This is a genomic window from Bradyrhizobium sp. CCBAU 21365 (assembly GCF_015291305.1).
GTDB lineage: Bacteria > Pseudomonadota > Alphaproteobacteria > Rhizobiales > Xanthobacteraceae > Bradyrhizobium > Bradyrhizobium elkanii.
Genome location: NZ_CP030036.1, coordinates 57,672 through 114,381, shown reverse-complemented (window position 1 = coordinate 114,381; position 56,710 = coordinate 57,672). Strand labels below are relative to the sequence as shown.

The 56,710-nt window shown below is 66.1% G+C and carries 51 protein-coding genes and 1 tRNA gene (2 of these 52 only partly in view); 24 read left to right on the top strand and 28 right to left on the bottom strand.

The features are described from left to right. The 3 genes from ugpB to XI02_RS00500 all read right to left on the bottom strand — a co-directional run. Positions 1-159, bottom strand: the 5' portion of a protein-coding gene (ugpB, locus tag XI02_RS00510) for a sn-glycerol-3-phosphate ABC transporter substrate-binding protein UgpB (RefSeq protein ID WP_018269285.1). 1,158 nt of this gene lie to the left of the window's left edge; only the first 159 of its 1,317 coding nucleotides appear in the window; the start codon lies at positions 157-159; its stop codon lies off the left edge, out of view. Positions 160-448: 289 nt separating this feature from the next. Next, complete coding sequence (locus tag XI02_RS00505) at positions 449-1,654, bottom strand: CaiB/BaiF CoA-transferase family protein (RefSeq protein WP_069279033.1); 1,206 nt, start codon at positions 1,652-1,654, stop codon at positions 449-451. A 189-nt stretch (positions 1,655-1,843) separates the two neighbouring features. After that, entirely contained in the window at positions 1,844-2,269 is a 426-nt protein-coding gene (locus tag XI02_RS00500; protein ID WP_026192038.1) for an organic hydroperoxide resistance protein, read from the bottom strand. 168 nt (positions 2,270-2,437) lie between these two features. On the opposite strand from XI02_RS00500, the gene XI02_RS00495 reads away from it, so the two are divergent. Then, the gene (locus XI02_RS00495) at positions 2,438-2,899 is read left to right on the top strand and encodes a MarR family winged helix-turn-helix transcriptional regulator (protein WP_172646245.1); all 462 of its coding nucleotides are present in this window, start codon (positions 2,438-2,440) and stop codon (positions 2,897-2,899) included. A gap of 17 nt (positions 2,900-2,916) precedes the next feature. Here the strand turns inward: XI02_RS00495 and XI02_RS00490 are convergent, their stop codons facing one another. The 3 genes from XI02_RS00490 to XI02_RS00480 all read right to left on the bottom strand — a co-directional run bounded on the left by XI02_RS00490 (position 2,917) and on the right by XI02_RS00480 (position 3,894). Beyond that, complete coding sequence (locus XI02_RS00490; protein WP_172646246.1) at positions 2,917-3,153, bottom strand: GIY-YIG nuclease family protein; 237 nt, start codon at positions 3,151-3,153, stop codon at positions 2,917-2,919. Between the two features lie 162 nt (positions 3,154-3,315). After that, positions 3,316-3,391 (bottom strand) — tRNA-Ala (locus XI02_RS00485). Positions 3,392-3,486: 95 nt separating this feature from the next. After that, on the bottom strand, positions 3,487-3,894 hold the full coding sequence (locus XI02_RS00480; RefSeq protein ID WP_018269282.1) for a TIGR02300 family protein: 408 nt from the start codon (positions 3,892-3,894) through the stop codon (positions 3,487-3,489). A gap of 145 nt (positions 3,895-4,039) precedes the next feature. Here XI02_RS00480 and aroA point away from each other — a divergent pair, with 145 nt between their 5' ends. From aroA to XI02_RS00420, 12 genes are all read left to right on the top strand, one after another. Further along, positions 4,040-5,377, top strand: coding sequence for a 3-phosphoshikimate 1-carboxyvinyltransferase (gene aroA, locus XI02_RS00475; RefSeq protein ID WP_016843524.1), 1,338 nt, complete (start codon positions 4,040-4,042; stop codon positions 5,375-5,377). Beyond that, positions 5,374-6,003: a (d)CMP kinase gene (gene cmk, locus XI02_RS00470; RefSeq protein WP_172646247.1), complete on the top strand. Its 630-nt coding sequence runs from the start codon at positions 5,374-5,376 to the stop codon at positions 6,001-6,003. Before aroA ends, cmk begins: the two co-directional genes overlap by 4 nt. 393 nt (positions 6,004-6,396) lie before the next feature. Continuing rightward, complete coding sequence (rpsA, locus tag XI02_RS00465; RefSeq protein WP_018269280.1) at positions 6,397-8,106, top strand: 30S ribosomal protein S1; 1,710 nt, start codon at positions 6,397-6,399, stop codon at positions 8,104-8,106. A gap of 466 nt (positions 8,107-8,572) precedes the next feature. Next, entirely contained in the window at positions 8,573-9,550 is a 978-nt protein-coding gene (gene sppA, locus XI02_RS00460) for a signal peptide peptidase SppA (RefSeq protein WP_137478391.1), read from the top strand. Positions 9,551-9,724: 174 nt separating this feature from the next. Next, the gene (locus XI02_RS00455) at positions 9,725-10,054 is read left to right on the top strand and encodes an integration host factor subunit beta (RefSeq protein ID WP_016847379.1); all 330 of its coding nucleotides are present in this window, start codon (positions 9,725-9,727) and stop codon (positions 10,052-10,054) included. Between the two features lie 83 nt (positions 10,055-10,137). Beyond that, positions 10,138-10,524 (top strand): lipopolysaccharide assembly LapA domain-containing protein, encoded by a 387-nt coding sequence (locus tag XI02_RS00450; protein ID WP_026192036.1) that lies wholly within the window; start codon positions 10,138-10,140, stop codon positions 10,522-10,524. A gap of 75 nt (positions 10,525-10,599) precedes the next feature. Beyond that, a complete protein-coding gene (locus XI02_RS00445) occupies positions 10,600-11,301 on the top strand; it encodes a phosphoribosylanthranilate isomerase (protein ID WP_016847381.1) in 702 nt (233 codons plus the stop codon). 144 nt (positions 11,302-11,445) lie between these two features. Continuing rightward, positions 11,446-12,663: a tryptophan synthase subunit beta gene (gene trpB, locus XI02_RS00440; protein ID WP_016847382.1), complete on the top strand. Its 1,218-nt coding sequence runs from the start codon at positions 11,446-11,448 to the stop codon at positions 12,661-12,663. Beyond that, positions 12,660-13,496, top strand: coding sequence for a tryptophan synthase subunit alpha (gene trpA / locus XI02_RS00435; protein ID WP_018269279.1), 837 nt, complete (start codon positions 12,660-12,662; stop codon positions 13,494-13,496). The genes trpB and trpA overlap by 4 nt, the downstream gene beginning before the upstream one ends. Before the next feature lie 104 nt (positions 13,497-13,600). Beyond that, a complete protein-coding gene (gene accD, locus XI02_RS00430; RefSeq protein WP_018269278.1) occupies positions 13,601-14,542 on the top strand; it encodes an acetyl-CoA carboxylase, carboxyltransferase subunit beta in 942 nt (313 codons plus the stop codon). A gap of 95 nt (positions 14,543-14,637) precedes the next feature. Beyond that, positions 14,638-15,882 carry a folylpolyglutamate synthase/dihydrofolate synthase family protein gene (locus tag XI02_RS00425; protein ID WP_085964889.1) on the top strand — a complete coding sequence of 415 codons (1,245 nt, stop codon included), beginning with the start codon at positions 14,638-14,640 and terminating at the stop codon, positions 15,880-15,882. A gap of 149 nt (positions 15,883-16,031) precedes the next feature. Continuing rightward, positions 16,032-16,772, top strand: coding sequence for a metallophosphoesterase (locus XI02_RS00420; protein WP_016847386.1), 741 nt, complete (start codon positions 16,032-16,034; stop codon positions 16,770-16,772). Between the two features lie 56 nt (positions 16,773-16,828). On the opposite strand, the gene trxA is transcribed toward XI02_RS00420, so the two are convergent. The 4 genes from trxA to XI02_RS00400 all read right to left on the bottom strand — a co-directional run bounded on the left by trxA (position 16,829) and on the right by XI02_RS00400 (position 25,037). Further along, entirely contained in the window at positions 16,829-17,149 is a 321-nt protein-coding gene (gene trxA, locus XI02_RS00415; RefSeq protein ID WP_016847387.1) for a thioredoxin, read from the bottom strand. 116 nt (positions 17,150-17,265) lie between these two features. Then, positions 17,266-20,742 (bottom strand): double-strand break repair helicase AddA, encoded by a 3,477-nt coding sequence (gene addA / locus XI02_RS00410; protein WP_172646249.1) that lies wholly within the window; start codon positions 20,740-20,742, stop codon positions 17,266-17,268. After that, positions 20,736-23,882: a double-strand break repair protein AddB gene (gene addB, locus XI02_RS00405; RefSeq protein WP_172646250.1), complete on the bottom strand. Its 3,147-nt coding sequence runs from the start codon at positions 23,880-23,882 to the stop codon at positions 20,736-20,738. Before addB ends, addA begins: the two co-directional genes overlap by 7 nt. Before the next feature lie 198 nt (positions 23,883-24,080). Continuing rightward, positions 24,081-25,037, bottom strand: coding sequence for a LysR family transcriptional regulator (locus tag XI02_RS00400; protein ID WP_244980879.1), 957 nt, complete (start codon positions 25,035-25,037; stop codon positions 24,081-24,083). A gap of 57 nt (positions 25,038-25,094) precedes the next feature. Here XI02_RS00400 and XI02_RS00395 point away from each other — a divergent pair, with 57 nt between their 5' ends. After that, on the top strand, positions 25,095-26,018 hold the full coding sequence (locus tag XI02_RS00395) for a hypothetical protein (RefSeq protein ID WP_245163898.1): 924 nt from the start codon (positions 25,095-25,097) through the stop codon (positions 26,016-26,018). Further along, positions 26,015-27,028: a DUF2891 domain-containing protein gene (locus XI02_RS00390; RefSeq protein ID WP_172646251.1), complete on the top strand. Its 1,014-nt coding sequence runs from the start codon at positions 26,015-26,017 to the stop codon at positions 27,026-27,028. The genes XI02_RS00395 and XI02_RS00390 overlap by 4 nt, the downstream gene beginning before the upstream one ends. A 12-nt stretch (positions 27,029-27,040) precedes the next feature. Here the strand turns inward: XI02_RS00390 and XI02_RS00385 are convergent, their stop codons facing one another. The 8 genes from XI02_RS00385 to ubiE form a co-directional block, all read right to left on the bottom strand. Beyond that, on the bottom strand, positions 27,041-27,763 hold the full coding sequence (locus tag XI02_RS00385) for a nucleotidyltransferase family protein (protein WP_172646252.1): 723 nt from the start codon (positions 27,761-27,763) through the stop codon (positions 27,041-27,043). Between the two features lie 125 nt (positions 27,764-27,888). Next, entirely contained in the window at positions 27,889-28,209 is a 321-nt protein-coding gene (locus XI02_RS00380; RefSeq protein WP_028337556.1) for a PilZ domain-containing protein, read from the bottom strand. Between the two features lie 87 nt (positions 28,210-28,296). Beyond that, positions 28,297-29,820, bottom strand: a complete 1,524-nt coding sequence (gene tsaE / locus XI02_RS00375; protein ID WP_172646253.1) for a tRNA (adenosine(37)-N6)-threonylcarbamoyltransferase complex ATPase subunit type 1 TsaE — start codon at positions 29,818-29,820, stop codon at positions 28,297-28,299. Then, on the bottom strand, positions 29,817-32,327 hold the full coding sequence (locus XI02_RS00370; protein ID WP_172646254.1) for a PAS domain-containing sensor histidine kinase: 2,511 nt from the start codon (positions 32,325-32,327) through the stop codon (positions 29,817-29,819). The genes tsaE and XI02_RS00370 overlap by 4 nt, the downstream gene beginning before the upstream one ends. Positions 32,328-32,646: 319 nt before the next feature. Further along, positions 32,647-33,105: a dUTP diphosphatase gene (dut, locus tag XI02_RS00365; RefSeq protein ID WP_172646255.1), complete on the bottom strand. Its 459-nt coding sequence runs from the start codon at positions 33,103-33,105 to the stop codon at positions 32,647-32,649. Beyond that, entirely contained in the window at positions 33,102-34,526 is a 1,425-nt protein-coding gene (coaBC, locus tag XI02_RS00360; RefSeq protein ID WP_018269269.1) for a bifunctional phosphopantothenoylcysteine decarboxylase/phosphopantothenate--cysteine ligase CoaBC, read from the bottom strand. Before coaBC ends, dut begins: the two co-directional genes overlap by 4 nt. Before the next feature lie 110 nt (positions 34,527-34,636). Then, complete coding sequence (gene ubiB, locus XI02_RS00355) at positions 34,637-36,211, bottom strand: 2-polyprenylphenol 6-hydroxylase (protein WP_172646256.1); 1,575 nt, start codon at positions 36,209-36,211, stop codon at positions 34,637-34,639. After that, complete coding sequence (gene ubiE, locus XI02_RS00350; RefSeq protein WP_172646257.1) at positions 36,208-36,969, bottom strand: bifunctional demethylmenaquinone methyltransferase/2-methoxy-6-polyprenyl-1,4-benzoquinol methylase UbiE; 762 nt, start codon at positions 36,967-36,969, stop codon at positions 36,208-36,210. Before ubiE ends, ubiB begins: the two co-directional genes overlap by 4 nt. Positions 36,970-37,088: 119 nt before the next feature. On the opposite strand from ubiE, the gene mutM reads away from it, so the two are divergent. The 3 genes from mutM (at position 37,089) to ggt (ending at position 40,332) form a co-directional block, all read left to right on the top strand. Continuing rightward, positions 37,089-37,970: a bifunctional DNA-formamidopyrimidine glycosylase/DNA-(apurinic or apyrimidinic site) lyase gene (gene mutM, locus XI02_RS00345; RefSeq protein ID WP_069279013.1), complete on the top strand. Its 882-nt coding sequence runs from the start codon at positions 37,089-37,091 to the stop codon at positions 37,968-37,970. A 2-nt stretch (positions 37,971-37,972) separates the two neighbouring features. Continuing rightward, a complete protein-coding gene (locus XI02_RS00340; protein WP_069279012.1) occupies positions 37,973-38,530 on the top strand; it encodes a GNAT family N-acetyltransferase in 558 nt (185 codons plus the stop codon). 122 nt (positions 38,531-38,652) lie between these two features. After that, entirely contained in the window at positions 38,653-40,332 is a 1,680-nt protein-coding gene (gene ggt / locus XI02_RS00335; RefSeq protein WP_172648991.1) for a gamma-glutamyltransferase, read from the top strand. A 338-nt stretch (positions 40,333-40,670) separates the two neighbouring features. Here ggt and XI02_RS00330 read toward each other — a convergent pair whose 3' ends face one another. After that, on the bottom strand, positions 40,671-42,020 hold the full coding sequence (locus XI02_RS00330) for a serine protease (RefSeq protein WP_172646258.1): 1,350 nt from the start codon (positions 42,018-42,020) through the stop codon (positions 40,671-40,673). A gap of 224 nt (positions 42,021-42,244) precedes the next feature. Here XI02_RS00330 and XI02_RS00325 point away from each other — a divergent pair, with 224 nt between their 5' ends. Further along, a complete protein-coding gene (locus tag XI02_RS00325; RefSeq protein WP_172646259.1) occupies positions 42,245-43,048 on the top strand; it encodes a molybdopterin-synthase adenylyltransferase MoeB in 804 nt (267 codons plus the stop codon). A 9-nt stretch (positions 43,049-43,057) separates the two neighbouring features. Here XI02_RS00325 and XI02_RS00320 read toward each other — a convergent pair whose 3' ends face one another. Continuing rightward, positions 43,058-44,065, bottom strand: a complete 1,008-nt coding sequence (locus tag XI02_RS00320; protein WP_172646260.1) for an aldo/keto reductase — start codon at positions 44,063-44,065, stop codon at positions 43,058-43,060. 121 nt (positions 44,066-44,186) lie between these two features. Between XI02_RS00320 and XI02_RS00315 the strand changes: the two genes are divergently transcribed. Continuing rightward, positions 44,187-45,098: a LysR family transcriptional regulator gene (locus XI02_RS00315; protein ID WP_172648992.1), complete on the top strand. Its 912-nt coding sequence runs from the start codon at positions 44,187-44,189 to the stop codon at positions 45,096-45,098. Between the two features lie 381 nt (positions 45,099-45,479). Here the strand turns inward: XI02_RS00315 and XI02_RS00310 are convergent, their stop codons facing one another. Continuing rightward, positions 45,480-46,484 (bottom strand): D-glycerate dehydrogenase, encoded by a 1,005-nt coding sequence (locus XI02_RS00310; protein WP_137478415.1) that lies wholly within the window; start codon positions 46,482-46,484, stop codon positions 45,480-45,482. Positions 46,485-46,830: 346 nt separating this feature from the next. Between XI02_RS00310 and XI02_RS00305 the strand changes: the two genes are divergently transcribed. Further along, on the top strand, positions 46,831-47,358 hold the full coding sequence (locus XI02_RS00305; RefSeq protein WP_026192030.1) for an SH3 domain-containing protein: 528 nt from the start codon (positions 46,831-46,833) through the stop codon (positions 47,356-47,358). A gap of 72 nt (positions 47,359-47,430) precedes the next feature. On the opposite strand, the gene irrA is transcribed toward XI02_RS00305, so the two are convergent. Then, positions 47,431-47,922, bottom strand: coding sequence for an iron response transcriptional regulator IrrA (gene irrA, locus XI02_RS00300; protein ID WP_026192029.1), 492 nt, complete (start codon positions 47,920-47,922; stop codon positions 47,431-47,433). Between the two features lie 328 nt (positions 47,923-48,250). Here irrA and fabA point away from each other — a divergent pair, with 328 nt between their 5' ends. From fabA to fabV, 3 genes are all read left to right on the top strand, one after another. Continuing rightward, positions 48,251-48,772, top strand: a complete 522-nt coding sequence (gene fabA, locus XI02_RS00295; RefSeq protein ID WP_016844716.1) for a 3-hydroxyacyl-[acyl-carrier-protein] dehydratase FabA — start codon at positions 48,251-48,253, stop codon at positions 48,770-48,772. A gap of 43 nt (positions 48,773-48,815) precedes the next feature. Then, complete coding sequence (fabB, locus tag XI02_RS00290) at positions 48,816-50,039, top strand: beta-ketoacyl-ACP synthase I (RefSeq protein WP_172646261.1); 1,224 nt, start codon at positions 48,816-48,818, stop codon at positions 50,037-50,039. Positions 50,040-50,117: 78 nt separating this feature from the next. Next, complete coding sequence (gene fabV, locus XI02_RS00285) at positions 50,118-51,290, top strand: enoyl-ACP reductase FabV (RefSeq protein ID WP_172646262.1); 1,173 nt, start codon at positions 50,118-50,120, stop codon at positions 51,288-51,290. A gap of 237 nt (positions 51,291-51,527) precedes the next feature. On the opposite strand, the gene XI02_RS00280 is transcribed toward fabV, so the two are convergent. From XI02_RS00280 to truB, 6 genes are all read right to left on the bottom strand, one after another. Continuing rightward, positions 51,528-52,124, bottom strand: a complete 597-nt coding sequence (locus tag XI02_RS00280; protein WP_172646263.1) for a glutathione S-transferase family protein — start codon at positions 52,122-52,124, stop codon at positions 51,528-51,530. After that, positions 52,121-52,597: a GNAT family N-acetyltransferase gene (locus XI02_RS00275; RefSeq protein WP_069279003.1), complete on the bottom strand. Its 477-nt coding sequence runs from the start codon at positions 52,595-52,597 to the stop codon at positions 52,121-52,123. Before XI02_RS00275 ends, XI02_RS00280 begins: the two co-directional genes overlap by 4 nt. 123 nt (positions 52,598-52,720) lie before the next feature. Beyond that, positions 52,721-53,455 (bottom strand): superoxide dismutase, encoded by a 735-nt coding sequence (locus XI02_RS00270; protein ID WP_172646264.1) that lies wholly within the window; start codon positions 53,453-53,455, stop codon positions 52,721-52,723. Between the two features lie 202 nt (positions 53,456-53,657). Then, positions 53,658-55,820: a polyribonucleotide nucleotidyltransferase gene (gene pnp, locus XI02_RS00265; RefSeq protein WP_018269260.1), complete on the bottom strand. Its 2,163-nt coding sequence runs from the start codon at positions 55,818-55,820 to the stop codon at positions 53,658-53,660. 314 nt (positions 55,821-56,134) lie between these two features. Continuing rightward, positions 56,135-56,404: a 30S ribosomal protein S15 gene (gene rpsO / locus XI02_RS00260; RefSeq protein ID WP_016844725.1), complete on the bottom strand. Its 270-nt coding sequence runs from the start codon at positions 56,402-56,404 to the stop codon at positions 56,135-56,137. 2 nt (positions 56,405-56,406) lie between these two features. Continuing rightward, a protein-coding gene (truB, locus tag XI02_RS00255; protein ID WP_069279001.1) for a tRNA pseudouridine(55) synthase TruB crosses the window boundary here: on the bottom strand, positions 56,407-56,710 show its end. Its footprint extends 806 nt past the window's final position; 304 of the gene's 1,110 nt are visible here — the last part of the coding sequence; the start codon falls outside the window, past its right edge; the stop codon is at positions 56,407-56,409.

The window sequence follows — 56,710 nt, the reverse complement described above, 5'->3', positions numbered from 1 at the left end:
TTGCGAGGCGTTGAAGTCGTTGGCCAGCTTGACGATGACGTCGTTGTTGGCGCCGGTCATCGCGTGCCACCACTGGATCTCGGTCACCGCAAACGCGGGCGACGCGAATGCAAGCGCGGCAGCGGCTGCCGCAGCAGCGCCTAGTCGTCGAAAGATCATCAAAACCCCTCCCAATTGGAACATCATCTTTCGTTGCGCGCGTTATCAGCGCCGGATGACGTTCAAATGACCGTATAAACGAAAGTCATGGTAGGGGGGAAGCCGAAGCGAAGGGAAGCGGTAAAAAAGGCGAAGACCGCAGCCGGCTCCGTGCGGTGCAACGCCGGACGCGACGTTGCACCGCAGTGTTGATGCGTCGGCCGGTTCGAGACGGGCCGACGCTCCAGCTTTGTCCTGACGCGAACCGGTGCCCATCCCGCATCACGTGCGGGACAGGCTCGAAACGCCTTTAGCGCTTGCGCTGGGGACCGCAGACCACGCCCTTCTCAACCAGGCCGTTGATCTCGTCCTTCGCGTAGCCGAACTCGCCGAGCACTTCGGCCGCGTGCTGGCTGAACTTCGGCGGCGTGCGGCGCAGGTTCGGCTTGGTGCGTTCGAGGCGGATCGGCGAGGCGACGCCCTTGTACCAATCCTTCTCGATGACGTCGCCGCGATGGATGGTGTGCGGGTTGGTCAGCGCCTGGTCGATCTTCTGCACCGGGCCGGCCGGCAGGCCGGCGGCGAGCAGCCGGTTGCACAGCGGCTCGGCCTCGTGCTGGCTGAATACCGCTGCCAGCTCGGCGCGGAGCGCATCGCGGTTGGCGATGCGGTCCTTGTTGCGGGCAAAGCGCGGATCGGTGCCGAGCTCCGGCTTGCCGATCTCCTTGGCGAGCTTGCGGAAGGTGCCGTCATTGCCGACGCCGATGAAGATGTTGTCGGTCTTGGTCGGGAAGATCGCGTACGGCACGAGGTTGGGATGCTCGTTGCCGGTCAGCGACGGCGGCTTGCCATGCATGAAATAGTTCGCGGTGTGCGGATGCATGATCGCGAGCCCGGTCTCGTACAGCGTGGTCTCGATGAACTGGCCGAGCCCCGAGCGCTGCCGCTCCGACAGCGCCATCAGGATGCCGATCGTGGCGTAGAGCCCGGTGGTGATGTCGACCAGCGGCACGCCGATCCGCATCGGGCCGCTCTCCGGCGAGCCGGTCGCCGCGATCATGCCGGTCATCGCCTGGATGATCGCGTCATAGCCGGGATTGCCGCCGCGCGGGCCGTCGGCGCCGAAGCCGGAGATCCGGCAATGCACGAGGCGCGGAAATTTCGCGCGCAGCACGTCGTTGCCGATGCCCCATTTGTCGAGCGTGCCCGGCTTGAAATTCTCGATCAGCACGTCGGCGGTCTCGAGCATCTTCATCAGCACCGCGCGTCCGCCCTCGGAGGCGAGGTCGAGGCCGATCGAGCGCTTGTTGCGGTTGATGCCGACGAAATAGGCCGCGTCCTCGTCATGGAAGGGAGGGCCCCAGTCGCGCACCTCGTCGCCGGCGGGCGGCTCGACCTTGATCACGTCGGCGCCGTGGTCGGCGAGAATCTGGGTGCAATACGGACCGCCGAGCACGCGCGTCAGATCGATCACGCGCAGGCCGGTCATCGCGCCCGTAGCCGCTGGGGTATTCATGGAAGCAACCTTCGCTCAGTTGGGATCAGATAACGAGGGTCCCAGAGCTAACGGTCTTCAGCCGGGGCAGCAATGCTTCCGTCGGCGCAGGCCCATGCAGCAGGCGGCGCATGCGTTCGCCAAGCGAACCGGCCGCTGAAAGAGCGATGGTCCGCCACGTGTCGCGGCGGACCATTGCGTGATGTGGAATTAGACGACGCTCAGCTTGACGTCGACATTGCCGCGGGTCGCGTTGGAATAGGGGCACACCTGGTGGGCCTTCTCGACCAGCGCTTCGGCATCGTTGCGGGCGAGGCCGGGCAGCGACACCGCGAGCTCGACGGCGAGGCCGAAGCCGCCTTCCGAGCGCGGGCCGATGCCGACCGTCGAGGTCACCGAGGCGTCGGCGGGAACCTTGGGGCCGCCCTGCGAGGCCACGAACTTCATTGCGCCGATGAAGCAGGCGGCATAGCCGGCGGCGAACAGCTGCTCCGGATTGTTGCCGGCGCCGCCGCCGCCACCGAGCTCCTTCGGGGTCGTGAGCTTGACGTCGAGCGCGCCGTCGAGCGTTGCCGCATGGCCGTCGCGGCCGCCGGTTGCCTTGGCGCTGGTCTTGTAGAGCACGTTCACAGACATCGTGGTCTCCCTTGGTGGGTTGGGCTTGAATTCGACGACGAATGTATTGCACGCAAATAGATTGTACACAATATAAAATATGCTGCCTCACATTTAATTGTTCGCAATTGAATCCGCGGTCCCGTGAGCCCAGAATGAGCCTGAAACGAGATGGATTCGATGGGAATCATGGCCAGGAAACCGACGGCGGCGGATCCGGCGCTGCGGCTCGATAACCAGATCTGCTTTGCGGTCTATTCGACCGCGCACGCCTTCAACCGCGTCTACAAGCCGCTGCTCGACCGGCTCGGGCTGACCTATCCGCAGTATCTCGTGATGCTGGCGCTGTGGGAGCGCGACGACGTGGCGGTGAAGGACCTCGGCGAGCGCCTGTTCCTGGATTCCGGCACGCTGACGCCGCTCTTGAAGCGGCTGGAGGCGGCGGAGTTGATCAGGCGGACCCGCAGCACCGCGGACGAGCGCGTGGTGCTGATCGCGCTGACGCCGCAGGGCCACGCGCTGCGCGAAAAGGCCAAGGCCGTGCCGCAGTCGATCCTCGCGGCCTCGGACTGCACCGTTGGCGAACTGATGGCGATGAAGGACGAGATCGTCGCGCTGCGCGACCGGCTGAATGCGGTGCTGGGGGAATAGGGGGCGGAGGCGGGCGGTTAGAGGCGCTTCCTGGCGAAGGCGCGGCCGGACGCGGACTTCAGATATTTTTCAAAAGCGACGGCCTGCTTCTCGTCGCTGAAAGCGACGTAGGTCTTGAGCCGCCACGGTCCAAATTTGGATGTATGGGGCACTTCCCCGGCATTGTGCTTAGCCAGTCTGGCCCGCAGATCGTCGGTAATCCCGACATAGAAGTGCAGGCAATCAAGGCTCTCGAGAATGTAAACGTATTTCATCTGTTCCCCCAACACACGGTTGGTGGGGTGGATGCCAACGCATTCGGATTTCGGAGAGAGCCCGGCTTCGCCCTTCGGGCTACGCCGCGGCAGCCTTCGCTCACTTCGCTACGAGGGACTTTCCGGGCTTGCCGAGCCGAAGCTCGCGAAGCGAGCGAAGGCTGGTGGAGCCAGGCGGGATCGAACCGCCGACCTCTTGCATGCCATGCAAGCGCTCTCCCAGCTGAGCTATGGCCCCTTATCCAGTTGGGATGATCCTGGGGGATCGATCCCGGCCCGCGCGGCCTGGACGACTCGCGCGGCAGCACCGTTGATCATAGATCGGCGCCGATCTCAAGTCTCTTCGTCGCCGCCGACGTCACCAATAATGTCGGTGACGTCCTCATCGCCCTCTTCCTCGTCGGCGATGAAGGTCGAATCGTCGTCGTCATCGTCGTCGATGGTCTCATCGACCTCGATATCGTCCTCGGATTCGGGAACCTGGGCCTTGACCTTCCCGGTGTTCTCCTCGGCATCGGCCTCCTCGAGCGAGACCATCTCTTCGGCCTCGGCGGGCTCCGGCATGTCGGCTGCGGTCGCGGGCGAACTGACGGTGGCGCCGCGGCCCCGCGCCGGGGCGACCGGCGCGATCGGCACGACTTCGCCGGTATAGGGCGAGATCACCGGATTCTTGTTGAGGTCGTAGAACTTCTTGCCCGTGGTCGGGCAAATGCGCTTGGTTCCGAGCTCGGACTTGGCCACGTGGTAATCCCAGAATTTTCCTGAAAAACGGAGCTTCACTTGGCTAGTTGAGAGGCTGCTGTCAATAGCGGTTTGCGCGCAAGTGACGGGCGCGTGACGTGGTGTTGCCTATGTGATACCTGCCGCGGCGCGAGAGGACACAATCTTGGCCCAATCTGACACCCCGACCCCGCTGGAATCGCGCACGTGCGGCCCCCTGGCTGGCACGGTCCGCGTTCCCGGCGACAAATCGATTTCCCACCGTGCGCTGATCCTAGGGGCGCTTTCGGTCGGCGAAACCCGCATTTCCGGCCTCCTGGAGGGCGAGGACGTCCTCAATACCGCCAAATCCATGCGTGCCTTGGGCGCCAGGGTGGAACGGACGGCGCCGTTTACCTGGTCGGTCGCAGGCGTCGGGGTCGGCGGGTTTGCCCAGCCTGCCGCGCCGCTCGATTTCGGCAATTCTGGCACCGGCTGCCGGCTGGTGATGGGCGCGGTGGCTGGCTGCCCGATCGCCGCCATTTTCGACGGCGACGCCTCGCTGCGCTCGCGGCCGATGCGCCGCATCCTCGACCCGCTGGAGCTGATGGGCGCCCGAACCAGCGACATCAGGGAGGGCGGCCGGCTGCCGCTCACCCTGCACGGCGCCCGCTATCCGGTGCCGATCGTCTACAAGACGCCGGTCGCCTCGGCCCAGATCAAGTCCGCGGTGCTGCTGGCGGGGCTCTCTGCCCCCGGCATCACCACTGTGATCGAGCAGGAGGCGAGCCGCGACCACACCGAGCTGATGCTGAAGCATTTCGGCGCCGAGATCTCCTCCGAGAAGGAAGGCAGCCACGGCAGGCGAATCTCGCTGCACGGCGAGCCCGAGCTGCACGGCGCCAACGTCGTGGTGCCCGCCGATCCGTCCTCCGCGTCATTCCCGATCGTGGCCGCACTGATCGTCGAAGGCTCCGATGTCGTGTTCTCCGACGTGATGACCAATCCGCTGCGCACCGGCCTGTTCACGACGCTGCGCGAGATGGGCGCCTCGATCGAGGAGAGCGATGTGCGCGGCGATGCCGGCGAGCCGATGGCGCAGCTGCGGGTGCGGGCCTCGAAGCTGAAGGGCGTCGAGGTGCCGCCGGAGCGCGCGCCGTCGATGATCGACGAATATCTGGTGCTGGCGGTCGCGGCCGCCTTCGCCGAGGGCACCACGATCATGCGCGGCCTGCAGGAGCTGCGCGTCAAGGAATCCGACCGCCTTGAAGCAACCGCCGACATGCTGCGGGTCAATGGCGTCAAGGTCGAGGTGTCCGGCGACGATCTGATCGTCGAGGGCCGCGGCCATGTTCCAGGCGGCGGTCTCGTTGCCACACATATGGACCATCGTATCGCGATGTCGGCGCTGGTGATGGGCTGCGCCTCCGATCGGCCGGTGAAGATCGACGACACCGGTTTCATCGCCACCAGTTTTCCGGATTTCATCCCGATGATGCGCGCGCTCGGAGCTGATTTCGCATGATCATCGCCATCGACGGACCCGCCGCCTCGGGCAAGGGCACGCTCGGCAAGCGGCTCGCCCACCACTACGGCTACCGCCATCTCGACACCGGCGTGATCTACCGCGCGGTGGCCTATGCGATGATGCAAGCCGGTGCCGAGCTCAGCAACGAGGTGCTGGCGGTGGCTGCGGCGCTCGAGCTCGACCCCGAAAAGTTCGGCAATCCGATCCTGAAGACCCAGAAGGTCGGCGATGCCGCCTCCGTGGTGTCGGCCATTCCGCAGGTTCGCGAGGTGCTGGTGAACTTTCAGCGCCAGTTCGCCGCCGATCCGCCCGGTGCGGTGCTGGATGGACGCGACATCGGTACCGTGATCTGCCCGGATGCCGACGTGAAGATCTTCGTGGTCGCCGACCCCCGCGTGCGGGCACGGCGGCGCACGCTGGAGGCGCGCGCCCGCGGCGAGGACGCCGACGAGGAGGCGGTGCTCGCCGACATCCTCAAGCGCGACGAGCGGGACAAGAACCGGGCGATTGCACCCCTGCGGCCGGCTGCGGACGCCCACACGCTGGACAATTCCAATCTGGACATCGAGGCCGGCGTCCGCGCCGCCATCGCCATCGTCGAGGCGGCGCGCGCCAGGCGCTAGAACAGCAGGCATGGCGGGCGGTTTTGGCCCGAAAACCCAGCAAAATTGGGCATTTCCTGCTTGCCGAAAGCAGCCTGCGGGGCTATATCAGCGCCGTTCGGAGCACCGTCGACCATGTCGAGGCCGTGTCTGAGCGGGCCGGCGATGGGTTTGAGCCAATCTCAAACGAAACCAACGCCGCATCTGGAGGAACGCCCGCTCCCAGGTCTTGCAGTCGATATTTTCGTTTCAGGCTCCGGATCTATCAAACGTACCGAACGTGCAGTCTTGCTGCCGGCCCGCTGTTGCACCTCCTGCAATGAGCGGTCGTCAGGGTTTGCGGAGCCCTGACACTTCACGCACGGTGCGCCCATCAACCCGAACGGCCGGCGAGATCCCGCATCTGGAGAACAAATGGTTTCGAATTCTGCGTCTTCCTATACTCCCACCCGCGACGACTTCGCGGCGATGCTTGATGAGTCCTTTGCCGGCGGCAATTTGCAGGAAAGCTCGGTCATCAAGGGCAAGGTGGTTGCAATTGAGAAGGACATGGCCGTCATCGACGTCGGCCTGAAGACCGAAGGTCGCGTTGCGCTGCGCGAATTCGCCGGCCCCGGCCGTGAAAGCGACCTCAAGGTCGGCGACGAAGTCGAGGTGTTCCTCGACCGTATCGAGAATGCGCTCGGCGAAGCCGTGCTGTCGCGCGACAAGGCGCGCCGCGAGGAAAGCTGGGGCAAGCTCGAGAAGGCGTTCCAGAACAACGAAAAGGTCAACGGCGTCATCTTCAACCAGGTCAAGGGCGGCTTCACGGTCGACCTCGACGGTGCGGTGGCCTTCCTGCCGCGCTCGCAGGTCGACATTCGTCCGATCCGCGACGTTGCGCCGCTGATGAACAATTCCCAGCCGTTCCAGATCCTCAAGATGGACCGCCGCCGCGGCAACATCGTGGTGTCGCGCCGCACGGTTCTCGAAGAGACCCGCGCCGAGCAGCGCCAGGAGCTGGTGCAGAACCTCGAAGAGGGTCAGGTGATCGACGGCGTGGTCAAGAACATCACCGATTACGGTGCGTTCGTTGATCTCGGCGGCATCGACGGCCTGCTCCACGTGACCGATATCGCCTGGCGCCGCGTCAACCATCCGACCGAGGTGCTGACCATCGGCCAGACGGTGAAGGTCAAGATCATCAAGATCAACCACGAGACGCACCGCATCTCGCTCGGCATGAAGCAGCTGCTGGATGATCCGTGGCAGGGCATCGAAGCCAAGTACCCGCTGGGTGCCCGCTTCACCGGCCGCGTCACCAACATCACCGACTACGGCGCGTTCGTCGAGCTCGAGCCGGGCATCGAAGGCCTGATCCACGTCTCCGAGATGTCGTGGACCAAGAAGAACATGCACCCCGGCAAGATCGTTTCGACCTCGCAGGAAGTCGAAGTGCAGGTGCTGGAAGTGGATTCGGTCAAGCGCCGCATCTCGCTCGGTCTCAAGCAGACCATGCGCAATCCCTGGGAAGTCTTCGTCGAGAAGTTCCCGGTCGGTTCGGTGGTCGAGGGCGAGGTCAAGAACAAGACCGAGTTCGGTCTGTTCCTCGGTCTCGAGGGCGATGTCGACGGCATGGTCCACCTCTCCGACCTCGACTGGAAGCTTCCGGGCGAGCAGGTCATCGACAACTTCAAGAAGGGCGACATGGTCAAGGCCGTGGTGCTCGATGTCGATGTCGAGAAGGAGCGCATCTCGCTCGGCGTCAAGCAGCTCGAAGGCGACCCCTTCGCCGAGCCGGGCGACGTCAAGAAGGGCGCGGTCGTGACCTGCGAAGTGCTCGAGGTGAAGGAGAGCGGCATCGAGGTCCGGATTTCGGGCACCGAGTTCACCACCTTCATCAAGCGGTCCGAACTGGCCCGCGACCGCAACGACCAGCGCGCCGAGCGCTTCGCCGTCGGCGAGAAGGTCGATGCCCGCGTCATCCAGTTCGACAAGAAGGCCCGCAAGGTGCAGGTCTCGATCAAGGCGCTGGAAGTCGCCGAAGAGAAGGAAGCCATCGCGCAGTACGGCTCGTCCGACTCGGGTGCGACGCTTGGCGACATCCTCGGCACCGCGCTGAAGAACCGCGGCACCGACAAGTAAGCGTTCGCGCGATTTGAGCGAACAATCGGGGCCCCGGCGCAAGCCGGGGCCCTTTTGTTTGGAGGTATCCGTAGCCCGGATGAAGCGCAGCGAAATCCGGGACTTTCTATCCGCGCTGCTGAAGCCTCCCGGACTACGCTTCGCTCCATCCGGGCTACCGATTTCTCTTCCCCTTCCCCCTGAAAGGGGGAAGGTCGGGATGGGGGTCAGTCACAGGCGATGCTGCTCATGGCGAGAGTTGATCCCCACCCGCTTTGCTCTGGCGAGCAAAGCGACCTCCCCTTTTCAAGGGGAGGTTAGGGCGCGGCCGGGATCAAGCGCACGTGCACCGGGGCTACGAGTGCCTCCGGATACGAGCCTTGTTTTCTTCATATTGCGTCGCAATTGATGTATTTGGCTAAGCTGATAGTGACGCTGCGACTGCAAAACGCGCGGATTGCGCGCTGACCATTCCTGGAGAGATCGGATGTCGCTGGATTCAGACGTGATCGTCGATCGCCGCCGCATCAGGCGCAAACTGACGTTCTGGCGCGTCGCCGCCGCGGTCATTGCGATCGCGGCCATCGTGGGCGTGGGCGTGGTCGCCGCCGGCGGACGCGGCACCTTTTCGACATCGAACACGATCGCGCGGGTCAATATCGACGGACTGATCCGCAGCGACCAGGATCGCGTCGAGGCGCTGGAGCGGCTCGGCAAGTCGAGCTATGCGGCTGTTGTCGTGCACATCAATTCGCCCGGCGGCACCACGGCGGGCTCCGAGCAGCTTTACGACTCGCTGATGCAGCTGAAGGCGAAGAAGCCGCTTGTCGTCGTGGTCGAGGGGTTGGCCGCCTCGGGCGGCTACATCACGGCGATCGCCTCCGATCATATCGTCGCCCAGCAGACCTCGCTGGTCGGCTCGATCGGCGTTCTCTTCCAGTATCCGAACGTTTCGGAATTGCTCAAGACTGTCGGCGTGAAAATGGAGGAGATCAAATCTTCCCCGCTGAAGGCGGCGCCCAACGGCTTCGAGCCGACCAGCCCGGAGGCCCGCGCCGCGATCGACGGTCTCGTCAAGGACTCCTATGCATGGTTCCGTGGATTGGTGCAGCAACGGCGCGGCATGGACGACGCCCTGCTGGAGAAGGTCGCCGACGGTCGCGTCTTCACCGGCCGGCAGGCGGTCGATCTCAAGCTGGTCGATCAGCTGGGAGACGAGAAGACCGCGATCGCCTGGCTGGTTGCGGAGAAGAAGGTCAAAAGCGACCTGCCGGTGCGCAATTACAAGCTTAATCCGCGGTTCGGCGACCTGACCTTTCTGCGCACGGCGGCGTCCGTGACGCTCGATGCGTTCGGTCTTGGCGCGATCGCGCGGCGGATCGAGCAGGGCGGCGTGGCCGAGGCGGTCGACCGGTTCGGGCTTGACGGCATGCTGGCGCTGTGGAGCCCGGCTGGAACCAACTGATCGGCTGCCAAAGGCGTGCTCGTCAGGCTATTCCCGCTTTGCGGGAATCGTCGCATGCCCCAATTGGGCTATTTGTCACGTGATTTCGCGACGCTCTAAATCGATTTAGCGTCTTGACAGTGCACGGCATTTTCACGGAAATGGGTTTCCGCAAGAGCCCGGATCCCACTTTCGATGATCAAATCCGAACTTGTTCAGCGTATCGCCGAGCACAACCCGCACCTCTATCAGCGGGATGTCGAGAACATTGTGAATGCGATTCTCGATGAAATCGTCGCGGCGCTGGCTCGTGGCGACCGTGTCGAGCTGCGCGGTTTTGGCGCATTCTCGGTGAAGCACCGCCCGGCGCGCGCCGGCCGCAATCCACGCACCGGCGAGCATGTGCCGGTCGACCAGAAGAGCGTGCCGTTCTTCAAGACCGGCAAGGAAATGCGCGAGCGTCTCAACCGCGACGTGACCGAGGCGGGTGCCGCCAAGGTCGATGCGCCCAAGGCTGATGCTTAAGGCCGACGCCTAAACGCCACGCCAGGCGTTGCCGTGTTGCGGGCGATGCGCCCGCATTTGCTCCATCGCTGCGAGAGATGGTCATGCGAAAGTTCTTCACGGCAGTGGTCATCATTCCGCTCGGACTGATCTTCATCATCTTTGCGGTCGCCAACCGTCACTGGGTGACGGTGTCGTTCGATCCCTTCAATTCGGTGACCCCCACGGTTGCGGTCACGCTGCCGCTGTTCGTCGTCATTATCGCCTCCGCTATCCTCGGCGTGATCGCGGGCGGCATCGGAACCTGGTTCAAGCAAGGGCGCTGGCGCCGCGCGGCCCGGCAGCACGAGGCTGACGCCCGTCACCTCCGCGCCGAGCTCGCCGACCTCCGGACCGCCGCCTCCCGGGACGAGGCGCAACGCCGTCCCGCCCCGGCCCTATCAGGCTTTTACGGGGCCGCCGGGCGAGACAAGCAGGGCGCGACGTTGTAGAACCCGCCCCGTCGGACCGGGGTCCACCCCGGTTCCGGCCGCCCGAAAACCCGTTTTGAGACCCGTTTCGAGACCATGCCCCTGCTCGTCAAAATCTGCGGCCTGTCCACGCGCGAGACGCTCGACGTCGCGCTTGAGGGCGGTGCCGACATGGTGGGGTTCGTATTCTTTCCGCCGTCGCCGCGTCACATCAGCCTCGAGACCGCGCGCGAACTCGGCAGCCGCGCCAAGGGCCGCGCCGTCAAGGTCGCCCTGACCGTCGATGCCGACGACGCGACCCTGGAAAACATCGTCGAGACGCTGCGGCCGGATATCCTGCAATTGCACGGCAAGGAGACCACGGCGCGGCTGCGCGACATCAAGGCGAAGTTCGGCCTGCCGCTGATGAAGGCGCTGCCGGTCGAGACGGCAGCCGACCTCGCCTCGCTGCCGGGTTATGCCGGCGTCGCCGATCGCATCCTGTTCGATGCCCGCGCGCCGAAGGATGCCACGCGGCCGGGTGGCCTCGGCGCACCGTTCGATTGGCACGTGCTGGAAAATCTCGATCTCGCGCTGCCCTACATGGTCTCCGGCGGGCTCAACGCCGACAATGTCGCTGAAGCTGTCCGCGTCACGCGCGCCGGCGGCGTCGATGTCTCGTCGGGTGTCGAGGGCACGCCCGGCGTCAAGGATCCCGAATTGATCCGCGCCTTCATCCGCGCCGCGCGCGCAACCCAGCCTTCTTCACCTCTCCCCGTTCACGGGGAGAGGTCGCCCGCGCAACGCGCGGGCGGGTGAGGGGGCTTGCAACGATGATCGAGCGAGCGGAGAAACCCCTCACCCCACCCCTCTCAGAGCGAGCTATGCTCGTCTCGGCCCCGCAAGAGCGGGGCGAGGGAGCGGAAACAGCGCCGCAAGCCGGCAAGAAGAACTGATGGTTCGATGAATCCAAACCTGCCCAATTCCTTCCGCAGCGGCCCTGACGAGCGCGGGCATTTCGGCATTTTCGGCGGACGCTTCGTTGCGGAAACGCTGATGCCGCTGATCCTCGATCTGGAAAAGGCCTATGCCGACGCCAAGGCCGATCCGGCGTTCCAGGCCGAGATGAACGTCTATCTGAAGGACTATGTCGGCCGGCCCTCGCCGCTCTATTTCGCCGAGCGGCTCACCGAGCATCTCGGCGGCGCCAAGATCTATCTGAAGCGCGAGGAACTCAATCACACCGGTTCGCACAAGGTCAACAATGTGCTCGGCCAGATCATGGTCGCGCGCCGCATGGGCAAGAAGCGCATCATCGCCGAGACCGGCGCCGGCCAGCATGGCGTGGCGACGGCAACGCTGTGCGCGCGGTTCGGGCTGGAATGCGTGGTCTATATGGGCGCGGTCGACGTCGAGCGGCAGCAGCCGAACGTGATCCGCATGGAGATGCTCGGCGCCAAGGTCGTTCCGGTGCAGTCGGGCGCGCGCACGCTGAAGGACGCGATGAACGACGCGCTGCGCGATTGGGTCACCAACGTGCACGACACCTTCTATTGCATCGGTACGGTGGCGGGGCCGCACCCCTATCCGATGATGGTGCGCGACTTCCAGTCGATCATCGGCCACGAGACCCGCAAGCAGATGCAGGAGGCCGAGGGCCGCCTGCCGGATTCGCTGATCGCCTGCATCGGCGGCGGCTCCAATGCGATGGGTCTGTTCCATCCGTTCCTCGACGATCCCTTGATCGAGATCTTCGGCGTCGAGGCGGCCGGTCACGGACTGACGCAGCTGCATGCCGCTTCGCTCGCCGGCGGGCGTCCCGGTGTGCTGCATGGCAACCGCACCTATCTCTTGATGGACGCCGATGGCCAGATCGAGGAAGCGCATTCGATCTCGGCGGGCCTCGATTATCCCGGCATCGGCCCGGAGCACGCCTGGCTGCACGAGACCGGCCGCGTGAAGTATCTCTCGGCGACCGACGAGGAGGCGCTGGCCGCCTTCCAGCTTCTCTCGCGGCTCGAGGGCATCATCCCCGCGCTGGAATCGGCGCACGCCATCGCGAAACTGTCCGAGCTCGCACCGCAGCGGCCGAAGGATCACCTGATGGTGGTCAACCTCTCGGGCCGCGGCGACAAGGACGTGCCGCAGGTCGGCGACATCTTGAAGGCGAGGAAGAAGTGACCACCCGTATCGACGCACGTTTCGCCGAGCTGAAACAGCAGGGCCGCTCCGCTTTCGTCACCTTCGTGATGGCCGGCGATCCCGACGCCAAGACCTCGCTCGACATCCTCAAGGCGCTGCCGAAGGCCGGCGCCGACGTCATCGAGATCGGCATGCCCTTCACCGACCCGATGGCCGACGGCCCCTCGATCCAGGCCGCCGGTCTGCGCGCGCTCAAGGGCGGCATGACGCTGCGCAAGACGCTGGCGATGGTCCGCGACTTCCGCAAGGACGACAACGCGACGCCGATCGTGCTGATGGGCTACTACAATCCGATCTACATCTACGGTGTCGACAGCTTCCTGGCCGATGCCAAGGCCGCCGGCGTCGACGGCCTGATCATCGTCGACCTGCCTCCGGAGGAAGATACCGAGCTCTGCATCCCCGCGATGAAGGCCGGGCTGAACTTCATCCGGCTGGCGACGCCGACCACCGACGACAAGCGTCTGCCGGCGGTGCTCGCCAACACCTCGGGCTTTGTCTATTACGTCTCGATCACCGGCATCACCGGCGCTGCGACCGCCGATTCGAAGGTGGTCGCGGAAGCCGTGGCCCGGATCAAGCGGCACACCAAGCTGCCGGTCTGCGTCGGCTTCGGCATCCGCACCCCGGAGACGGCGCGCGCGATCGCCGAAAACGCCAACGGCGCGGTGGTCGGCACCGCGATCGTCGATGTGGTGCGCGCCAACCTCGATGCCGAGGGCCGTGCGACGCCGAAGACCGTGAGCGCGGTGGCGGACCTGGTGTCGGCGCTGGCGCAGGGGGTCCGGGGCGCCAAACAGGCCGCTGAATAAGCCACATTTTGCGGCAAAAAGGCCGCGTACGGCGGCTTGCCGGGTTTGCCCGGCCGGCCATATATCCAGCTGGTGCGGAACCGATCCGCATTTCGGAGCGAACCATGAATTGGCTCACCAACGTCGTCCGGCCGAAGATCCGCAACATCCTGCGGCGCGAGACGCCGGAAAACCTCTGGATCAAGTGTCCGGATTCCGGGCAGCTCGTGTTCTACAAGGACGTCGAGGCCAACCAGTTCGTGATCCCCGGCTCGAACTACCACATGCGCATGGGCGCGGTGGCCCGGCTGAAGTCGATCTTCGACAACGAGACCTGGTTCGACGTCGCGCTGCCCGAGGTGACGGCGGATCCGCTGAAATTCCGCGACGAGCGCAAATATGTCGACCGCATCAAGGACGCCCGCACCAAGACCGGGCTGAACGACGCGATCAAGGTCGGCTACGGCAAGCTCGAGGGCGCCGGCGTCGTGGTCGCGGTGCAGGATTTCGATTTCATGGGCGGCTCGCTCGGCATGGCCGCCGGTGAAGCGATGGTGCGCGGGCTCGAGCTCGCGGTCGAGAAGAAGTCGCCCTTCATCGTGTTCGCCGCATCCGGCGGCGCGCGGATGCAGGAAGGCATCCTGTCGCTGATGCAGATGCCGCGCACCACCGTCGGCGTGCAGATGCTGCGCGAGGCGCGCCAGCCCTACATCGTGGTGCTGACCAATCCGACCACCGGCGGCGTCACCGCATCCTATGCGATGCTCGGCGACATCCAGATCGCCGAGCCCGGCGCGCTGATCGGCTTTGCCGGCGCGCGCGTGATCGAGCAGACCATCCGCGAGAAGCTGCCGGACGGCTTTCAGCGCGCCGAATATCTGCGCGAGCACGGCATGGTCGACATGGTGGTGCACCGCCACGAGATGAAGGCCACGCTGGCGCGGCTGTGCCGCCTGCTGACCAAGGCGCCGGCGCTCGAATCCGCATCGAAGCCCACGGCCGCGGTCACCGAGCCGGCCCAGATCGTCACGGCGCCGGAGACGGTGCCGGCCGCGCCGCACGCGTGACCGCAAGCGCCGCCCCATCGCAACCCTCGTTTGAGGCGTTGATCGCGCGGTTATCGGCGCTGCATCCCAAGCGCATCGATCTCAGCCTCGATCGCATGCGCGGCCTGATGGAGCGGCTCGATCATCCCGAGCGCAAGCTGCCGCCGGTGATCCATGTCGCCGGCACCAACGGCAAGGGCTCGACCATCGCCTATCTGCGCGCGATCCTGGAGGCGTCGGGCCTGCGCGTGCACGTCTTCACCTCGCCCTACCTGGTGCGGATCAACGAATGCTACCGGCTGGGCGCCGTCGGCGGCGGCAAGCTCGTCGGTGACGATGAGCTGCGCGAGACGTTCGAGCACTGCGAGCGCGTCAACGCCGATAGTCCCATCACCATCTTCGAGATGGAAACGGCGGTGGCGTTCTGCCTGTTCGCCAGGCATCCTGCCGATGTCGCATTGCTCGAGGTCGGGCTCGGCGGCCGGCTCGATTCGACCAATGTGGTCGAGGCGCCGCTCGCCTCGGTGATCGCGCCGGTCAGCATGGACCACATGGAATTCCTCGGCGACAATCTGACGGCGATCGCCGGTGAAAAGGCCGCGATCATCAAGCGCAAGGTGCCGGTGATCTCGGCCGAGCAGGCGCCGGATGCGATGGCTGTGATCGAGGCGCAGGCGAACCGCATGCGCGCGCCGCTGCATGCGGCCGGCCAGCAATGGCATGTCGGCGTCGAGCGCGGCCGGCTGGTGTATCAGGACGAGCGCGGCTTGCTGGATCTCGCCGCGCCGAAACTGTTCGGCCGGCACCAGTTCGACAATGCGGGCCTCGCGATTGCGACGCTGCGCGCGATCGATAAGTTCAAACTCAACATCGCGGCCTTTGAAGCCGGCATCGTCAATGCGGAATGGCCGGCGCGAATGCAGCGGCTGGTTTCCGGCGCGCTCGTCGGTTTGGGACCGCAGGGCTCCGAGGTCTGGCTCGACGGCGGACACAATGCCGAGGGCGGCCGCGTCGCGGCCGCGGCGCTCGGCGATCTTGAGGAGCGCGTGTCGCGGCCGCTGGTCGTGATAACAGGGATGATGGCCAACAAGGACGCCAACGCTTTCCTCGCCAATTTCGCCGGATTGACCCGCCACATCATCGCGGTCCCGGTGCCCGGCCGCGACAACGGCATGGCGCCGGACAGGCTGGCTGACGCCGCGCGGGCGCTCGGCATGCGGGTCGAGATTGCTGATGGCGTCGCCGCCGCCTTGCGGCGGCTTGCCGCGCTGGCCTATGAGGTGCCGCCCCGCATCCTGATCACTGGCTCGCTGTATTTGGCCGGTCCCGTGCTTGCGGCCAACGGCACGCCTCCTGCATGATGTCGGTGTCGTAGCCCGGATGGAGCCAACGGGTCGCGCGAACGCGCGCCCGATGACAGGCTCCGCGAAATCCGGGGCCTTTCAATCCGTCGCGGAAGCCCTCCCGGATTATGCTTCGCTGCATCCGGGCTACGGGAGGACAACACACCATGCGTTTTGCTGCGATCGCCGACATCCACGGCAATCATCTCGCACTCGAAGCCGTGCTGTCGGACATCCGTGCGCAGGGCATTCGGGACATCGTCGACCTCGGCGACATGGTGAGCGGGCCGCTCGACGCCCGGCCGACGATCGATATGCTGATGGCGCTCGATGCGGTCCATCTGCTCGGCAATCACGACCGCTATCTGATCGACCGTCCGCACGAGAAAATGGGCTCCTGGGAGCGGCTGACCTATACCCAGCTCGAACCGCGGCATCTCGACTGGCTGCGCACGCTGCCGGCGAATTCGGTCTATCGCGACGAGGTTTTCCTCTGTCATGCAACGCCCCAGGATGACGAGATCTACTGGCTCGAGACGGTGCTGCCGGGCGGCGAAGTCTGCATGTCCTCGCTGGAAGCGATCGAGGCGAGAGCCGCCGGCGTGCCGCAGTCCCTGATCCTCTGCGCACATACGCATACTGCGCGCGCCGTGCGGCTTCGCGACGGCCGGCTGATCGTCAATCCCGGCAGCGTCGGCTCGCCCGGCTATCGCGCCGGCAAGCCGCATCCGCATGTCGTGGAGGCCGGTTCGCCCGATGCGCGCTACGCGATCCTCGAACAGGTCGACGGTGGCTGGGACGTAACCTTCCGCCACATCCCGTACGACCATACGGCAATGGCGGCGCTGGCTCGGCGCAATGGCCAGGCCGAGCTGGCCTCGGCGCTGGCGACGGGATGGATCAGGTAAAACAAAACGGCCGGCTTGTCGCCGGCCGTTCCGCAAATCAGCTAATTCGAATCGGATCAGACCGCAGCGGTGATCCACTGCTGCAGCTTGGCCTTCGGAGCGGCGCCGACCTGACGGGACGCCATCTCGCCGCCCTTGAAGATCATCAGGGTCGGGATCGACATCACGCCGTACTTCGACGCGGTCTTCGGGCTCTCATCGACGTTGAGCTTCACGATCTTGACCTTGTCGCCCATCGCGCCGGAAATCTCATCGAGAGCGGGCGCGATCATGCGGCAGGGGCCGCACCACTCGGCCCAGAAGTCGACGACCACCGGCCCGGTCGCCTTGAGCACTTCGGCTTCGAAATCGGCGTCAGAAACCTTGCCAACGGCCATGTGAGTACCTCGTTCGGTTGAGACAAAAGGGCGCGGTTGAGAATCGCGCCCGGGAGCATGGGTCAAACCTATGAACGCCCCCTTGCCGGGTCAAGCTTGCTCACGCCGACATGAACTTATGCCAGGGCGGCGTCCAGCGCGGAGGCAGAAATCTCCATGATTTCAGTCGTTTCGGTCCAGAGCAGGGCGGCCCGGACGGGCAGCCGGGGATAAAGCCTGGCGAGCACCGCGCGGTACAGCGCGAGCTGCCGGACGTAGCCCCGCGGCGCCTCGGCGGCGGTCTTGGGCGGGGCATGGTTGGTCTTGAAATCGACGATCAGGACGTCGGTCGGCGTCACCACCAGGCGGTCGATCTGGCCCGAGACCAGCGCCTTCGGCTGGCCCGGCCGCTCCAGCCGCCCGACGATCGAGACTTCCGCGCGGCTGCCAGGCGCGAACACGGCGGCAAAGCGCGGATCGGCGATCAGGCCGAGCACCTGATCCGCGAGCGCGGCCTGCTCCTGTTCGGACCAGCCGTCGGCATTGCGCGCGAGGAAGCCGAGCGCGGCGGCGCGCCGCCGCCCCAGGGCGACGTCGGGCAGCGATTGCAGCAGGCGATGCACCAGCGTGCCGCGTTGCAGGGCGCGGGCGCGCAGCAGCACCGATTCGCCGGTTCGGATCGGATGGTTGTCGCCGTCAGCCGGATCGGACGGACGCAGCATGCTCGCCGTTGATGCTTCCGGTGCGGCCGGAGCACGCAGCCAGGACGGCAGCGCGATCGGCACCGCGGCCGCTGACGCAGTCGCGCCGGTGAGATCGGCGACGTCATCCGGCCGCGAATAGCGCATCACCTTGCCGCCTGGCGTCTCCAGCTCCTCGAGCTTGAGCCCGGAATTGGCGAGTCCCTTGGTGATCAGATCGTACCAGGAGGATTTCCGCACCGTGTTCATGTTGCCGGGCATGCAGCCGCCGACGATCAGCCGGTCGGCGGCGCGGGTCATCGCGACATAGAGCAGGCGGCGATACTCGTCCTCGGTGTCGCCGAGCATCGCCTTGCGCGCATCGGCGACATTGGGCGGGTCCTCGGCCTTCTTGCCGGCCCACACCACGACGCCGGGCGCGTTCGGCGCGGCATTGCCCTGCGGCAGATGGATCAGCCGCAGCCGCTGCGTGTCCGACGGCGAGGTCGTGGTGTCGACCAGGAACACCACCGAGGCCTCGAGGCCCTTGGCGCCGTGCACGGTCATGACGCGAACCTCGTCGCGCGAAATCTCCATGTCGCGCTTCACCTCGGTGTCGGCGGCGCGCAGCCAGGCGACGAAGCCCTGCAGCGAGGCCGGCGCCTTGCGCTCATAGCCAAGCGCAAGCTCGAGGAATTCGTCGAGCGCGTCGTTGGCTTCATGGCCGAGCCGGCGCAGGATGCGCGCCCGCCCGCCATCGCCGCCGAGCAGCCAGGCGTAGAACGCGAACGGCGTCTCCTGGGTGAAGCGGCGCTCGCATTGTTCGAGACGGCGCAGCGCGGCCGAAAATCGTTCGTCGGTCGGTGCCTGCGCGGCCAGTGCCTCGCGCAGCGAGCCGCGACGCTGATACGCCAGCTTGAACAAATCGTCGTCGTCGAGGCCGAACAGCGGGCTCTTCAGCGCCACCGCGAGCGCCAGATCGTCCTGCGGCAGCAGCAGCGCGTCGGCGAGGTTCATCAGGTCGATGATCGCGATGTGCTCGGTCAGCTTCAGCCGGTCGGCGCCGGCGACCGGGATGCCGGCGTGCTTCAGCGCCTGGATCACCGCATCGAAGGCGTTGCCGCGCCGCCGCACCAGGATCAGCATGTCGCCGTAGCTGAGCGGCCGCCGTCCACCGCTGCTGCCGGTCATGGTGCCGCTGGCAACGAGGCGCTTGATCTCGGCCTGGATGCGCCTTGCCAGCTTCACCTCGGGGCTAGTCACCGACACGCCGTCGAACGGCGCGCGCCAGCCCTCGATGTCCTGGCGATCGTCGGCAACCGCGAGATCCCAGAGCTCGATCAGGCTGGGGCCGGCGTCAGTCATCGCATTGTGGATCGGGTAGCCGTTCTCGACCGCGTGAATGCTGCGGAAGATGTCCTGCTCGCGGAACACATGGTCGACCGAGTGCAGGATCACCGGCCCCGAGCGGAACGAATAGGTGAATGACACCGGGTCGAATTTCAGCCCGGCTTCCTCGAACCGCCGCTTCAGCTCGCGCCGCCTGAGGTCGAATTCGCGCGGCGCCGCGCCCTGGAACGAGAAGATCGACTGCTTCTCGTCGCCGACCGCGAACACGGTGCGCACCAGGCCATCGCGCGCGCCGGCGCCGGAGGTGAATTCCGAGATGATGTGCGCGACGATGTCCCATTGTCGGGGGCTGGTATCCTGCGCCTCGTCGATCAGCACGTGATCGACGCCGCGGTCGAGCTTGTAATGCACCCAGCCCGACGAGACGCGGTCGAGCATCGCCAGCGTCTTGTCGATCAAATCGTCATAGTCGAGCAGGCCGCGCTCCAGCTTCTCGCGCCGGTAATGCGCGGCCGCCGCGGTCGCAATGTGGATCAGCGCCTCGGTGCGGTCGCGCGCGACCACGGCGCGGCGGCGTTCGATCAACGGACCGAGACGGTCGGTCTCCGCCTCGAACCGGTGGCCTGCGACCGAATTCTTCTTGATGAAATTGTTGGTGACGACAGACGCGCGCGGCGCGCGGTCGTCTGTGAGAAAGACGCCGAGATATTCGTCGACCTGGGCTGCGCCGGTGAAGGTCAGCGCGGCTCGCAGTCGCTCGGCCTGCTTCTGATCCGCCTTGCTGCTGGTATCGAGGAGCGTAGCCATCTCCTTCCAGCTCGCGCGCGGCAGGTTCGGCCCGTCGACGATCTCGCGCTCGACATCCTCGATGCGAATATCGGAGGGGACGCCGAGCGCGGCCGACATCTGCGCGGCGGCGGCCGCGGCGTTGCCGGCGGCATCGGTCCAGGCCATGAAATGGTCGCGGCTGAGGCAGGCCTCGCGGACCACCTCCTTGAAAGTGACGTCGGCGGCATTTGCCATCGCCGTCCGCAGCGCGCGGCCGATCGGACTGTCGGGAATCCGCGACGCTTCGAGGAACACCGCGAGATTGGCGCGCTCCATCATCTCGTTCTGGTCGCGGTCGTCGAGCACGGCAAAGCGCGCCGGCACGTTGGCCTCGAACGGAAACTGCTGCAGCAGGCGGGTGCACAGCGCGTGGATCGTCTGCACCTTCAAGCCGCCCGGTGTCTCCAGCGCGCAGGCAAACAGCTTGCGCGCCTCGCGCCGCAACGTGGCGGAAGGGTGGGCGATACCGGCCTCGCGGATCGCGGCGTCGAGCCCGGCGTCGTCGAGCGTCACCCAATGGCCGAGCGTCGTGAACACGCGCTCGGCCATGTTCGCCGCGGCCGCCTTGGTGAAGGTGATGCAGAGGATCTTTTCCGGCGGCACGCCCGACAGCAGCAGGCGGATCACGCGCTGCACCAGCACATGGGTCTTGCCCGAGCCGGCATTGGCCGACACGAAGGTCGACGCTTTCGGATCGGACGCACGCGCCTGCGCGTCGCGCACGGCGGGCGGGATGGGCCTGATAGCCTTCACCATTCCTCGATCCCCAGGCCGCCGGCGGCGGACCATTCCTTGATGCGCGCGAGGTCGTCATAGGCGCCGTAGCGGTTCGCCCACATCGAGAGGTTCAGCGAAGTGTAGGCCTGCTGCTCGTCGTCGAAGGCGCGGATCAAGGCCTCCAGCTTGCGCCGCGCGCTGTCGGCGGCCTCGTCGGGCGGCTGCGGCGTGTCGCTGGTCTTGATCTTCAGTTCCAGCGAACGCTGCTCGCCCGGCGGGTTGTTGCCGCTCAGCCTGACATAGACGAGGTCGCCGACCGAGGAGCCGGCCGGGATCTCAGCGAAGCCGCCCTCGCGCAGGATCGCGGCTTCCAGGGTGAGCTGCGGCGACAGGCCCATCCGCACCTGCTTGCCGGTCGGCGGCTGGCCGGTCTTGTAGTCGAGGATCGCAAAGCTGCCGTCGTCGCGCCGCTCGATGCGGTCGGCGCGCGCCGAGAGGGTGAAGGTCCTGGCATCGTCGAGCGGAATGCCGATCTCGCCGCGGATCTCGGCCTTGATGGCTTCGATCTGGCCGCGCCGGGCCTGCTCCCATTCGGCAAACCACGCCGCGATGCGCTGGAAGCGCGGCCACCACAGCGCCCGCGCCTCGGGCCGCTCCATCAGCGGCGCGAAATATTTGGCCCCGATCTCGCGCAGCGTGCGCAAGGTGTCGGGAGGCAGCGCATCGGCATAGACCTGCGTGAACTCGCCGAGCGCCTCGTGAATCGCCGAGCCGCGATCGGCCGCCGACAACGGCATGTCGACGGGGTCGAGCGGATCGAGCTTCAGGATATAGCGCGCATAGATGGTGTAGGGATCGCGCAGCCAGTCCTCGATCGCGGTGACCGACATTTTCAGCGGCCGTGCCTCGCGTGGCGGCCGCGGCTCCGGCTGCGGGATCGGCTCGACCTTGTCGGGCCGGTCGAGCTCGGCGGCATATTGCACGTAAGTTTCGCCGGCCGATGTCGCGGCCTTCCAGCGCGCTTCGCCGGCAACGGCTTCGAGCCGGTGCAGGAAGCGCGAGGCGACCGCCGGCGCGCCGCCGACTTTTGCGGCGTGGGTGAGGACCACCTCGTCATGGCCGAGCAGCTGCGCAAAGTCGTGCGCGGACAGGCCGATGCGCCGCTCGGGAAGATCGAGCCCGAGCTCATGCCGCATCGGCCGGCTCAGCCAGGGATCGATCCGCGGCGCCGGCGGCCAGACGCCCTCGACCAGGCCGCCAAGGATGACGCGATCGGATTCGGTGAGACGCGCTTCGAGCTGGCCGAAGATGTTGAGCTGCGCGCGCGCCGATTCCGGCCGCCGCACCATGCGGTCGGCGAACGCGGTCTGGAACACCTCGGGATAATCGGCGAGCGGCGTCATCAGCCCGCTCGGCTGCTGCTTGGCGAGCAGCTCGTCGAACGCGGACGCCAGCGACGCACCGGCGCGCTCCTCGAACACGATAGCAACGCCGTTCTGGTCGCCGGACAGCGCGATCAGGGCCTCGCGGTGGCGCGCGGCGAGCTCGGCGAAATCATAGGGCTTTGACGACGCCATGCCTTCCAGCGGCGCCAGCGCCACCTGCAATCTGGCGATCAGACCCTCGGCCTGGTTGAGCTCGTTGTCGCGCAGCCGGGCGCGCGGCTCCATCGCGTGCAGCGACGAGGTCTCGCCGCCGTGCAGTTTGACCAGCTCGGCGCGGAAACGCGCGAAGTCGCGCGCGAGGCCGCCGGTCCCGGCTTGCGGCCGCGTACCGCGCAACAGCGCGATCTCCAGCACCTCGATCGCACGCCGCAGCGCGCCATGGGGGCCGCCGAGCCGGAACAGCGGATGCTTGAGCAGCGCGAGCAGCGTCGGCGGCTCCAGCCCCTTGGCTGCAGCCTCCGCGGTCAGGCGGGCGAACACGCCGGCCGGCGTTTCCATCAGCGCATCGCCGCCGGAATCGTCGAACTCGAGCTTCCAGCGCGTCAACGACGCCATCACGCGGCGCGCCAAAGCGCGATCCGGCGTCACCAGCGCGGCCGATTTGCCGAGATGGCGCGCCTCGCGCATCGCGACCGCGATCGCCAGCGCCTCCATTTCCGGATTGGGCGCCTCGACCACGGTGAGGTTGGTCATCCCCGCGGAAATCCGCGCCACGATCTCCGGCCGTTCCAGCCGGTCATGCCATTGCGCGGTCGCGGTCGAGGGACGCATCGTCTCCGACACCAGCACCTCGCGGCCGAGCGGCGCAGGCTCGGCAAGGCTCTCGACATCGCGGCGCTTGATGCCGAAGCGGTCGAGCAAGGCGTGCATCGCGAATTGCGGATGGTTCGACGAGGGCGGCGTTACGAACCTGCCGTCGTCGCCGCGCTCGCCGCCGATCGTGTCCCAGGAGTCCTCGTCGAGGTCGGTGTCGAGCCCGGGCAGCACCACGGCGCCGTTCGGCAGCTTCGCCACCGCGTGCAGGAATTTCGCCGTCGCCGGCATCGAGCCGGTCGAACCGGCGGCGATCACCGGGCCCGTGGGATGCGCGGTCAGCCGCGCCGCTTCCGCCTCGATCAGGAGATCGCGGCGCGCGGCGGGCTCGATCCGGCCGATCTCCTTGAGGTAGCTGGGCCAGGCGTCGCGCGCGATGCGCAGGAAGTCGAGCGAGTGCTGCCAATATTTGTCGAGCTGGTCCGGCACCAGGCGGTCGAGCGCGCGCCAGTCGACGCCGCGCGTCACCATGTCGTCCATCAGCCGCGCCAGATCGCCGGCGAGTTGCAGCGTCGAGGCCGGGCCGCCGACCACCAGCGGCGCCGACACCGGCGTCTTGGCCCAGGCCGCGACCAGATGCGCCAGCGTCAGCCGGCGCTCGAGCTCGCCGAGCCGTGGCGGAATCTCCAGCGGCGCGGCGCCGCCGACGTCCTCGCTTTGGTCGGCGAAGCTGAGTTCGTCCTCGTCGATGTCGCCAAGCGCGACGATGCGCGGCAGCACGGCAGCGTCAGACTCGAGCACATCGAGGAAGATTTCCCGCGCCAGCCGTCCGGCACGGCGGGTCGGCAGATACAGCGTGGCGTTGGCGAGCCTTGCCGGATCGCTCTGCGGCTCGAATCCCGCGACCAGCCGGCCATCGACCAGCGCCGAGATGACGGTGCGCAGGAACGGCGCAGAAACGGGAACACTGAAGACGCGCATGGGCTGCCTGATTCGAATCCGGCGCCAATATAGGGAGCGGCGGCCGTCGATAGCCACCCCTCTCGGTCAACTTCAGGGCTATCGCATATGAGCTCGGTCGCTCCACAAACTCGTCATGGCCGGGACAAGCCCGGCCATGACGGTGCGGACAAATCCATTTCCTCCCATGTGCGATAGCCCTGCGGTCAACGTCACCGCTCAATATCGCAATCGGCCGGCGCAGCGATCGACGGCATCCAGGAACCAGCGCAACGCCGGATCCCGGGCGGCGCGGCTTGGGTGGATCAGGTCGATCGCGAAGGCGGGGATGTCGATCGGCGGCGCGACGACGGCAATGTCGGCCAGATGCGTGAAGCGCCGGGCGACGCGCTCGGCCATCGTGGCGATGAGATCGGTGCCGGCCACGGCGAACGGAACGGCCACCACATGCGCGAGCGTCACCGCCACCCGTCGCTTCAGTCCATGGCGTGCCAGCAGCGCGTCGATCACGCTCGGCAGGCTGTCGCCGCCGGCCGCCGAGAACAGCGCGTGCGGCAGGGTTGCGTAATCTTTCAGACTGAGGCGCTCCGATCGGTTCGTGCGCGCGGTATCGCGGACGCAGACAAAGCGCTCCTCGAACACCCGGTGCCGGACGCAGCGCGGCGATTCCGGCAGGTGCCCGCCGATCAGCGCATCGAGCTCGCCGCGCTCCAGCTTCGCCAGCGCCACCGTCGCGTCGGTGAGCGGGCGCACGGCAAGGTCAATGCCGGGAGCTTCGATGCGCAGCAGCCGGGTCAGTTCCGGCACCACAACGAGATCGCCGTAGTCGGTCGCGGCGATGGTGATGCGCCGTCGCGCAATGGCCGGATCGAAGCCCTGGTCAGGCACCAGCGCGCTCCGGATTTGCCGCAGCGCTTCGCCGATCGGCCCGGCCAGCGCCAGCGCCTTTTCGGTCGGCTGCATGCCCGCGCCGGCACGCAGGAACAGTTCGTCGGCAAACAGCGCACGCAGTCTTCGCAATGCGCTGCTCATGGAAGGCTGGGCGAGCCCGATGCGCTCGGCCGCCCGGGTGACGTGGCGCTCCTCCATCAACGCTTCGAATGCGACCAGCAGGTTGAGATCGATGGCGGCTAAATTCATTATAGCAATAATGCTTATAAGAATAATCGATTTCAACAATGATTTGCCCCGACCTACGTTTGTTGGCCGGACATGACGACGGGACCCACGAATTTGGCGAGATTTGCGAGGCTGGTGCCGAGCGGGCCGACACTGCTGATCATCGGCGTGCTGGCGGGATTGGCTTTTCCCGCCTTGGCGGATGGCGTGCGCCCGCTGATGGCGGCGGCGATCTTCGTTCTGGTGCTCGGCACCTTCCTCCAGGTCGACGGGACGGCGTTCCGGCGCGCGTTGCGGCGGCCGCTGGTCTGGCTGCTGTTGCCGGCGCTCGCCATGCTGGCGACCCCGCTTGCCGTCGGCTTCGCCGCGCGCGGCGCCGGCTTTCGACCGGAGCTGATCGTCGCATTGGTGCTGTCGGTGTGTGCGCCGCCGTCGAGCGGCACGGCGGCCGTCGCGCGCATGCTCGGCTTCGACGCGACCATTCCGCTTGCCGTGACGCTGCTGTCGATGGCGCTGGCGCCGGTCACCGTGCCGCTGATCGCCGCGGGATTTGCCGATCTTGCGCTCGATCCGCTGGCGCTTGCGACGCGGCTTGCGCTGCTGGTCGGCGCCGCCGGCGCGCTGGCGTTGCTGCTGCGCCGTCAGGCCGCTGCACGATTGGTGCAGCATGCGCGCATCATCGACGCACTCGTGCTCGCCTCGCTGCTGCTGTTCGCGATCGCCACCATGGCCGGGGTGCGCGCTCAGATCGAAGCGCAACCGGTCGCCGCGTTCACCTGCGTCGGCCTTGCCTTCGCCTGCAATCTTGCCCTGCAATTGTGTGGCGCGCTGCTCACGCCGGGCAATCTGGCTGCACGGCTGACCAGCGGCCTCATTCTCGGCAACCGCAATGTCGGACTGGTCTGGTCGGCGATGGGTGCTGCGGTGTCGCCGATGACGGCGTTGTTCTTCGCCGCCACGCAGTTTCCGATTTATATGACGCCGCGGCTGATCGAGATGCTCGTTCGCCGCGAGCGCAAGGAGAATGCCTCACCATGAGCGCGACGATCCTGACCGAAGACCTCGCCGTCCGCTTCGCGCGCATCGCGCTCGGCCATGTCACGCGCGAATATCCGAACAAGCCGGATCACGTGCTGGCGGGGCCGCAGGACGCGCGCACGCCGCGCGAACTGCATCCGGTGTTCTTCGGCAGCTACGACTGGCACTCCTGCGTCCACAGCTACTGGATGCTTGCCCGGCTGCTGCGCCGCTATCCCTCATCCGAGGCGGCGGACGATATCCGCGCGCTGTTCGACGCGCAGTTCGTTGCGGAGAAGATCGCGGCCGAATGCAGCTATCTCGCCGCCCCGACCGCGCGCGGCTTCAAGCGGCCTTACGGCTGGGGCTGGCTGTTGAAGCTCGCGGCAGAGCTCTCGCTGCTCGAGAACACCAATTGGCGCGACCGGATCGCGCCGCTTGCCGGCATCTTCGCGCAGCGATACCGCGATTTCCTGCCGCTCGCCACCTATCCGGTGCGGGTCGGCACCCATTTCAACACCGCGTTCGGGCTGCGCATGGCGGCCGACTACGCCGCAGTGACACAGGACGATGCGCTCAGCGCGCTGTTGCGCGACACGGCGCTGCGCTGGTACGGCGCCGATCAGGACTGCCCTGCCTGGGGTGAGCCGAGCGGCGACGACTTCCAGTCGTCCGCGCTGATCGAAGCGGAGTGCATGCGCCGGCTGCTGGCACCGGGTGACTTCCTGCCCTGGTTCGACCGCTTCCTGCCGCGGCTCGACCTGCGCGAACCTGCAACGCTGTTCCGGCCTGCCACGGTCACCGATCGGTCGGACGGCAAGCTGGCGCATCTCGATGGGCTCAATCTCAGCCGCGCATGGTGCTGGCGGGCGCTGGCCGACGCGTTGCCGGCGGCCGATGCCCGTCGTCCGATCCTGCAGGATGCCGCGCGACGCCATCTCGACGCCGGCCTGCCGCATATCGCCAGCGACTATATGGGCGAACACTGGCTTGCGAGCTTCGCGGTGCTCGCGATCGACGCCGAGGGCTGACGACGGCGCCGCCTACGCGACGCTTTCCAGGTAGGCTTCTTCCGCGGCCTGGATCGCGTCGGGAGTCCCGACATGCATCCAGACGCCGTCGAGGCGCAGGCCGAACAGTCGCTCCTGCTCGTTGGCGCGGTCGAACATCTTGGTCAGCGAGAATTCGCCGGCCGGCGCGTCGGCGAACAGCGCAGGCGACATGATCGCGGCGCCGGCATAGACGAACGGCACCACCTGGTGCTCGCGCCGCTTGCGCAACGCGCCATCCGGCAACATCGAATAGTCGCCGCGCCCGCCATAGCCGGTGCTCGAGGCGGTCGGCGCCATCAGCAGCAGGATATCCATCCGCGCGGGATCGAAGGTTTCCGCGAGCCGCGCCAGATTGGAGCGCACGCCGTCGATCCACATCGTGTCCGCGTTCAGATGATAGAACGGCGCATCGCCGAGCAGCGGCAGCGCCTTCACCACCGCGCCGCCGGTGCCGAGCACCTGGTCGCGCTCGTCGGAGATGATCACGCGCGGACGGCTGCGGGTCTTGACGTGCTCGATGATCTGGTCGGGCAGATAGTGCACGTTCACCACGGCTTCGCTGACGCCGGCGCCGGCGAGCTTGTCGAGCACATGGTCGAGCAGCGGCTGGCCGGCGACGCTGACCAGCGGCTTCGGCATCGTGTTGGTCAGGGGGCGCATGCGCACGCCGAGGCCCGCAGCGAGCACCATGGCTTTATGGGGAGTGACAGGCATCTTCCGGATATTCTCGGTCATCATCTCTCATGCGCCGATCATATCACGGCGATTCGGCAAGCACATCAATCAGACGCCATAGTCATCGGACATGACGGCCGTAAGACGGCAATGACGACCCTGGCCTAGACGTCGGCAGCTTGCGTGCCGCGCCTGGCAGTTTTCTTCTTCTTGTCGCCCTGTTTGAGAAAGTTGACGCCGATCTGGTCGCCATTGACCCATGCCAGCTCGCAGCGGCGATAGGCCAATCCTGTGGACGACAGCAGCAGAAAGAACTCCTTCAGGTTCAGGCCCTCGACCGAGCCGTCGACGGAGAGCTTGGCGCCCGTCTCCGAGACGTCTTCCATGGTGCAGTCGCGCCGCCAGGTGCCGTCGATGCCCATCATGTGCGCCGCTATGCCGCGCTCAAACGTGACACGATCGCCCTTGCGACGTTCCGTCCCCATCGTGTGGTCCCGCTCCAGATCCGGCCGCGCCATGGATCAGGTGCGGGCTCCGCAACCTTAGGGGACGCGAGGCTAATAACCCGTAAACTACGGTACTGGAGGAGGGACGTTGGCTGTGTACCAGATGCGGAAGCTGGTCAGCGCCGGATGCGCCAGCGACCGCTCGAGATAGGTCCAGATCCGCGGCTGGTGCTTGAGATATTGCGGCTTGCCGTCGCGGCGGTTGAGCCGCGCAAAGGTGCCGAGCAGGCGGGTGTTGCGCTGCGCCGACATGATCGCATAGAGCTCGGCGAAGCCGGCCGGATCGAAGCTTTCATCGGTCGCGCGCCGCGCCTTGATGTAGCGGGTCAAGAGCGACAGCTCGAGCTGCTCGGGCACATCGATCCGCGCGTCCTGCAGCAGCGACACCACGTCATAGGCCGCGGGGCCGAGCAGCGCGTCCTGGAAATCGATGACGCCGACGCGCAGGATGCCGGTGCGTTCGGCAAGCCAGATGATGTTCGGCGAATGGAAGTCGCGGATCACCCAGGTCCGCGGCGCGGCTGCGGGCTTCTCCAGCAGGCCGCGCCACATCCCGAGAAATTCGGCGCGAAGCTCCTCGCTCGGCTGCACGCCGCGGTCGGGCAGATACCATTCCAGCATCAGCCCGATCTCGATCAGCCAGGCGTCGATGTCGAACACCGGGATGTCGTAGCTCTCGTCTGACGTCAGCGGCAATTGCTCCGGCAGCACCTCGCGGTGCAGTGCCGCCAGCATGTCGACGGCGGCCTCGTAACGCTCGGCGATCGGCTGCGGCGGATCGCCCTCGATGATGCCTTCGGCGCCGAAATCCTCCGTGATGAGGAAGCCGGATCCGAGGTCGATGTGACGGATCGCGGGCGCGGAGAAACCATGCTTGCGCAGGCCGTTTCCGATCGCGACGAACGGCCTGACGTCTTCGGCGAGATGCACTGCCGCGCTGTAGGATTGGCCGCTGTAGATCGCCGGGCCGTCGGGACGGCGCGGCGAGTTCATCAGGATGACGGTGCCGTCGTCGTTGCGCAGCCGCGCATAGGAGCGTGTCGAGGCGTCGCCCGGCATGCGTTCGCGCCGGGCATTGAGAAAGCCCGCGCGATCGAGGAACTGGCGCAGCTCGTTGAGCCGCGCGACCTTCGCTGCGCCCTTGCCATGGCCGGTGATCTCGGCCGCGCGCGCCGCCGATCCGAGCGCCGGACGGTGGCTGAACGCGATATCGATGCGGTCGGCGGGCATCGCGTCGGGCGCGCGTTCCGGCCACTCGATCAGTGCCACGATGTCGTCGGGCAGCGGCGACAGCCCGATCTCCTCGAGCTCGCTGGCGTCCTTGATGCGGTAGAGGTCGGCATGGACCAGCGGATACGACGGCAGCTCGTAGCTCTGCGCCAGCGTGAAGGTCGGGCTCGGCACCTCCAGCGCATCGTCGGCGGCGAGGTAACGGATCAGCGCGCGCGCGGCCGTGGTCTTGCCGGCGCCGAGGTCGCCGGACAGCGTGATGACGTCGCCGGCGCCGATCAGCAGCGCGAGGTCGGCCATCAGCTCCGCTGTCGCGGTCTCGTTCGCGAGCGCCACCGAGAATGTCGAGGTTGCCGTCATTCAGCAGCGTTGCGATGTGCGGTCTGGTCGATCGGGAAGTCGCAGGTCACGGTCGTGCCGCGGCCTACGGTCGAATCGACCCGCACCCGTCCGCCATGCAGTTCGACGAAGGAGCGGACCAGCGACAGGCCAAGGCCCGCGCCGCGGTGCCGCGAGCCGTGCGAATGGCTCTCGAACCAGTTGAACACCTTGTCGCGCATCTCGGCCGGAATGCCGGGACCGGCGTCGGTCACCGCAAACACCACGCTGTGCTCGGTGCGGTGCGCGCTGATCGTGACGGTGGCGTCATGCGGCGAGAAGCCGACCGCGTTGGCGAGCAGATTGTAGAGCACCTGCACCACGCGCCGCTCGTCGCCGACGAAGGCGCCGATGTCGGGCTCGATATCGACCTTCAGCGTGATGCGGTCGGTCGCGAGGCGGTCCTGGATGCCTTCTGCGGCAGCCTCGATCGCCTGGCCGATATTGACCGGACCGAGCTCGAGCTTCATGGCGCCGGCGTCGATGGTGGCGAGATCGAGAATGTTGTTGGTCAGCGCCAGCAGCGCGTTGGTCGATTTGGTGACGTAGTCGAGATATTCGGCCTGCTTCGGCGTCAGCGGCCCGGTCGAGGGATCGCTGAGGAAATGCGCGAAGCCGATGATGGTGGTGAGCGGTGCGCGCAGCTCGTAGGAGACGTGGTGGACGAAATCCACCTTCATCTGGTCGGCGGCTTCCAGCGCCTCGTTGCGCTCGCGCAGCGCCCGCTCGACATTTTCGGTGTCGGTGATGTCCTGGAAGGCGAGCAGGGTCTTGCCGTCGGGCAGCGGGATGGTCATGCAATTCAGCACGCTGCCGTCCTTGCGCTCGAGCTTGAGCGCGACCTGGGCGCGGTTCTCGATCGCGGTGATCTGCTCGCGCAGCGTGCGCCAGGTCAGGGCGTCGTCGAACAGCGGCCGGCACAGCGCTTCCACCGCCTCGATATGCGGCTCGCCCTGCAGCGCGTCGGCCGGCAGCTTCCACATCTTGGCGAAGGGCGGGTTGAACAGTTCCGCGCGTCCGTTGCTGCCGAACACCGCGACCGCCTCGCCGAGATTGTCCAGGGTCTCGCGCTGCACCCGCGTCAGGCGGTCGTAGCGGCGGGCGAGGTCGAGGCTCTCGGTGACGTTGTCGAACAGATAGGTGACGCCGCCCTCGAGGTTCGGCGTGGTGACCACGCTGATGGCGCGGCCGTCGGGCAGGAACCAGGTATAGGTCTCGGATTCGACCGCGCGATAGGCTTCGTGCAGCTTGGCCTTCCAGGCGCGGAAATCCGGCTGCTCGGGCAGCTTGCGGTTGGCGCGCAGCCGGTCCAGCACGCTGGAATCGTCGGGGTTGCCGTCGAGGAAGGCCTGGTCGAGGCCCCACAGCCGCCGATAGGACTCGTTGTAGAAGGTGAGCCGCCGGTCGGCATCGAACACCGCGACGCCCGAGGACAATTGGTCGAGGGTGCGCCGGTGCGCCTCGACCATCCGCGCGATCGCCGCGCGCAATGCCGCAGCTTCGCTGGCGTCGATCGCGATGCCGGCGCTGCCGCCGCTTAGCTTGAGCGCCTGCACGTCGTAGATCCGCCGCTCGCCGCTGACCACGATCGGCAGTCGCGCGGCATAATTGGCATTGTCGTTCAGCGCGCGGGTCAATTCGGTGCGCTGGTCGCTTTCGAGCAGTTCGAGATTGCGCTGCAGCGCGTCCGACACGCTCCTGCCCTCGGTGGCGCGGACATAGGCCGCGTTGGCATAGCGCAGATTGCCCTCGAGGCTCTTGGCCCAGATCGGCCATGGCGCGGCGGCGGCGAAATCGCGCAGCAGCTCGGTTTCCTCCTGCAGCGTCTTGTAGCGCAGGTTGGACTCGGCGAGCTCGCGGCGCAGCCCGCCGAGCTCGCGGATCCGCACGATGGCCTGGCCGCCGATCGCGCGGCCCATCGCCTCGATGGCGCGGCCGGCCGAGGTCGAGAGGTTGAGCAGGAACGCCTCGCCCTTCTCGCGCAGCGCGTCGACGGCGTGGTCCATCTGCAGCGCCGGCTCGGGCGGCAGCCAGGTTCCGAAGGCGAGGACGCGTTGCGGCGAGCCTTCCTGCGACATCACCAGCGAGATGTCGCCCGAGATCTGCGGTCGGTTGTCGCCCGCGGCCCAGGAGATCAGGACCTGCGGCTCGACGAACAGCAGCGCGCGCAGCCGGTCCGATTGCGCCTGCAGGTCCGTGATCTCGGACTGCAGCTGCTCTTCGTTGCGGGTCGCGCGCACGCGGGTGCGCATCAAGAGGATCGCGGCGACGGCCGAGAAGCCGACCAGCGCAAGCGACGTCGCGAGGACCGCGACCTCCTGGTGATTGAAGCCGAAATGATCCGACATCGCCTGGGTCACCAGGCTCTCGGCGGCAAACGAGGTGCGGACCGGCAGCAGCGCGGTGATGGCGAGCCCAATCATGCCGTCGCGCGCCAGTGAGGTGCATGACAGCAGGGTTCGACGCATTGCCGCGACTACGCCCGACATATGTTGCCCCAGAACGCACAAACCCCGGGCATGATCCGGAAAAGAGGAGACCGGTGTTCCCTCACGGCAAACGTACAACGTTTGTCCGCCGATCATGCCCAAGCAGGACCAGTCAGCCCGACGAAGACCCCCCGTCGCGCTCGAATCAAAACAGAATAGTCCCAACGGGACTCGGCGAGTAAGAGTCCAGACCGTGAACGCAGAATCCCCTGTGAAAAAATGCCGCCGGGTGGCGGGGATTTTATGCGAATTGGCTCCGTAGTCATGCGGGGGGCGCACGAAGCGTGATCTCCCGAGGCTCGTCCGCACACTTCGCGCGCTAGCGTCCGGTCGAGCCGAAGCCGCCGCTGCCGCGCCCGGTCGGCGACAGCACCTCGACCGGAACCAGCTCGGCCTTTGTGACCGGCGCGATCACCATCTGCGCGATGCGCTCGCCGCGCCGGATCGAAAACACCTCGTGGCCGTGATTGATCAGCAGCACGTTGATCTCGCCGCGATAGTCGGCGTCGATCGTGCCGGGCGAGTTCAGCACCGTGACGCCGTATTTGGCGGCAAGGCCGGAGCGCGGCCGCACCTGGGCCTCGTAGCCCGGCGGCAGCGCGATCGTCAGTCCGGTCGGAACCATCTCGTAGCGGCCCGGCAGCAGCAGCAGCGGCGCCGACTGCGGCACCGCCGCGAGCAGGTCGAGGCCGGCCGCGTCGGCGGTCTGATAGATCGGCAGCAAAAGATCCGCGCCGTGCGGCAATTGGTGGACTTCGACCCTGATGGTGGCGCTCACGATGCGGTTCCTACGGCTCTGGCGATGCGCGACACCAGCGCGGTCGCGACTTCCTCCTTGGTCATGACAGGCCAGGAGTCGACGGTGACGTCCTTGCCCTCGCGCGAGAGCAGGTGGACGGTGTTGCGGTCGCCGCCCATCACCCCGGTCGCCGGCGAGACGTCGTTGGCGACGATCCAGTCGCAGCCCTTGCGCGCGAACTTCGCCTTGGCGTTCTCGATCAGATGCTCGGTCTCGGCGGCGAAGCCGATCACCAGCGGCGGCCGCTGCTCCTTCAGCTTGGAAATTGTCGCAAGGATGTCCGGGTTCTCGACCAGCTGCAGCGGCGGCATGCCGGCCGCGGTCTTCTTCAGCTTCTGGCTGCCTTCATTGGCGACCCGCCAGTCGGCGACCGCGGCGGCAAAGATCGCGACGTCGACCGGCAGCGCCGCCTCGACCCGGTGCAGCATGTCGCGGGCGGACTCCACGTGCATGACCGAGATGCCCTGGGGGTCGTCGAGATCGACCGGGCCGGTCACCAGCACCACCTCGGCGCCGGCGGCGCGCGCGGCGGCGGCAATGGCAAAGCCCTGCTTGCCGGACGAGCGGTTGGCGATGTAGCGGACCGGATCGATCGCCTCATGGGTCGGGCCGGCGGTGATCAGCACCCGCTTGCCGGCCAGCGGCCGCGGCTGCGGCGGGCGCAGCATGCGGTCGGCGGCGGCGGCGATCTCGGTCGGCTCGGCCATCCGCCCGACGCCGGCCTCGCCGGCTTCCGCCATCTCCCCCGCATTGGGCCCGACGGTATGGACGCCGTCGCGGCGGAGCTGCAGCACATTGCGGCGGGTGGCCGGATTGTTCCACATCAGCGGATTCATCGCCGGCGCCAGCAGGATCGGCCGGTTGGCCGCCAGCAAGGTGGCGGTGGCGAGATCGTCGGCATGGCCCTGCGCCATCTTGGCCATCAGGTCGGCGGTCGCCGGCGCCACCACGATCAGATCGCAGTCCCGCGCCAGGCGGATATGGCCGGCGTCGAACTCGCTCTCGGCGTCGAACAGGTCGGTGTAGACGCGCTCATGCGACAGCGCGCTGGCGGCGAGCGGGGTGACGAATTGCTGGGCCGCCCTGGTCAGCACGCAGCGGACCTGGATGTGCCGCTCCTTGAGCCGCCGGATCAGATCCAGCGCCTTGTAGGCCGCAATCCCCCCGCCGATGATCAGGGTGACGCGCGGCTCGCCGACCGCGCTCGCGGCCCGCGGAGCAGGGGCTGTCACTGTCGCGGAACCTGGGCCGGGCGCCTCGGCAGGCTCCGGTCCGCCGTCTGCGAGCTCCCGGAGGATCACCCGGACCTCCTCCTCGACCGAGCGTCCGTTCCTGGCGGAGCGCAGCCGCAGATAGGCCTTCAGCGTGTCGTCGAGTTTGCGGATGGTCAGGCTGGCCATGGCGTGCTGCCCTCAAAGCATGATCCGGAAAAGTGTGAAGCGCTTTTCCGGGAGCGATCATGCCCAAATAAATATGATAGCGATGCTATCACATGGTGCATGCATTGCAATCAGTGCGCCCGGATGGCGAAAAAGATCGCGATGGAGGCAATCGCAATGACCCAGAGGCCGACGGTCTGCACCCGCGCCTTGCGGGCCTCGGCGCGGGCCATTTCGTCGATCGAGTCCGACGACAGCATGTGGCCCTCCAGCGTCATGGTCTCCAGCTGCTCGAGCACCGTGACGGCGCGGTTGGCGATCGACGGCAGGTTGGCGAGGATGCGGCCGAGCTCGCCCGCACCCGAGATCGCGCCCTGGATGCGGCCGGCCGGGCCGAGATTCTGCGTGATCCATTCGCGCACCACGGGGTCGGCGATCTTCCAGATGTCGAGCTTCGGGTCGAAGCCGCGCGCCACGCCCTCGACCACCACCATGGTCTTCTGCAGCAGGATCAGCTCGGGGCGCGTCTGCATGTCGAACAGGCCGGTGACCTCGAGCAGAAGCGTGAGCAGCTTCGCCATCGAGATTTCCTCGGCGGTGCGATTGTGGATCGGCTCGCCGATCGCGCGGATCGCCTGCGCGAAATTCTCCACCGAATGGTGGCCCGGCACGTAGCCGGCCTCGAAATGCACCTCGGCGACGCGGCGATAGTCGCGGGTGATGAAGCCGAGCAGGATCTCGGCCAGGAAGCGCCGCTCCTTCAGCCCGAGCCGTCCCATGATGCCGAAATCCACGGCAACGAGCCGGCCGGCCTCATCGAGGAACAAATTGCCGGGATGCATGTCGGCATGGAAGAAGCCGTCGCGCAGCGCGTGGCGCAGGAAGCTCTGGATCACCTTGCGGCCGAGATCGGGCAGGTCGACTTCGGCCTGCTTCAGCCGGACGTGATCGTTCAGCGCGATGCCGTCGATCCACTCCATCGTCAGCACGCTGTGCGCGGTGCGATCCCAATCCACCGCGGGGACGCGGAAGTCCGGATCGTCGCGTGTGTTCTCGGCCATCTCGGACAGCGCGGCCGCCTCGAGCCGCAGATCCATCTCCATCGCGACCGAGCGCGACATCGTGTTGATGACCTCGATCAGCCTCAAGCGCCGCGCCTCGGCGGAATGCGCCTCGGCCTTGTGCGCGACAAAGAAGAAGTCGCTGAGGTCGCGGCGGAAGCGCGCGGCGACGTTGGGCCGGAGCACCTTGACCGCAACCGGATGCCGGACGCCGTCGCGCTCGATTTCGCCGCGATGCACCTGCGCGATCGAGGCCGCGGCAACCGCAGGGCCCAGATGCACGAAGGCCTGCGCCAGCGGCCGTTCCAGCGATTGCGTGATGACGGTTTCGGCAGCCTCCTGCGCGAACGGCGGCAGCCGGTCCTGCAGGCTTTCGAGATCGCGCGCCATCGACACGCCGACCACGTCGGGGCGGGTGGCGAGGAATTGCCCGAGCTTGAGATAGGCCGGTCCGAGCCGCGTCAGTGCGCGCGACAACCGCGGACCTGACTTGGCCGAGCGGCGCTCGATCAGCCGCGCCAGCTTCAGCGCGAGCTGCCCGGGCGGCGGCACCAGCGCGGGATCGACGACGCCGAACACGCCCTCGCGCGCAAACACGAAACCGGCGCGGGCGAGGCGCGTGATGTGGGTCAGTGCAGAGATCACAAACGCCAGCCCGAATGCAGCGCCACGATGCCGCCGGAGAGGCTCTGCCACTTCACGCGGGCAAAGCCGGCGGCGCCGATCATCTCGGCGAACGCGTTCGGCCGCGGGAATTTGCGGATCGACTCGACGAGATATTGATAGGACTCGGCGTCACCGGTGACGGCGCGGCCGAGCGGCGGGATCACCTTGAAGGAAAACAGATCGTAGATCTTGTCGAGGCCGGGCACGTCGACGGTGGAGAATTCCAGGCACAGGAAGCGGCTGCCCGGCCTGAGCACGCGATAGGCCTCGCGCAGCGCAAGGTCGATCTGCGGCACGTTGCGGATGCCGAACGCGATGGTGTAGGCGTCGAACGCGCGGTCGGCGAAGCCCAGCGCTTCGGCGTTGCCCTCGACGAACGACACGCGGTCATCGAGGTGCTGCTTCGCGGCACGCTCGCGGCCGACGGCGAGCATGTCGGTATTGATGTCGCAGACCGTGGCATGAAAGCCCGCACCCGCGGTCTTGGCGGCCCGGAACGCGATGTCGCCGGTACCGCCGGCGACGTCGAGCAGCGCGAACGGCCGGTCGCCCTTCGGCGGATCGAGCGTCGTGATCATGACATCCTTCCAGGCCCGGTGCAGGCCTGCCGACATCAGATCGTTCATCAGGTCGTAGCGCGACGCGACGCTGTGAAACACGTCGTTCACCAGCGTCTGCTTCTCGCCCAGGGGCACGTCCCTGAAGCCGAAATGGGTGGTTTGATCCGGCCGATCCATCACTCAGAACTCTTACCCTTTTTGGTCGCGTTTTCTTCGCTCGAAAACGCTCCAGCCAGACCATAGCGCGGCGGCCGCAATGGCGCTATCACGTCACTTCCAAAAGGTGAATGCCTGCCATGCCGGAATTACCCGAAGTCGAGACCGTCCGCCGCGGCCTGCAGCCGGCCATGGAGGGGTCCAGGATCCTCAAGGCCGAGGCCCGCCGCAAGGATTTGCGGTTTCCGTTTCAAAAAGACTTTATCGCCCGGCTGGAGGGCCGGACCATCACCGGGCTCGGCCGCCGTGCCAAATATCTGATGGCGGACCTGAACTCCGGCGACGTGCTGCTGATGCATCTGGGCATGTCGGGCTCGTTCCGCGTGCTGAAGCAGGACGGCGCGGCGACGCCGGGGCAATTCCACCACCCGCGCAGCGAGGATCGCGCGCATGATCACGTCGTGTTCCACATGTCGTCGGGCGCGGCCGTCGTCTTCAACGATCCGCGGCGCTTCGGCTACATGAAGATCATCGCGCGCAACGCGATCGAGGATGAGCCGCTGCTGAAAGGGCTCGGTCCCGAGCCGCTCGGCAACGAATTCGACGCGGCGATGCTGGCGCGCTCCTGCCACAACAAGAAGACCAGCCTGAAGGCCGCGCTGCTCGATCAGCGCGTGGTGGCGGGACTTGGCAACATCTATGTCTGCGAGGCGCTGTTTCGTTCGCATCTGTCGCCGCGGCGATTGGCCGCGACGCTTGCAACGAAGAAGGCTGAGCCCACCGACCACGCCAGGCGGCTGGTCGACGCGATCCATTCGGTGCTCAACCAGGCGATCAAGGCCGGCGGCTCCTCGATCAGCGACCATCGGTTGACCAATGGCGATCTCGGCTACTTCCAGCATTCGTTCCAGGTCTACGACCGCGAAGGCGAGACGTGCCGCACCTCAGGCTGCGAGGGCATCGTCAGGCGCTTCACCCAGAACGGCCGTTCGACGTTCTGGTGCCCGAAGTGCCAGAAGTAGCAATGTTCGAGACCCCGCGCATCGAGACGCGGCGCCTGATCCTGCGGCCGCTTGCGCTGTCGGATGCCGCGGCGATCCAGCGTCACTTCAACAATTGGAATGTGATCAAGACTCTCGCCACAGTGGTGCCGTGGCCCTATCCCGGCGACGGTGCGGAAAGCTTTATCAGGCGGGAGCTGGATAAGATCGCGGCCGGCGAGGAAAGCTATCAATGGGTGCTGGTGTTGCGTGCCGGCGACGGCGAGGCGATCGGCAACGTCAATTTCCGGCCGCGCGCCGATGGCCGCAAGGGCAATCGCGGGTTCTGGCTCGCCGAGCCGTACTGGAATCAGGGCCTCATGACGGAAGCGATCGCGGCGGTGAACGATTTCGCCTTCCTGACGCTCGGCCTCGATCACTTCCATGTCTGCAACGCGCAGTCCAACGTCGCCTCGCGCCGGGTCAAGCAGAAGACCGGCGCCGAATTCGTCGGCTTCGTCGAGCTTCCGCACCACAACGGCGAATCCAGAGCGGAGAAATGGAAGGTCGCGCGCGAGACCTGGCTGCGCGATCGACGGTGACATCGCTTTTGCGAATGCGGCCATGACGAATGCGACAGCTTGACCGCGCATGCGAGGCTGGCGAACATAGGTCCCATCGCTCCATCAAGAACGAGAACACAATGGCGATGAACGGCATGTCGATGAATGGCGCCTGGCGCGACCGCGCCGCGACAAGTTTTCAATGCGAGAAGCAGCCGGCCACCAGCAGCCGCGGCATGGTGGTGAGCAATCATCCGCTGGCATCGAGCGCGGGCGCCGAGATGTTAGCGGCCGGCGGCAACGCGATCGATGCGGCGATCGCCACCTTGTTCACGCTGACCGTGGTCGAGCCGATGATGGTCGGCATCATCGGCGGCGGCATGGCGCATATTCGCCTCGCCGACGGCAGCCATCGCTTCATCGACGGCCAAAGCACGGTGCCGCAGGCGGTAAAGCCGGATACCTACACCTCGAAGCCCGGTTCGGCGCATGACGTGTTCGACACCGTCGGCAACGAGAATTTGAATGGGCCGAAGGCGGTCGCGGTGCCGGGCTCGCTGAAGGCCTGGTGCGAAACGCTGCGCCGCTTCGGCACCATGAGCCTTGCCGACGTGATGCAGCCGGCGATCAAGCACGCCGAGCGCGGCTATGCGGCGACGCCCTATTTGCACGAATGCATCACCGACGGCGCCGAGGAGATGCTGAAGGACAAGCCGATCTCGGCGATCTATCTGCCTGATGGCGCGCCGCTGAAGCCCGGCGAGCGCGTGGTGCAGGCGGAATATGCCGAGACGCTGAAATACATCGCCGATCATGGCGACAACGCGCTCTACCAGGGGCCGCTTGGCGACATCCTGGTCGACTACATGAAAAGGAACGCCGGCTTCATCGCGCAGGAGGATCTTGCGACCTACAAGACCGTCGAGCGGCAGCCGATCCGCTGTGACTACCGCGGCTGGGAAATCCTCGGGCCTCCGCCGCCGGCGGCGTCGGGCGTGCACATCACGCAGATGCTCAACATCCTCGAAGGCTATGACATCGCGCGGCTCGGCTTCGGCACGGCCGAGACCATCCACTATCTTGCCGAGGTGCTGAAGATCGCCTTTGCCGACCGCGCGGCCGCGAGCGGCGATCCCGCCTATATCAACGTCCCGGTCGAGCGGCTGACCTCGAAGGCCTATGCCGAGGAGCGCCGCCGCGCGATCGATCCCGCTGCCGCGCAGGCCTGGAGCGCCGGCGTCACCCAGCTCGAAAGCGCGCACACCACGCACATGACCGCGGCGGACGCGATGGGCAATGTGGTCGCGACCACCCAGACCATCAACAATCTGTTCGGCGCCAAGATCCTGATCCCCGGCCTCGGCACCGTGCCGAACAACTACATGAACCTGTTCGATCCGCGGCCGGGGCACGCGCTGTCGCTGGCCGCCGGCAAGCGCGTCACCACCTCGATGTCGCCGATGATGGCGCTACGCGACGGCAAGCTGGCTTACGCGCTCGGCCTGCCCGGCGGCAAGCGCATCTTCCCGAGCGCGATGCAGGCGCTGATCAATCTGATCGACCACGGCATGAGCCTGCAGGAGGCGGTCGAGGCGCCGCGGGTCTGGACCGAAGGCAATGCGCTGGAAGTCGAGCAGGCGGTGCCGGAGGCCGTGCGCGCCGCGCTGTCAGCCAGGGGCCACAAGGTGCAGGTGGTGCCGACGGTGGCCGGCGGCATGAACGCGATCCAGTTTCACGCTGACGGCACGATTTCGGGCGCAGCCTGCTGGCGCGCCGACGGCACCCCAATCGGCATTGCCGGCGGCCTCGCCCGCGCCGGGGTGCGGTTTGCGTTGAGGTGAGGCCGACTACGCTGTTTGACAGGTTGAACCGAGAACCATCCTCAACGTCGTCCTGGCGAAAGCCAAGAGTGAACTCAGGGGACCCATTACCCCTAATCTCATTGCTGTGCGACGCCGGGACCGCGATCCTGTTTCATCGCTGATGCGGTGGTTATGGGTCCTGGCTTTCGCCAGGACGACATGTGGGAAGAGTGGTAGCTGAATCACAAATGACTATGGAATGCTGGATCGTCCGCCAGAGCCTGTCCATCTCGTCGTCCCGGCCTACGCCGGGACGACGAGATGGACAGAACCCGGTCTGCTCTGCGGGATCACCGCGCAAGCGGGGCGAGGTGACTCTACTTCCTGACGCAGATCACGCGGACCACGGCGGCCTTGGCGTCCGCCGAGTCGCCCGACACGGTGACGCCATGCGCCTTCAGGAAGCTGCGCACCGTGTCGGCCGGCACCAGCGCCGCCTGCGCCGCGTTTGCGGGGCCAGCAACGATGACGGGCTTCAGCACTGCGATGCCGGCAAATCTGCCGCCACTATCGAGCGCCGCTGCGCCGGAGAACCCGAGCGCCGGCGCCGGTGACAGCGCCTGATCGCCGCCGCCGATCTGTGCGACCGAAGCCTTCACGCTGCTCGCGGCCGCGCCGCCGCCCTGGTTCTGCGGATCGGCGATCCCGGTGATGTCGAGCGCGGTCTGCGTCGCCTGGCCTGCGATGTTGAGCGGCTTAAGCCCGCGCGCGCCGTAGATGCGCAGCAGCGCGAGATCATGCTCCTTGTCCGCCGCGACCCGGTCGGCATTGCCGTAGCCCGGAATCGTCAGCGCGATGCAGTCGTCGGTCGCCACGCGGTCGGTCACGATGGCGCCGTCGTCGCTGACCACGACGCCGGTGGCATACTCGACGGTCTTGCGCGGTGGCGGACCGGCCTGCACGGCGGACGGAAATGCATTGAAGGCACTCGACATCGCGATCACCACCGGCTCGATGGTGGTTTGCATCGCCTGGTCATAGAGGATGGTGAGGATGCGGACCTCGTCGCCCTTCAAGGTGCCGCGCAGATAGAACTTCTTCAGCCCCTGCATGCCCGACAGCACGAAGAAATCCGGCTTCACCACGGTGTAGTCGATGGTGCGCCCGGCCGGCTCCTTCTTTTCCTGCTCGGCAAGCTTTGCGGTGGTCGGGCTGGCTTCCTTGCGGCGGGCCAGCAGCACCTGGACGGTGCCGGTCGGCGAGGTCCATTTGGCGCCGGCGGCATCGCTGGTGAGCTGCGGCACCAGCTTGGTCGGAATGCCGAGCCGCGCCCCGGTGGCCGGCTCGGTGACGATCCGCCAGCCGACACCTTCCTGCTTCCGCCGCGCCGCGTCGGCGAGCACGCCGCGCTCCTGCGGGTTCAGCACGCCGGTCGGCTTGCCGCCGCGCTTCTTCTGGAATTCCTTGATCGCATTGACCATGCGCTCGCTGACGTCGCCCGATATCGCGCCGTTATATTCGCCGACCCAGGCGAGGTCGGATTGCAGCGCCAGCCGTTCGGCCTGCGCCATCGCGCCAGCGGTATCCTCCGGCTTCTGCAAAGCGGGGCGTATCGGCACCGTCGCCACGGTCTTCGGCCTGGTCCCGGCCGTCGACGGCGGCGTCATCTGGGCCTGCGCCATGCTCATGGAAGCGGCCATCAATGTTGCCGAAAGCACCGATCTCATGACAAATCCGGGGGAAATGACCGACACCATTGACGTCCAGGCAATTAAGCACATCTGCTTGGTCGGCAACAACCGCGCTCCGGTTCAGGGAGCGCGTCAACCCTCGTCCTGAGGAGCGGCGTCAGCCGCGTCTCGAAGGATGAGGCCACCGACCGGGCCTCATGGTTCGAGACGCGCGTGCCGCGCTCCTCACCATGAGGGTCACGGGTAGGATAGATGAGACAATGCTGAGTGCCGACGAACTTGAACGCTATGCCCGCCACATCGTGCTGCGCGAGGTGGGCGGCCCCGGCCAGAATGCGCTGAAAAAAGCCTCGGTGCTGGTGATCGGCGCCGGCGGCCTCGGCGCGCCGGTTCTGATGTATCTGGCGGCCGCAGGTGTCGGCCGGCTCGGCGTGATCGATGACGATATCGTCTCGCTCTCCAATTTGCAGCGCCAGATCATCCATGCGACGTCTGATATCGGCAAGCGCAAGGTCGACAGCGCGGCGGCGCAGATCCATGCGCTCAATCCGCATGTGACGTTCGAGGCGCATCCGATGCGGCTCACCGCCGACAATGCGATGGCGCTGATCGCGCGTTACGATCTCGTGCTCGACGGCTCCGACAATTTCGAGACCCGCTATCTCGTCGCCGATGCCTGCTTCCTCGCGAAGCGGCCGCTGATCACGGCGGCGCTGGGCCAGTTCGACGGTTCGCTGACCACGATCCGCGCGCACGAGAAGAATGCGGACGGCGTGTTCAACCCGACCTATCGCTGCCTGTTTCCGGAGGCGCCGCCGCCGGGCACGGTGCCGGCCTGCGCCGAGGCCGGCGTGATGGGCGCACTCGCCGGCGTGCTGGGATCGATGATGGCGCTGGAGGCGATCCGCGAGATCGTCGGCTTCGGCGAGGGCCTGGTCGGTCGCCTCCTGATGGTGGATGCGCGCGCGATGCGGTTCGAAACCCTGCGTTACGCGCGCGATCCGCAGAACCCGCTCAATGGCGATGGGCCTGTCATTACTGACCTTGGCGCCCATCGCACCTGAGTGCTGCCGTTACCTGGTGGCCGGCTTCTCGCTGTCGAGATGCGCCATCTGCTCGGCCGCATAGCGCGTGCCGGCCGCGATATCCCGCGGGAAGGCTTTCGCCAGTGCCGCGAGATGAGCTTGCGTCAGCGTCAGCCTGGTCGCGCCGAGCGCTTCGGTGAGACGATTGCGGGTGCGGGCGCCGACCAGCGGCACGATCTCCTTGCCCTGCGCCGCGACCCAGGCGATTGCGACCTGCGCCGGCGTTGCTCCGATCTCGGCGGCAATGGCGCGCAACTGCTCCACCAGCGCCAGATTGGCATCGAGGTTCGCGCCCTGGAAGCGCGGCGTCATCAGCCGGTAGTCCCTGCCGACCGTGCCGGACTCCTTCGACCAGTGGCCGCTGATCAGTCCGCGCGCCAGCACGCCGTAGGCCGTGATGCCGATGCCGAGCTCGCGGCAGGTCGCCAGGATGTCGCGCTCGATGCCACGCTCGATCAGCGAGTACTCGATCTGGAGATCGACGATCGGATGCACGGCATGCGCGCGGCGGATGGTGCCGGAGCCGACCTCGGACAGGCCGATATGTCTGATGTAGCCGGACTTCACCAGATCGGCGAGGCCGCCGATCGTCTCCTCGATCGGAACGTTGGGATCGAGACGTGCCGGGCGGTAGATGTCGATGTAGTCGGTGCCGAGACGTTGCAACGAATAGGCGAGGAAATTCTTCGTCGCGGCCGGCCGGGTGTCCATTCCGGCGAATTCACCCGCGGGGCCGCGCAGCGCGCCGAACTTGACGCTGATCTGCAGCCGGTCGCGCGCGACGTTCTTCAGGGCTTCGCGCACCAGCATCTCGTTGTGGCCCATGGCGTAGAAGTCGCCGGTATCCAGCAGCGTGATGCCGGCATCGAGCGCCGCGTGCACCGTGGCGATGCTCTCGCCGCGATCGGCCGGGCCATAGACCTCGGACATGCCCATGCAGCCGAGGCCGAGGGCCGAGACGGTGGGCCCGGTTGAGCCGAGTTTGCGTGTGTCCATGTGGATGTTCCTCGAACGTTTGCGGCGGAAAATCCGTCGCCAAATGCCGAGGTGATATGGGCCGGCCAGCTTTCGCCGATAAGCTGGACAATCGCGAATGGCTTGTTCACTATATCGAACAATGCAGGATTTCGACCTTCGCGACCTCGACGCCTTCGTGGCGGTGGCGCGCACGCGCAATTTCCGGCGTGCGGCGCTCGAGCAGCGCGTCTCGGTCTCCAGCCTCAGCCAGCGCCTGCGCGACATGGAAGAGCGGCTCGGCGTCCGCCTGATGAACCGCACCACCCGCAGCGTCGCGCTGACGGAAGCCGGCGAACTGCTGCTCGCCCGCGTCGCGCCGGCCATGGTCAACGTCGCCGATGCGATCACCGAGGTGCGCGGCCTGCGCGCCGAGCCGTCGGGGCGGTTGCGCATCAACGCGCCGCCGCCCGCGGTCGATCTCGTGCTGGCGCCGATGATCGCGCCGTTCCTCGCCAGATATCCGCGGGTCGAGCTCGACGTCGTCGCGGAGAGTGCGTTCGTCGACGTCGTCGCGCAGGGCTTTGACGCCGGCGTGCGTTACGGCGAGCACCTGGCGCAGGACATGGTCGCGGTCCCGCTCGGCGCGCCGCAACGTTACGCGATCGTGGCGTCCAGCGCGTATGTCGCAAAGCACGGCCGGCCGATGCATCCGAAGGATCTGCTGGCGCACCCCTGCATCCGCAGCCGCTTCAGCAACGGCGTGATGTTCGATTGGGAGTTCGAGAAGAACGGCCGCGTGGTGAAGATTTCGCCGCCGGCCAAGCTGACCGCGACCCATCTCGGCCTTGCGCTGCGTGCAGTCCATGACGGCGTCGGCTACTGGGCGACGTTCGAGGGCTATGTCCGCTACGGCGTCAAATCCGGCGCGCTGGTCAGCGTGCTCGACGACTGGTGCCCGCCGTTCGACGGACCGTTCCTCTATTATCCGAGCCGGCGCCAGCCGCCGCCCGCGCTGGCCGCGTTCGTGTCGTTCGTCGCCGACTGGCGCAAGCAGGCACGGCGGAAGAAATAGGACGGGTCGTCACCACATCGTCGTCCCGGCGAAGGTCGGGACCCATACGCCGCGGCGGTTGTTGTCGAAGGGATTCGTCGTTCCGTCATCGCGCACAAATAAGGATTTGTGGTTATGGGTCCCGGCCTTCGCCGGGACGACATCGAATGTTGGTCTCAGAGCCCCGTAGCTCGAGCAAGTTGCCTGGTCGAGCGCCGGCCGCACCGGCTCCTTTGCATGGGGTTGTTTTCGATATTTTGGCAGCTCGCCCCTACGACGGCGGGGCTATCGCATATGACTACCCACGTCCCGTAGCCCGGATGGAGCGAACCGCAATCCGGGGCGGTCCGTCCGCGGATACAGGCCCCGGATTTCGCTGCGCTCCATCCCGGCTACGAGCATTCACAGCATGCTCGGCAGCACGCGATCCGGCGGCTTGTGGGCGTCGAGGAAGGTTCGGATGTTGATGATCACCTTCTCGCCCATCTCGACGCGGCCTTCGATGGTGGCCGAACCCATATGCGGCAGCAGCGTCACCTTGCCGGCCCTGGCGAGCCGCACCAGCTTCGGGTTCACCGCGGGCTCGTGCTCATAGACGTCGAGGGCTGCGCCGCCGATATCGCCGGCCTCGATCAGCTTGATCAGCGTGTCCTCGTCGATCACCTCGCCGCGCGCGGTGTTGACGACATAGGCCTCTTTGCGGATCAGCTTGAGCCGCCGCGCCGAAAGCAGATGATAGGTCGCAGGCGTGTGCGGGCAGTTCACCGAGATGATGTCCATCCGCGCCAGCATCTGGTCGAGGCTTTCCCAATAGGTCGCCCCGAGCTCTTCGGCGATCATGGGCGCCACCGGGCGGCGGTTGTGATAGTGGATCTGCAGGCCGAAGGCGCGGGCACGGCGCGCCACGGCCTGGCCGATGCGGCCCATGCCGACGATGCCGAGCCGCTTGCCGCCGATGCGGTGGCCGAGCATCCAGGTCGGCGACCAGCCCGCCCAGTGCTGCTTGCCTTCGGTCAGGATCGAGGCGCCCTCGATCAGGCGCCGCGGCACCGCGAGGATCAGCGCCATGGTCATGTCGGCAGTGTCCTCGGTCAGCACCTTCGGCGTGTTGGTCACGGTGATGCCGCGGGCATGCGCTGCGGCCACGTCGATATTGTCGACGCCATTACCGAAATTGGCGATCATCTTCAGCTTGCAGTCGGGCTGATTGATCACGTCCTCGCGGATCATGTCGGTCACGGTCGGCACCAGCACGTCGGCGGTCCTCGCCGCCTCGGCGATCTGCTCCGGCGTCATCGGCGTGTCGTCGAGATTCAATCTGGCGTCGAACAGCTCGCGCATCCGGGTCTCGATCGAGTCCGGCAGCTTGCGGGTGACGACGACGAGAGGCTTTTTCTTCACCGACATGTCCTGCTTTCATGGGGCGCGCGGCGTGCCAAAAAACAAACCGTTCAGGCCTCATTAACCCGGTTGTTCGACACTGCTGATAGCCGCGCTGTCCCGGCGTTTCCTTCGCGTTTCCTAGGGTTCCCCGAGACTTGCCCCGGCTTTTCGCCAAGGCGAAACGACGGGAAATTCGGGTGTTCTGGCTCTCAGGCGTTCCGTCCTCTCTAGCAGAAGGCCGGGCCAAGACAAGAACCCCCCGGACTTGCGGTGCGGGGCGAACGGACGCCGGCGCAGGGGCCTTCGGGCGTGGTTTGGGTTGCGGTGCGCCGGATGCGGGTTGGGCATCTCGGCAGGAGACGAGTTGATGGTGGCGTTCTGGCGTTTCAGTTCATTGGTGGCGCTGGTCGGAAGCATGCTGAGTGCGTCGGTCATGCCCGGACATTCCGCCAAGGATTTGAGCCCCACCACCAGTGGCCTGCCGATCCCGCGCTATGTCAGCCTGAAGTCGGATCATGTGAACGTCCGGGCCGGCCCGACCAAGGACAATGACGTCGCCTGGGTCTACACGCGGTCGGGGCTGCCGGTCGAAATCACCGCCGAGTTCGAGAACTGGCGCCGGGTGCGCGATTCCGAGGGCGCCGAAGGCTGGGTCTATCATTCCCTGCTGTCCGGCCGCCGCACCGCCGTCGTCACGATGAAGAACAAGGACGATCTGGCCTCGCTGTACGATCGCCCCGACGCCACCAGCGCCGTCGCGGCGCGCCTGCAGGCCGGCGTCGTCGCGCAGGTGAAGAAATGCGCCAATAACTGGTGCCGGGTCACCGGCAGCGGGTTCGACGGCTGGATCGAGCAGCAGCGCCTCTGGGGCGTCTACGCCGACGAGAAGGTGGACTGAGCTTCCCGGTCCCCAAATGAAAATGGCCGGGACGAGCCCGGCCATCACAACTCATTTCGACGGTAAGACCGTTCAGCGCTTCTTGCGCAGCCGCACGACCATGTCGACGCGGGAGATCTCGTACCCTTCGGGCACGTCGGGCATCTTCGACAGCACGAGGTTCGGGTCGGGAATGTCGACCAGCTCGTGGTTGTGCTCGAGATAGAAGTGGTGGTGCGTCGACACGTTGGTATCGAAATAGGTTTTCGTGCCGTCGACGCTGACCTGGCGCAGCAGGCCGGCATCGGTCAGCTGGTTCAGGGTATTGTAGACGGTCGCCAGCGACACCGGAACCTTGGCCAGCGTGGCTTCCTCGTACAGCATTTCAGCGGTCAGGTGGCGGGCACCCTTGCCGAACAGCAGCCAGCCCAGCGCCATGCGCTGGCGGGTCGGCCGCAGACCGGCAGACTGCAACATTTCGTTGACGTCATGCCACGGACAGCCGGTCAGGGCAGGGTGGTGCCCAGCGCCCCGGGCAGCCGGGTGCACGGCATCATCGTTCACAGCCGGTACTTCCTCGTTCATATCCACTCTATGCACCCAACTCAGGCAATATTCCTCATAAATATAAAAAGGATGCCTATCAGATGCAAGTTTTTCGCAACTAGAACGAATCCAAGCTGCGGTAGAAACCTAAGGAGAAGCGGTCATTTATCATCGGAATGCCGCTTTGCCGCCCAGTTAGCCGTATGTTAGAGAGCGCGCGGACCACATATGCGCTTTCGGCAGAGATAACAGGCCGTAGCGTACCCAGGTAGCGCCAAGATGCGGGACGGGTTATTCCGGTTCCCGTGGGTAGATCAAGGTCCGACCAAGCAAAGCGCTTCATCGGGACATCAGAGGTGGAAAGAGGATGCTGGATCGGCGCGGCGGTTACGAATACGAGGATTTGCTGGCTTGCGGGCGGGGCGAGCTTTTCGGTCCCGGCAACGCCCAGTTGCCGCTGCCGCCGATGCTCATGTTCGATCGCATCAGCGAGATTTCGGAGAATGGCGGCGAGTTCGGCAAGGGACTGGTGCGCGCCGAGCTCGAGGTGAAACCGGATCTCTGGTTCTTCGGCTGTCATTTCAAGAACGATCCGGTGATGCCGGGCTGCCTCGGCCTCGATGCCATGTGGCAAATGGTCGGCTTTTACCTTGGTTGGATCGGTGGCGAAGGTCGTGGCCGCGCGCTCGGCCTCGGCGAACTGAAGTTCTCCGGACAGGTGCTGCCGCACGCGCGCAAGGTTGTGTACAACATCGATATCAAGCGCGTGATGCGGTCAAAGCTCGTGCTTGGAATTGCCGACGGGTGGCTTTCCATGGACGACGAGATTATCTATCGCGCCAAGGACTTGAAGGTCGGGTTGTTCAAGCAGGGCACGGCGCCATCTTGAGCAGGATCATCATGCGGCAACATAAAGGCAGGGCGAGGCGAACATGAGGCGGGTTGTCATCACGGGGATGGGTATTGTCTCGTCCATCGGTAACAACACCCAGGAAGTGCTTGCGAGCCTCTACGAGGCGAAGTCGGGCATTTCGCGCGCGGAGAAGGCTGCCGAACTTGGCTTCCGCTCGCAGGTGCACGGTGCGCCGACACTCAATCCCGCCGAGGTGATCGATCGCCGCGCGATGCGGTTCCTTGCCGAAGGTGCGGCGTGGAATCACGTTGCGATGGAACAGGCGATCCGCGACTCCGGCCTCGAGGAGAGCGAAGTCTCCAACATCCGCACCGGCATCATCATGGGATCCGGTGGACCGTCGACGCGCACGCTGGTGGAGGCCGCCGACATCGCGCGCGCCAAGGGCCCGAAGCGCGTCGGTCCGTTCGCGGTGCCGAAGGGCATGTCCTCGACCGCGTCGGCGACGCTCGCGACCTGGTTCAAGATCAAGGGCGTGAACTATTCGATCTCGTCGGCCTGCGCGACGTCGAACCACTGCATCGGCAACGCCTATGAGACGATCCAGATCGGCAAGCAGGATGTCATCTTCGCCGGCGGCTGCGAGGAACTCGACTGGACGCTGTCGGTGCTGTTCGACGCCATGGGCGCGATGTCCTCGAAATACAACGACACGCCGGCCACCGCCTCGCGTCCCTACGACCTCAACCGCGACGGCTTCGTGATCGCCGGCGGCGCTGGTGTCGTGGTGCTGGAAGAGCTCGAGCACGCCAAGGCGCGCGGCGCCAGGATCTATGCCGAGGTCGTCGGCTACGGCGCGACCTCCGACGGCTACGACATGGTGGCGCCGTCGGGCGAGGGCGCCGAGCGCTGCATGCGCATGGCGATGTCGACGGTGAACACGCCGGTCGATTACATCAATCCGCATGCCACGTCGACGCCCGCCGGCGACCCGCCGGAGATCGAGGCGATCCGCAAGGTGTTCGGTACCGGCGACAAATGCCCGCCGATCTCGGCGACCAAGGCGCTGACCGGCCATTCGCTCGGCGCCACCGGCGTGCAGGAAGCGATCTATTCGCTGCTGATGCTGAACAACGGCTTCATCTGCGAGAGCGCGCATATCACCGAACTCGATCCGGTGTTTGCCGACATGCCGATCGTGCGCAAGCGCATTGACAACGCCAAGCTCAACACCGTGCTGTCGAACTCGTTCGGCTTCGGCGGCACCAATGCCACGCTGGTGTTCAGGCGGCTTGACGCGTGATTTCGCCCCTCCTCGCTTGCTGAGGGAGGTCCGCAGGCAGCGAATGGGAACATTGCAACGATCCGGAATGGGGTGGGAATGATTATTGAACCGCGCGTGCGAGGCTTCATCTGCACGACGGCACATCCCGTCGGCTGCGCCACGAATGTCCGCGAACAGATCGCCTATGTTCTGAAGCAGGGCCCGGTCGCCGACTGCCCGAAGCGCGTTGCCGTGCTCGGCTGTTCGACGGGGTATGGCCTCGCGAGCCGCATCGTCGCGACCTTCGCCGGCGGCGCCGACACCATCGGCGTGTCGCTGGAGCGCGAGCCGTCGGAAAAGAAAAGCGCCAGCGCCGGCTGGTACAACAACCGCGCCTTCGAGATCGAGGCCGAGAAGATCGGGCGCTCGCCGCTCACGCTCGAGGGTGATGCCTTCTCCGACGAGATGAAGAAAAACTTCATCGAGCGCGTGCGCGAGAAATTCGGACAGCTCGACCTGCTGGTCTACAGCATGGCGGCTCCGGTCCGGACCGATCCCGACACCGGCAAGACCTATCGTTCGGTGATCAAGCCGCTCGGCGCCCCGGTCGAGATCAAGACGCTCGACACCGAGACCGGCGAGGTGTTCCAGACGACGCTCGAGCCGGCGAGCGAGGAGCAAACAGCGGCCACCGTCGCGGTGATGGGCGGCGACGACTGGAAGCGCTGGATCGACCAGCTGGCGGATGCCGGCGTGCTGGCGCCGGGCTTCCGGACGCTCAACTACACCTATATCGGCAGCGAACTGACCTGGCCGATCTATTGGAACGGCACGCTCGGCCGCGCCAAGGTCGATCTCGACAGCAAGGCGGAAGCGATCCGGGGCCGGCTCGGCGCGGACGCCGCGCGCGTCGTCGCGCTCAAGGCCGTGGTCACCCAGGCGAGCTCGGCGATACCGGTGGTGCCGCTCTATGGCACGGTGCTGTTCAAGGTCATGAAGCAGCTCGGCCTCCATGAAGGCTGCATCGAGCAGATCGACCGCCTGTTCCGGACGAAGCTCGGTAAGGGCGTCGCGCTCGATGACGCGCAGCGCGTCAGGGTCGACGACTGGGAGCTTTCGCCCGAAGTGCAGACGGAAGTGTCGCGGCGCTGGCCGCTGCTCACCACCGAGACGCTCGGCGAACTGGCCGATCTCGGCGAGTACAAGAGCCAGTTCCTCCGCCTGTTCGGCTTCGGCATCGACGGCGTCGACTACACGCAGGACGTCGATCCCCGCGTCGTGCCGGGTTAGGCCGTTCGGAAAACCGCGCGAGCGGTTACAGACCGGTCTTCTCCTTCCCCCCGAAAGGGGGAAGGTCGGGATGGGGGTCAGCCGCAGGCGATGCTGCAAGCGGAGAGAGTTGATCCCCACCGCTTTGCTCTGGCGAGCAAAGCGACCTCCCCTTTTCAAGGGGAGGTCGGAGTTCCGAGCTAGGTCTTTCGAGATTGGTTACTTCGTAGCCCGGATGGAGCCAACGGGTCGCGCACTTCACCCCGCCGCGATCTTCTCCGCGCGCTGGAATGCGGGCCGGGCCACGCAGCGGCCGATATAGGCCTCGAACGACGGCCGCGGCGGCACCATCTTGAAGACGCGCACCGCAAAGTTCAGTCCCGCGCCGATCGCGATGTCGGCGACGGAGAACTGATCGCCGAGGATCCACGGCCCCTTCTGCAGCTCGGCGTCGAGCACGTCGAACACCTGCGCGGCGCTGCCCCATGCTGCGGTGCTGGTCGGCACCTCGAGCTTGGTGAAGAGCTGGATCAGCGCCGGCTCGATGCAGCTCGGCGAGAAGAACAGCCACTGCAGATAGCGCGCCCGCTTCGGGTCCGTCGCTGCCGGTGCGAGTTTGGTCTCGGGATAGCGGTCGGCGATATAGGCGCAGATCGCGGCGGCCTCGGCGAGCTGCGCGTCGCCGTCGGTCAACGCCGGCACCTTGCCCATCGGGTTGATCTTGAGAAAATCCGGCGATTTCTGCGCGCCGGTGCTGATGTCGGTCAGCACCCGTTCGTATGGCAGACCGGATTCCTCCAGCAGCCAGATGGCGGAGAACGAGCGCGAGCGCGGCGACCAGTACAGCTTGATCATGGCTTAGTCTCCGATGTGCGGTTTGTTCTTGTCCACCGATAGTGCTTCATCATGAAGCCGGTGACCGGATTGGGCGCTTCCTTCTCGAACACAAAGCCTTCGCGCTCGTACCACCGCCAGGCCTTCTCGTTCTCGCGGACGCATTTCAGCCAGATCTCGTCGGGCATCTGCCGGCGCGTGAAGCCAAGCAGCTGACGTCCGAGGCTCATGCCCTGATAGGCGGGGACCACCATCAGCTGATCGAGCAGCAAGCTCGGCAGGTGCAGCGCCAGCATGGCGGCGATGCTGCCGCGATCATCGGCCACGAACAGGGTCCAGCCACCCGCGATCTCGCGCGGCAGGCGGGCGCGCAGGTCGTTCAACAAACTGTCGCTGGCTTGCGAGAGCCCGGTCGAAACCCAGCTCGCCATCCAGGCGCGCGCGATCGCGTCATGTTCGTCGGAGCGTGCGGGGCGGATGGTCGGCAGCGTCATTATTCCCTATCGCGTTCGACGCCGGCGGCGTGACGCTGTGGGCGTATAAAGGTGAAAGCCCGCGCTCGCCTCGCGGAGCTTTCAACTCTAGCGCAGTTGTTTGCGACCGGCGAGGCCGGCGGCTCACACGCCGAGCGTCCCGGCCTTCGCCGCCGCATAGCGCTCGGCCACGGCCTTCCAGTTCACCGTATTCCACCACGCCTTCAGATAATCGGGCCGGCGGTTCTGGTAGGTCAGGTAATAAGCGTGCTCCCAGACGTCGTTGCCGAGCAGCGCGCGCTTGCCGTCCATGATTGGATTGTCCTGGTTCGGCCGCGTCTCGATCGCGAGCTTGCCGTCCTTGGTGACGGTGACGAACACCCAGCCGGAGCCGAACACGCGCCCGCCGGCGGCGTTGAAATCGGTCTGGAATTTTTCCATGCCGCCGAGGTCGCGATCGATCGCGGCGAGCACCTCGCCGTCCGCCTTGCCGCCGTTCGGTCCCATGATCTGCCAGAACATGGTGTGGTTGGCATGGCCGCCCATGTTGTTGCGCACGCCGGTACGGATCGCCTCCGGCACGCTGCCGAGATTGGCGAGCACCTCGACGACCGGCTTCTCGGCGATCTGCGGATTGTCCTTGGCGAAATTGTTGAGGTTGGTGACATAGGCCTGATGATGCCGGTCGTGATGGATTTCCATCGTCTTGGCGTCGATATGCGGCTCCAGCGCATTGGTGGGATAGGTCAGCGGATCGATCTTGAACGGTCCGGCTGGGGCCTGCGCCGTGGCCTGCGCGAACGCTGCGCGCGATGTGGCGGCGGCCGCGGCGATGCCGCCTGCTGCGATGATCAAATGGCGTCGGGACATCGAGGACATCGTGGTTCTCCGTGCTGGGAAAGCTTCCTGATGTTAGGCCCGAGTTGTGAACGGGTTCCAGCGAATCCGGTCACAATGCCGGGTCAAAACCGCGCATGCCGATCAGCGGAGATTGATTTGCGCCCCATCTCGACAAACCAAAAAGGGCGGCCACAGGGCCGCCCTTTCGTAACAGTCGATTTGCAACTCGATTGGCCTGGGCTTACTCGCCGGCAGCTTCGCGCGGCGCTGCAGCCGGCGCCTCGGTCTTCTGCTTGGCTTCGAGGTCCTCGCCGGTGGTCTGGTCGACGGCTTTCATCGACAGGCGGGTCTTGCCGCGATCGTCGAAGCCGAGCAGCTTGACCTTGACCTTGTCGCCTTCCTTGACGACGTCGGAGGTCTTCTGCACGCGGTTGGCCGCGAGCTGGCTGATGTGAACGAGGCCGTCCTTGGCGCCGAAGAAGTTCACGAACGCGCCGAACTCCATCACCTTGACGACGGTGCCCTCGTAGATCTGGCCGACCTCCGGATCGGAGGCGATCGACTTGATCCACTTGATCGCAGCCTTCATCGCCTCGCCGTCGTTGGATGCGACCTTCACGGTGCCGTCGTCCTCGATGTTGACCTTGGCGCCGGTCTTCTCGACGATCTCGCGGATGACCTTGCCGCCGGTGCCGATCACTTCGCGGATCTTGTCGGTGGCGATCTTGAAGGTCTCGATGCGCGGTGCGTATTCGCCGAGCTCGGCGCGCGCCGCGGTCAGGGCCTTGGCCATCTCGCCGAGGATGTGGATGCGCCCTTCCTTGGCCTGGCCAAGCGCAACCTTCATGATCTCCTCGGTGATGCCCTCGATCTTGATGTCCATCTGGAGCGAGGTGATGCCCTGGTCGGTGCCGGCGACCTTGAAGTCCATGTCGCCGAGATGATCCTCGTCACCGAGGATGTCCGACAGCACCGCGAAGCGCTGACCTTCGAGGATCAGGCCCATGGCGATACCGGCGGTCGGCCGCTTCAGCGGCACGCCGGCGTCCATCAGCGACAGCGAGGCGCCGCACACCGAAGCCATCGAGGACGAGCCGTTCGACTCGGTGATCTCGGAGACCACGCGGATCGTGTACGGGAACTCGTGGTGCGGCGGCAGCACCGGGTGGATCGCGCGCCAGGCGAGCTTGCCGTGGCCGATCTCGCGGCGCTTGGTGCCGCCGAGGCGACCGGTCTCGCCGACCGAGTAGGGCGGGAAGTTGTAGTGCAGCAGGAACGTTTCCTTGTAGGTCCCCGACAGTGCATCGATGTACTGCTCGTCCTCGCCGGTGCCGAGCGTGGTCACGACCATCGCCTGGGTTTCACCGCGGGTGAACAGCGCCGAGCCGTGGGCGCGCGGCAGCACGCCGGCTTCGGCGATGATGTTGCGCACGGTCTTGGCGTCGCGGCCGTCGATGCGCTTTCCGGTGTCGAGGATGTTCCAGCGAACGATCTTGGCTTCCAGTTCCTTGAACACGCCGGCGACGCGGAGCTTGTCGTATTTCGGCTCCTGGCCTTCCGGGAAGAAGTGCGCGAGCACCTTCTCCTTGACGGCGCCGACCGCGGCATAGCGTTCCTGCTTGACCGGGATCGCGTAGGCATTGCGGAGCTCCTGCTCGGCGATGCCGAGCATCTCCTTCTCGATCTCCGAATTGTCGATCGTGGTGACTTCGCGCGGCTCCTTGGCGGCCTTCTCGGCGAGCTCGATGATCGCGTTGATGACGGGCTGGAAGTGGCGGTGGCCGAACATGACCGCGCCGAGCATCACGTCTTCGTTGAGCTCCTTGGCTTCCGATTCGACCATCAGCACGGCGTCGGCGGTGCCGGCGACGACGAGATCGAGCTGGGTCTCGGTCATCTCGTCCAGCGTCGGGTTGAGCACGTATTCGTCATTGGCGAAGCCGACGCGCGCGGCGCCGATCGGGCCCTTGAACGGCGCGCCCGACAGCGTCAGGGCGGCGGAGGCGGCGACCAGCGACACGATGTCCGGATCGTTCTCCATGTCGTGCGAGAGCACGGTGACGATCACCTGGGTCTCGTTGCGCCAGCCGTCGACGAACAGCGGACGGATCGGGCGGTCGATCAGGCGGGAGACCAGCGTCTCCTTCTCGGTCGGACGGCCTTCGCGCTTGAAATAGCCGCCGGGAATGCGGCCCGCGGCGTAGGTCTTCTCCTGGTAGTCGACGGTGAGCGGCAGGAAGTCGACGCCTTCGCGCGGTGCCTTCGCCGCGACGACGGTGGCAAGCACCACGGTCTCGCCGTAGGTGGCCAGCACGGCGCCGTCGGCCTGGCGGGCGATCTTGCCGGTTTCAAGTTTGAGGGGACGTCCACCCCAGTCGATCTCGACGGAATGCGTATTGAACATTTCGGTCTTCTTTCATGGTTTCACGAAAGCATGGCGCCCTGAAACACAAAGACCATGCCAAGACGGCGAGACACTGACGCGCGGTTGCGATCAGTATCCGGCGATCCTGCCATGGTCCCTGGATTTCGGATGGCGTCCATCCTTTCGGTCATCTGGGCATCTTGCCCGGTCCAGCGGCCGGATTGCTGCTGGACGCTAGTTGGCATGGCACCATTGCCATGCTGCGCATGATCATCTTTCGACAATTCGAAAGTCCGAGTTCGCGGACGACCATGCGAAAACGCGCGCGAACCCTCGCGCGCGTGCTTCTCAAATCAACGACGGATGTTGTGCTTTTCGAGCAGCGCCTTGTAGCGCGCCTCGTCCTTGCGCTTGATGTAGTCAAGCAGGGAACGACGCGTCGACACGAGCTTCAGGAGGCCGCGGCGTGAATGGTTGTCCTTCACATGGCTCTTGAAGTGCTCGGTGAGGTTATTGATGCGTTCCGACAGGATCGCGACCTGAACCTCGGGCGAGCCGGTGTCGCCGGCTTTGTTGGCATTCGTCTTGATGACTTCCGCTTTGCGCTCTGCGGTAATCGACATCGTCAGTTACTTTCATGGTTGCGAGCCGGACCGGCAGTCAGTCCGTTCAGGTTGAACACGCGCTTGGGGATGAGTTCGCCATTGCCAATTTCGGCAAGCGCGAGAAGCCGGCCTGCCACCGTGACATAGACTGTGCCGCTGGTATTGGGCGCATCCCGTCCGCGCAACAAAACGGCCTGGCCCCTGTGGAGCCTTGCCGCATCAGCCCGTGTGACGGCCAGTGCCGGGATGTCGTCCAGCGCGGTCTCAACGGGCAAAAGCGCGTCGGCGAGGCTGCCCTCGCCAGACGCGGCTCTATTGCATAAA

What these genes read in the sequence shown, in the direction of transcription:
- XI02_RS00505 (WP_069279033.1), bottom strand. Translation starts at nt 1,654, where the DNA reads ATGAATACCCCAGCGGCTACGGGCGCGATGACCGGCCTGCGCGTGATC.
- XI02_RS00500 (WP_026192038.1), bottom strand. Translation starts at nt 2,269, where the DNA reads ATGTCTGTGAACGTGCTCTACAAGACCAGCGCCAAGGCAACCGGCGGC.
- XI02_RS00495 (WP_172646245.1), top strand. Translation starts at nt 2,438, where the DNA reads ATGGCCAGGAAACCGACGGCGGCGGATCCGGCGCTGCGGCTCGATAAC.
- XI02_RS00490 (WP_172646246.1), bottom strand. Translation starts at nt 3,153, where the DNA reads ATGAAATACGTTTACATTCTCGAGAGCCTTGATTGCCTGCACTTCTAT.
- cmk (WP_172646247.1), top strand. Translation starts at nt 5,374, where the DNA reads ATGATCATCGCCATCGACGGACCCGCCGCCTCGGGCAAGGGCACGCTC.
- rpsA (WP_018269280.1), top strand. Translation starts at nt 6,397, where the DNA reads ATGGTTTCGAATTCTGCGTCTTCCTATACTCCCACCCGCGACGACTTC.
- sppA (WP_137478391.1), top strand. Translation starts at nt 8,573, where the DNA reads ATGTCGCTGGATTCAGACGTGATCGTCGATCGCCGCCGCATCAGGCGC.
- XI02_RS00455 (WP_016847379.1), top strand. Translation starts at nt 9,725, where the DNA reads ATGATCAAATCCGAACTTGTTCAGCGTATCGCCGAGCACAACCCGCAC.
- XI02_RS00450 (WP_026192036.1), top strand. Translation starts at nt 10,138, where the DNA reads ATGCGAAAGTTCTTCACGGCAGTGGTCATCATTCCGCTCGGACTGATC.
- XI02_RS00445 (WP_016847381.1), top strand. Translation starts at nt 10,600, where the DNA reads ATGCCCCTGCTCGTCAAAATCTGCGGCCTGTCCACGCGCGAGACGCTC.
- trpB (WP_016847382.1), top strand. Translation starts at nt 11,446, where the DNA reads ATGAATCCAAACCTGCCCAATTCCTTCCGCAGCGGCCCTGACGAGCGC.
- accD (WP_018269278.1), top strand. Translation starts at nt 13,601, where the DNA reads ATGAATTGGCTCACCAACGTCGTCCGGCCGAAGATCCGCAACATCCTG.
- XI02_RS00425 (WP_085964889.1), top strand. Translation starts at nt 14,638, where the DNA reads ATGCGCGGCCTGATGGAGCGGCTCGATCATCCCGAGCGCAAGCTGCCG.
- XI02_RS00420 (WP_016847386.1), top strand. Translation starts at nt 16,032, where the DNA reads ATGCGTTTTGCTGCGATCGCCGACATCCACGGCAATCATCTCGCACTC.
- trxA (WP_016847387.1), bottom strand. Translation starts at nt 17,149, where the DNA reads ATGGCCGTTGGCAAGGTTTCTGACGCCGATTTCGAAGCCGAAGTGCTC.
- addA (WP_172646249.1), bottom strand. Translation starts at nt 20,742, where the DNA reads ATGGTGAAGGCTATCAGGCCCATCCCGCCCGCCGTGCGCGACGCGCAG.
- addB (WP_172646250.1), bottom strand. Translation starts at nt 23,882, where the DNA reads ATGCGCGTCTTCAGTGTTCCCGTTTCTGCGCCGTTCCTGCGCACCGTC.
- XI02_RS00390 (WP_172646251.1), top strand. Translation starts at nt 26,015, where the DNA reads ATGAGCGCGACGATCCTGACCGAAGACCTCGCCGTCCGCTTCGCGCGC.
- XI02_RS00385 (WP_172646252.1), bottom strand. Translation starts at nt 27,763, where the DNA reads ATGCCTGTCACTCCCCATAAAGCCATGGTGCTCGCTGCGGGCCTCGGC.
- XI02_RS00380 (WP_028337556.1), bottom strand. Translation starts at nt 28,209, where the DNA reads ATGGGGACGGAACGTCGCAAGGGCGATCGTGTCACGTTTGAGCGCGGC.
- tsaE (WP_172646253.1), bottom strand. Translation starts at nt 29,820, where the DNA reads ATGACGGCAACCTCGACATTCTCGGTGGCGCTCGCGAACGAGACCGCG.
- XI02_RS00370 (WP_172646254.1), bottom strand. Translation starts at nt 32,327, where the DNA reads ATGTCGGGCGTAGTCGCGGCAATGCGTCGAACCCTGCTGTCATGCACC.
- coaBC (WP_018269269.1), bottom strand. Translation starts at nt 34,526, where the DNA reads ATGGCCAGCCTGACCATCCGCAAACTCGACGACACGCTGAAGGCCTAT.
- ubiE (WP_172646257.1), bottom strand. Translation starts at nt 36,969, where the DNA reads ATGGATCGGCCGGATCAAACCACCCATTTCGGCTTCAGGGACGTGCCC.
- mutM (WP_069279013.1), top strand. Translation starts at nt 37,089, where the DNA reads ATGCCGGAATTACCCGAAGTCGAGACCGTCCGCCGCGGCCTGCAGCCG.
- XI02_RS00340 (WP_069279012.1), top strand. Translation starts at nt 37,973, where the DNA reads ATGTTCGAGACCCCGCGCATCGAGACGCGGCGCCTGATCCTGCGGCCG.
- ggt (WP_172648991.1), top strand. Translation starts at nt 38,653, where the DNA reads ATGAATGGCGCCTGGCGCGACCGCGCCGCGACAAGTTTTCAATGCGAG.
- XI02_RS00330 (WP_172646258.1), bottom strand. Translation starts at nt 42,020, where the DNA reads ATGAGATCGGTGCTTTCGGCAACATTGATGGCCGCTTCCATGAGCATG.
- XI02_RS00325 (WP_172646259.1), top strand. Translation starts at nt 42,245, where the DNA reads ATGCTGAGTGCCGACGAACTTGAACGCTATGCCCGCCACATCGTGCTG.
- XI02_RS00320 (WP_172646260.1), bottom strand. Translation starts at nt 44,065, where the DNA reads ATGGACACACGCAAACTCGGCTCAACCGGGCCCACCGTCTCGGCCCTC.
- XI02_RS00315 (WP_172648992.1), top strand. Translation starts at nt 44,187, where the DNA reads ATGCAGGATTTCGACCTTCGCGACCTCGACGCCTTCGTGGCGGTGGCG.
- XI02_RS00310 (WP_137478415.1), bottom strand. Translation starts at nt 46,484, where the DNA reads ATGTCGGTGAAGAAAAAGCCTCTCGTCGTCGTCACCCGCAAGCTGCCG.
- irrA (WP_026192029.1), bottom strand. Translation starts at nt 47,922, where the DNA reads ATGAACGAGGAAGTACCGGCTGTGAACGATGATGCCGTGCACCCGGCT.
- fabA (WP_016844716.1), top strand. Translation starts at nt 48,251, where the DNA reads ATGCTGGATCGGCGCGGCGGTTACGAATACGAGGATTTGCTGGCTTGC.
- fabB (WP_172646261.1), top strand. Translation starts at nt 48,816, where the DNA reads ATGAGGCGGGTTGTCATCACGGGGATGGGTATTGTCTCGTCCATCGGT.
- fabV (WP_172646262.1), top strand. Translation starts at nt 50,118, where the DNA reads ATGATTATTGAACCGCGCGTGCGAGGCTTCATCTGCACGACGGCACAT.
- XI02_RS00280 (WP_172646263.1), bottom strand. Translation starts at nt 52,124, where the DNA reads ATGATCAAGCTGTACTGGTCGCCGCGCTCGCGCTCGTTCTCCGCCATC.
- XI02_RS00275 (WP_069279003.1), bottom strand. Translation starts at nt 52,597, where the DNA reads ATGACGCTGCCGACCATCCGCCCCGCACGCTCCGACGAACATGACGCG.
- XI02_RS00270 (WP_172646264.1), bottom strand. Translation starts at nt 53,455, where the DNA reads ATGTCCTCGATGTCCCGACGCCATTTGATCATCGCAGCAGGCGGCATC.
- pnp (WP_018269260.1), bottom strand. Translation starts at nt 55,820, where the DNA reads ATGTTCAATACGCATTCCGTCGAGATCGACTGGGGTGGACGTCCCCTC.
- rpsO (WP_016844725.1), bottom strand. Translation starts at nt 56,404, where the DNA reads ATGTCGATTACCGCAGAGCGCAAAGCGGAAGTCATCAAGACGAATGCC.